The 57,671-nt window shown below is 56.3% G+C and carries 47 protein-coding genes (2 of these 47 only partly in view); 41 read left to right on the forward strand and 6 right to left on the reverse strand.

Annotation, left to right across the window (positions count from 1 at the left end):
* The 6 genes from GSUB_RS04615 to GSUB_RS04640 form a co-directional block, all read left to right on the forward strand.
* On the forward strand, nt 1-962 hold the 3' portion of the coding sequence (locus tag GSUB_RS04615) for an N-acetylmuramoyl-L-alanine amidase family protein (RefSeq protein WP_040199423.1). The gene continues 121 nt to the left of window position 1, outside the view; only the last 962 of its 1,083 coding nucleotides appear in the window; its start codon lies beyond the left edge, outside the window; its stop codon occupies nt 960-962.
* Nucleotides 962-1,690 carry a ribonuclease PH gene (gene rph / locus GSUB_RS04620; RefSeq protein WP_040199425.1) on the forward strand — a complete coding sequence of 243 codons (729 nt, stop codon included), beginning with the start codon at nt 962-964 and terminating at the stop codon, nt 1,688-1,690. Before GSUB_RS04615 ends, rph begins: the two co-directional genes overlap by 1 nt.
* 3 nt (nt 1,691-1,693) lie before the next feature.
* The gene (locus GSUB_RS04625; protein WP_040199426.1) at nt 1,694-2,281 is read left to right on the forward strand and encodes an XTP/dITP diphosphatase; all 588 of its coding nucleotides are present in this window, start codon (nt 1,694-1,696) and stop codon (nt 2,279-2,281) included.
* Nucleotides 2,282-2,464: 183 nt separating this feature from the next.
* Nucleotides 2,465-2,776, forward strand: a complete 312-nt coding sequence (locus GSUB_RS04630) for a hypothetical protein (RefSeq protein ID WP_040199427.1) — start codon at nt 2,465-2,467, stop codon at nt 2,774-2,776.
* A 77-nt stretch (nt 2,777-2,853) separates the two neighbouring features.
* Nucleotides 2,854-4,341, forward strand: coding sequence for an SDR family oxidoreductase (locus tag GSUB_RS04635; RefSeq protein ID WP_040199429.1), 1,488 nt, complete (start codon nt 2,854-2,856; stop codon nt 4,339-4,341).
* Complete coding sequence (locus tag GSUB_RS04640) at nt 4,338-4,814, forward strand: SRPBCC family protein (protein ID WP_040199431.1); 477 nt, start codon at nt 4,338-4,340, stop codon at nt 4,812-4,814. Before GSUB_RS04635 ends, GSUB_RS04640 begins: the two co-directional genes overlap by 4 nt.
* Here the strand turns inward: GSUB_RS04640 and GSUB_RS04645 are convergent.
* The gene (locus GSUB_RS04645) at nt 4,773-5,627 is read right to left on the reverse strand and encodes a L,D-transpeptidase family protein (protein WP_052464551.1); all 855 of its coding nucleotides are present in this window, start codon (nt 5,625-5,627) and stop codon (nt 4,773-4,775) included. The genes GSUB_RS04640 and GSUB_RS04645 overlap by 42 nt on opposite strands.
* A gap of 181 nt (nt 5,628-5,808) precedes the next feature.
* On the opposite strand from GSUB_RS04645, the gene GSUB_RS04650 reads away from it, so the two are divergent.
* The 18 genes from GSUB_RS04650 to coaBC all read left to right on the forward strand — a co-directional run bounded on the left by GSUB_RS04650 (nt 5,809) and on the right by coaBC (nt 22,848).
* Nucleotides 5,809-7,824: a monovalent cation:proton antiporter family protein gene (locus tag GSUB_RS04650; RefSeq protein ID WP_040199433.1), complete on the forward strand. Its 2,016-nt coding sequence runs from the start codon at nt 5,809-5,811 to the stop codon at nt 7,822-7,824.
* A gap of 165 nt (nt 7,825-7,989) precedes the next feature.
* Nucleotides 7,990-8,298 (forward strand): hypothetical protein, encoded by a 309-nt coding sequence (locus GSUB_RS04655; protein ID WP_040199435.1) that lies wholly within the window; start codon nt 7,990-7,992, stop codon nt 8,296-8,298.
* Nucleotides 8,299-8,491: 193 nt separating this feature from the next.
* Complete coding sequence (gene ndk, locus GSUB_RS04660; protein ID WP_040199437.1) at nt 8,492-8,908, forward strand: nucleoside-diphosphate kinase; 417 nt, start codon at nt 8,492-8,494, stop codon at nt 8,906-8,908.
* A 129-nt stretch (nt 8,909-9,037) separates the two neighbouring features.
* Nucleotides 9,038-10,096 (forward strand): dual-specificity RNA methyltransferase RlmN, encoded by a 1,059-nt coding sequence (gene rlmN / locus GSUB_RS04665; protein WP_040199439.1) that lies wholly within the window; start codon nt 9,038-9,040, stop codon nt 10,094-10,096.
* Nucleotides 10,097-10,159: 63 nt separating this feature from the next.
* Nucleotides 10,160-11,032: an S-methyl-5'-thioadenosine phosphorylase gene (gene mtnP, locus GSUB_RS04670; protein ID WP_040199440.1), complete on the forward strand. Its 873-nt coding sequence runs from the start codon at nt 10,160-10,162 to the stop codon at nt 11,030-11,032.
* 43 nt (nt 11,033-11,075) lie between these two features.
* Nucleotides 11,076-11,993, forward strand: a complete 918-nt coding sequence (locus GSUB_RS04675) for a PfkB family carbohydrate kinase (protein ID WP_040199441.1) — start codon at nt 11,076-11,078, stop codon at nt 11,991-11,993.
* Nucleotides 11,994-12,001: 8 nt separating this feature from the next.
* Nucleotides 12,002-12,538: a hypothetical protein gene (locus tag GSUB_RS04680; RefSeq protein WP_040199442.1), complete on the forward strand. Its 537-nt coding sequence runs from the start codon at nt 12,002-12,004 to the stop codon at nt 12,536-12,538.
* 66 nt (nt 12,539-12,604) lie between these two features.
* A complete protein-coding gene (locus tag GSUB_RS04685; protein ID WP_158414040.1) occupies nt 12,605-13,351 on the forward strand; it encodes a tetratricopeptide repeat protein in 747 nt (248 codons plus the stop codon).
* Between the two features lie 54 nt (nt 13,352-13,405).
* The gene (locus GSUB_RS04690) at nt 13,406-14,287 is read left to right on the forward strand and encodes a helix-turn-helix domain-containing protein (protein ID WP_040199445.1); all 882 of its coding nucleotides are present in this window, start codon (nt 13,406-13,408) and stop codon (nt 14,285-14,287) included.
* Nucleotides 14,288-14,309: 22 nt separating this feature from the next.
* Nucleotides 14,310-14,864, forward strand: a complete 555-nt coding sequence (locus GSUB_RS04695) for a response regulator (RefSeq protein WP_084212192.1) — start codon at nt 14,310-14,312, stop codon at nt 14,862-14,864.
* Nucleotides 14,861-15,715, forward strand: coding sequence for a purine-nucleoside phosphorylase (locus tag GSUB_RS04700; RefSeq protein ID WP_052464553.1), 855 nt, complete (start codon nt 14,861-14,863; stop codon nt 15,713-15,715). The genes GSUB_RS04695 and GSUB_RS04700 overlap by 4 nt, the downstream gene beginning before the upstream one ends.
* 272 nt (nt 15,716-15,987) lie before the next feature.
* Entirely contained in the window at nt 15,988-16,365 is a 378-nt protein-coding gene (locus GSUB_RS04710; protein WP_084211753.1) for a response regulator, read from the forward strand.
* Between the two features lie 36 nt (nt 16,366-16,401).
* Nucleotides 16,402-16,851, forward strand: a complete 450-nt coding sequence (locus GSUB_RS04715; RefSeq protein ID WP_040199448.1) for a universal stress protein — start codon at nt 16,402-16,404, stop codon at nt 16,849-16,851.
* Between the two features lie 101 nt (nt 16,852-16,952).
* Nucleotides 16,953-18,173, forward strand: coding sequence for a hybrid sensor histidine kinase/response regulator (locus tag GSUB_RS04720; protein WP_052464555.1), 1,221 nt, complete (start codon nt 16,953-16,955; stop codon nt 18,171-18,173).
* A 34-nt stretch (nt 18,174-18,207) separates the two neighbouring features.
* Nucleotides 18,208-19,803, forward strand: a complete 1,596-nt coding sequence (locus GSUB_RS04725; protein ID WP_144401949.1) for an NAD(P)/FAD-dependent oxidoreductase — start codon at nt 18,208-18,210, stop codon at nt 19,801-19,803.
* Nucleotides 19,804-20,985, forward strand: a complete 1,182-nt coding sequence (locus GSUB_RS04730; protein ID WP_040199449.1) for a 3'-5' exoribonuclease YhaM family protein — start codon at nt 19,804-19,806, stop codon at nt 20,983-20,985. It abuts the gene before it with no gap.
* A gap of 3 nt (nt 20,986-20,988) precedes the next feature.
* A complete protein-coding gene (locus GSUB_RS04735; RefSeq protein ID WP_040199450.1) occupies nt 20,989-21,609 on the forward strand; it encodes an MBL fold metallo-hydrolase in 621 nt (206 codons plus the stop codon).
* Nucleotides 21,610-21,654: 45 nt separating this feature from the next.
* Entirely contained in the window at nt 21,655-22,848 is a 1,194-nt protein-coding gene (coaBC, locus tag GSUB_RS04740; protein ID WP_040199453.1) for a bifunctional phosphopantothenoylcysteine decarboxylase/phosphopantothenate--cysteine ligase CoaBC, read from the forward strand.
* A 19-nt stretch (nt 22,849-22,867) separates the two neighbouring features.
* Here the strand turns inward: coaBC and GSUB_RS04745 are convergent, their stop codons facing one another.
* Complete coding sequence (locus tag GSUB_RS04745; RefSeq protein ID WP_040199455.1) at nt 22,868-23,806, reverse strand: zinc dependent phospholipase C family protein; 939 nt, start codon at nt 23,804-23,806, stop codon at nt 22,868-22,870.
* A 50-nt stretch (nt 23,807-23,856) separates the two neighbouring features.
* Between GSUB_RS04745 and GSUB_RS04750 the strand changes: the two genes are divergently transcribed.
* Nucleotides 23,857-24,606: a uracil-DNA glycosylase gene (locus GSUB_RS04750; protein ID WP_235269910.1), complete on the forward strand. Its 750-nt coding sequence runs from the start codon at nt 23,857-23,859 to the stop codon at nt 24,604-24,606.
* A 9-nt stretch (nt 24,607-24,615) separates the two neighbouring features.
* Here the strand turns inward: GSUB_RS04750 and GSUB_RS04755 are convergent, their stop codons facing one another.
* On the reverse strand, nt 24,616-24,963 hold the full coding sequence (locus GSUB_RS04755; protein WP_040199457.1) for a DUF3135 domain-containing protein: 348 nt from the start codon (nt 24,961-24,963) through the stop codon (nt 24,616-24,618).
* A 207-nt stretch (nt 24,964-25,170) separates the two neighbouring features.
* Nucleotides 25,171-26,556, reverse strand: coding sequence for a sigma-54-dependent transcriptional regulator (locus tag GSUB_RS04760; protein ID WP_040199459.1), 1,386 nt, complete (start codon nt 26,554-26,556; stop codon nt 25,171-25,173).
* Between the two features lie 192 nt (nt 26,557-26,748).
* Here GSUB_RS04760 and GSUB_RS04765 point away from each other — a divergent pair, with 192 nt between their 5' ends.
* From GSUB_RS04765 to GSUB_RS04835, 15 genes are all read left to right on the forward strand, one after another.
* Complete coding sequence (locus GSUB_RS04765) at nt 26,749-28,080, forward strand: NfeD family protein (RefSeq protein WP_052464557.1); 1,332 nt, start codon at nt 26,749-26,751, stop codon at nt 28,078-28,080.
* 192 nt (nt 28,081-28,272) lie between these two features.
* Nucleotides 28,273-29,043, forward strand: a complete 771-nt coding sequence (locus GSUB_RS04770) for a slipin family protein (protein WP_052465053.1) — start codon at nt 28,273-28,275, stop codon at nt 29,041-29,043.
* A 355-nt stretch (nt 29,044-29,398) separates the two neighbouring features.
* A complete protein-coding gene (locus GSUB_RS04775) occupies nt 29,399-32,851 on the forward strand; it encodes a pyruvate carboxylase (RefSeq protein ID WP_040199462.1) in 3,453 nt (1,150 codons plus the stop codon).
* A 205-nt stretch (nt 32,852-33,056) separates the two neighbouring features.
* Nucleotides 33,057-34,199, forward strand: coding sequence for a hypothetical protein (locus GSUB_RS04780; protein WP_040199464.1), 1,143 nt, complete (start codon nt 33,057-33,059; stop codon nt 34,197-34,199).
* A gap of 8 nt (nt 34,200-34,207) precedes the next feature.
* Nucleotides 34,208-36,595, forward strand: a complete 2,388-nt coding sequence (locus tag GSUB_RS04785; protein WP_084211756.1) for a DNA internalization-related competence protein ComEC/Rec2 — start codon at nt 34,208-34,210, stop codon at nt 36,593-36,595.
* A gap of 135 nt (nt 36,596-36,730) precedes the next feature.
* Nucleotides 36,731-38,077 (forward strand): GGDEF domain-containing response regulator, encoded by a 1,347-nt coding sequence (locus tag GSUB_RS04790; protein ID WP_040199467.1) that lies wholly within the window; start codon nt 36,731-36,733, stop codon nt 38,075-38,077.
* A 202-nt stretch (nt 38,078-38,279) separates the two neighbouring features.
* Nucleotides 38,280-39,536 carry a histidine--tRNA ligase gene (gene hisS, locus GSUB_RS04795; RefSeq protein ID WP_235269933.1) on the forward strand — a complete coding sequence of 419 codons (1,257 nt, stop codon included), beginning with the start codon at nt 38,280-38,282 and terminating at the stop codon, nt 39,534-39,536.
* A gap of 83 nt (nt 39,537-39,619) precedes the next feature.
* Nucleotides 39,620-41,407 (forward strand): aspartate--tRNA ligase, encoded by a 1,788-nt coding sequence (aspS, locus tag GSUB_RS04800; protein WP_040199469.1) that lies wholly within the window; start codon nt 39,620-39,622, stop codon nt 41,405-41,407.
* 139 nt (nt 41,408-41,546) lie between these two features.
* Complete coding sequence (locus GSUB_RS17895; RefSeq protein ID WP_052464560.1) at nt 41,547-42,302, forward strand: LysM peptidoglycan-binding domain-containing protein; 756 nt, start codon at nt 41,547-41,549, stop codon at nt 42,300-42,302.
* 425 nt (nt 42,303-42,727) lie between these two features.
* Nucleotides 42,728-44,950 (forward strand): NADP-dependent isocitrate dehydrogenase, encoded by a 2,223-nt coding sequence (locus GSUB_RS04810; protein ID WP_040199470.1) that lies wholly within the window; start codon nt 42,728-42,730, stop codon nt 44,948-44,950.
* 255 nt (nt 44,951-45,205) lie between these two features.
* On the forward strand, nt 45,206-46,162 hold the full coding sequence (gene mdh, locus GSUB_RS04815; RefSeq protein ID WP_040199471.1) for a malate dehydrogenase: 957 nt from the start codon (nt 45,206-45,208) through the stop codon (nt 46,160-46,162).
* A 347-nt stretch (nt 46,163-46,509) separates the two neighbouring features.
* Complete coding sequence (locus GSUB_RS04820; protein ID WP_040199472.1) at nt 46,510-46,707, forward strand: 4Fe-4S binding protein; 198 nt, start codon at nt 46,510-46,512, stop codon at nt 46,705-46,707.
* Between the two features lie 23 nt (nt 46,708-46,730).
* Nucleotides 46,731-47,864 (forward strand): 2-oxoacid:acceptor oxidoreductase subunit alpha, encoded by a 1,134-nt coding sequence (locus tag GSUB_RS04825; protein WP_040199474.1) that lies wholly within the window; start codon nt 46,731-46,733, stop codon nt 47,862-47,864.
* Nucleotides 47,865-47,866: 2 nt separating this feature from the next.
* Complete coding sequence (locus GSUB_RS04830) at nt 47,867-48,688, forward strand: 2-oxoacid:ferredoxin oxidoreductase subunit beta (RefSeq protein WP_040199476.1); 822 nt, start codon at nt 47,867-47,869, stop codon at nt 48,686-48,688.
* 25 nt (nt 48,689-48,713) lie between these two features.
* Nucleotides 48,714-49,262, forward strand: coding sequence for a 2-oxoacid:acceptor oxidoreductase family protein (locus tag GSUB_RS04835; RefSeq protein WP_040199478.1), 549 nt, complete (start codon nt 48,714-48,716; stop codon nt 49,260-49,262).
* On the opposite strand, the gene GSUB_RS18975 is transcribed toward GSUB_RS04835, so the two are convergent.
* Complete coding sequence (locus GSUB_RS18975; RefSeq protein WP_158414041.1) at nt 49,220-49,504, reverse strand: hypothetical protein; 285 nt, start codon at nt 49,502-49,504, stop codon at nt 49,220-49,222. The two genes, GSUB_RS04835 and GSUB_RS18975, sit on opposite strands and share 43 nt — an antisense overlap.
* A gap of 293 nt (nt 49,505-49,797) precedes the next feature.
* Between GSUB_RS18975 and GSUB_RS04840 the strand changes: the two genes are divergently transcribed.
* Complete coding sequence (locus tag GSUB_RS04840; protein ID WP_040199479.1) at nt 49,798-52,332, forward strand: bifunctional aconitate hydratase 2/2-methylisocitrate dehydratase; 2,535 nt, start codon at nt 49,798-49,800, stop codon at nt 52,330-52,332.
* A 292-nt stretch (nt 52,333-52,624) separates the two neighbouring features.
* Here the strand turns inward: GSUB_RS04840 and GSUB_RS04845 are convergent, their stop codons facing one another.
* Nucleotides 52,625-57,671: the 3' portion of a hypothetical protein gene (locus GSUB_RS04845; RefSeq protein ID WP_040199480.1), read on the reverse strand. It continues 458 nt past the right edge of the window; 5,047 of the gene's 5,505 nt are visible here — the last part of the coding sequence; its start codon lies off the right edge, out of view; it ends in the stop codon at nt 52,625-52,627.

A 57,671-nucleotide genomic window follows, 5' to 3' on the forward strand; every position in this document is an offset into this window, starting at 1 on the left:
GGCAGGATCAGACCTTTTTCGTGGCCATCGAGGATGTTCTCGCGGCGGTGGACCGCAGCGGCGAATGGGACAGTGTCAAGCACGTTTACCGTTTCGATAGTCCGCGCGGCAGCGTTGTTATCGCCCCGGGCAGCCAGTTCGTGAAGGTTGATGGAAGCTATCGCCCCCTGAACCGCAAGCCGCGGTTTATCGACAATCGCCTGCGGGTGCCTGAAGAGTTTGTCACCCGTCATCTGCCCGACCTGATCCGCACCCCGATCTACTATCGCAATCTGACCTCGCGCGAGGAGGTTGAAGAGGAGGAGCCTGGGACTCTGGACCGGCTGTTCGCCATGCTGCTGCGCCGGGAGGCGTCTTCCTCCAACTCGGCCAGGCTTCGGGCCCTTGCGCTCGACCCCGGCCATGGCGGCTTTGATACCGGCACCATCGGTCTCGACGGGGTCCAGGAAAAAGAGGTGGCACTCGCGACCGCTCGGCAGTTGGCTAAAATTACCAAAATGCGGCTGGGGGTTCCGGTCTATCTCAGCCGTGATGGCGATTACGCGGTTACGCCTGCTCAGCGGCTGGAGCCTGCTCTGAAAGAGGAGGTCGATGCTCTGCTTATCCTTCATGCCCAAGCCTCCTGGGATGTGTCTGTCGATGGAGCCGCCCTGATCGTGCGACCGCAGGAGGAATTCGAGGGCGAACGCATCGATGCGGAGCGCGGGGACAGCATGCGGCTTGCCCGTCATATACAGCAGAGCCTGGAAGCTGCGGGGATTGAAACAAGCGGCATTTACCAGGCCGCGCTGCCGGCTCTCGGGCGCGGCAACCTCCCTACCGTTCTGGTCGAGCTGGGATATCTCACCAATACAAAGGATCATGCGCGGCTGGTGACGGATGCCGGTCGCGAGACTATCGCTCAGGCGCTTTATGACGGCCTGCAGAATTTTATTCGAAAAACCGAGGAGAAAGCACCCTGATGTTGAATTTTGAACGTTCTTACGAACGCACCCCCGACCAATTACGCCCCGTCATTTTCGAGAGGGGCTTTACCCGTTACGCGGAAGGTTCCGTCCTTGTTTCCTTTGGCGAGACCCGTGTTTTATGCAATGCCTCCGTTGAAGAGAATGTGCCCCCGTTCATGCGTGGTGAAGGGCGCGGCTGGGTAACCGCCGAATACAGTATGCTGCCGCGCGCCACTCAGACGCGCAGTCCTAGGGAGGCGGCACGGGGCAAGATCGGCGGTCGAACCCACGAAATCCAACGGTTGATCGGTCGTTCTCTGCGTGCGGTGGTTGATCTGGAGGGACTGGGCGAACGGACCATCAAGATCGACTGCGATGTATTGCAGGCCGACGGCGGCACCCGGACCGCTTCCATCACCGGTGCTTATGTCGCCCTGCACGATGCCTTGTCCGGATTGCTGGAGAAGGGCCTGATCGAGCGCATGCCCATTATAGAAAGCGTTGCGGCCGTCAGTGTCGGGGTGGTGGTGGGCGTGCCGCTGCTCGATCTCGATTACCAGGAGGATTTTCAGGCCCAGGTCGACATGAACTTTGTGATCACCAGTTCCGGACGTTTCGTTGAAGTGCAGGGGACTGCGGAAGAGGAACCCTTTACGGCAGAGGAGTTAGATGCTCTGCGGGATCTGGCGATGAAGGGCTGTGCAGATCTGACCTCCCTGCAGCAGCGGGCCCTGGAGGCATAAATTATGACTTCGACACTGGTGGTTGCCACCCGAAATTCCGGCAAGCTTCGCGAAATCAGACATCTCTTGTCCGATGTGGGGATTGAGGTCGTGGGGCTCGACGCCTTTGAAACCATCGGGGAGATTGTCGAGGACGGCGACAGTTTCGCCGCCAATGCGCGAAAAAAAGCCCAGGTCGTTGCGCAGGCGACCGGACAGCCTGCCCTGGCGGATGATTCAGGGCTCGAGGTCGAAGCCCTGGGCGGGAAGCCTGGAATCTTTTCGGCTCGTTTTGCCGGGCCTGACGCCACCGATGCCGATAACAACAGCAGGTTGCTGGAAAAATTAAAGACCGTCGCCGCGCCGCGCAGGGCGACCTTTCGCTGCGTCATGGCCCATTGCATCCCTTCGGGGGAGTGCAACCTGTTTGAGGGCAGACTCGACGGCCTGATTCTCGAACAGGGACGGGGCGCGGGCGGTTTCGGCTATGATCCCCTCTTTCTGGTTCCGGAATACGGCAAAACACTCGCTGAGCTTGCCATGGAAACGAAAAACCGCCTCAGCCATCGCGGTCAGGCTTTGAGAAAAGTCGTCGAATTTCTTCGGAAATAAAACAGCCGGACCTGTGAGATTTTTTTTTGGTCCTTGAAATATTTCTTTCTTTGGATTTATTGTTGAAGTGCTGTAAATTTGTGGAATAATTGTGATCATCGTGAATTAATGGGGCGATCGATCGGTTCTTGTGCCATTTGTGAATTCATGCTTTTGCCCCGATAACACACAAAGGAGGATTTTATGCGTAAAATTACAACCCTGGTTGTCGCAGGCGTTTTTGCTGCGGGAATGGCCGGCTGTTCGCCCTATATGGCGATCGAACCGGAAGATGAGAACCTGTTTAACGAAGCAATTGCTGCGGCCCGCGAGGCCAAAGCCGCCAACGAGTCGGCACAGGATGCCGCCTCCCGTGCGGAAGCCGCTGCCCAACAGGCCGAGCAGTCGGCTCAAAGTGCAGAGCGCTCCGCCCGTGCTGCATCAGGCAGCGCGTCTGAAGCCAAGAGTGCTGCCGACAAAGCGACCAAGGCTTTTGAAATGACCCTGCAGAAATAATCGAAAATCTGTTTGAGCTCAAAAAAAAGCCCCGGAAACGGGGCTTTTTAAGTCTGTCATCAGGATGAGGTGAACCTATGGGCGTGGCGAAGAGCGATTGCGCGCCGGTGTTGGTGACCGGCGCAACAGGTTATATCGGTGGCCGACTGGTGCCGCGCCTGCTCGAAAAAGGCCTCCACGTCCGGGTTGCCGTCCGCACCCCTTCAAAATTGCGCGGGAGATCCTGGGCCGGGAATGAACGCCTCGAAGTTGTCCAGGCCGATGTGTTCGACCTGGAATCCCTGCAGAAGGCTGCCCAGGGGTGCCGTGCCGCCTATTATCTGGTTCATTCCATGAACCCCCAGGCCAAAGACTTTGCGCAGGCTGATCGTATTGCCGCGGGCAACATGGCGAAGGCGGCGGCTGATGCAGAGCTGGCACAGATTATCTACCTCAGCGGCCTGGGAGATGAGGATTCAAATCTCAGCCCTCACCTTCGCTCTCGCGCCGAGGTGGCCCGGGTGCTGCGTGAGGGACCCGTCCCAGTGACCGTTCTGCGGGCTGCGATGATTATCGGCTCCGGCAGCGCCTCGTTTGAGATCCTTCGCTACCTGGTGGATCGCCTGCCAGTCATGGTCACACCTCGCTGGGTGGACACGCCCTGTCAGCCCATTGCCGTTCGCAATGTCCTCAATTATCTGGTCGGCTGCCTTGAGATTCCCGAGGCCTCTGGAGAGACTTTCGACATTGGTCAGCCCGAAATTGTGACCTATCGGCGCCTGATGGAGATCTATGCCGAAGAAGCCGGGCTGCGTCGCCGCTGGGTGATTCCCGTCCCGGTGCTGACGCCGCGCCTGAGCTCCTACTGGATTCACCTGGTCACCCCGGTGCCGGCGTCCATCGCCCGGCCCCTGGCGGAAGGGCTGCGCAACGAAGTGGTGTGCCGGGATCACCGCATTCGTGACCTGATCCCGCAGGAGTTGCTCGACTGCCGCACCGCCATCCGCCTGGCCCTGGAGAATTCGCAACGGTGCATGGAGAGCCGCTGGACGGACGCGGGGCAGACCCCGCCGGTGGAGTGGGCCCTGGAGCACGATCCGCAGTGGGCCGGGGGGACAGTGTTCGAGGACCAGCGCCGAATCTCGGTTCAAGCTTCGCCTGAGCAGGTGTGGCGGGCAACCCTCCATTCTGAAGCGTCGAGCGGCTGGCTATGGCGCCTGCGCGGATTTGCAGACCGCTTGGTCGGCGGCATCGGATCAGGACGCGGCGGTCCAACTGTGGATGAAGTGCGCCCCGGTGATGTGATTGACTTCTGGCGGGTCGTCGACGCTGAGCCGCCATCCCGGCTTTTTCTGCTGGCCGAGATGAAACTGCCCGGCGCTGCAACAATGGAGTACGCTGTTCGTGATGCGGGGCAGGGGAAAACGGAAGTGCGGCAGATCCTTCGCTTTATGCCACGCGGCTTGGCAGGGATTCTTTACTGGTACCTGGTGGCGCCGTTGCACGGGGCCGCTTTTGGCGGGAAGATCAAGGCCATTGCAGAGCAGGCGCAAAAAAATGCGATTCAAGGCGATAGTGCGTCATGAAACTGCATTGCCTGCATTATGTTCAATCCTTCCCCGTTGAACTCGAAACCTGCTGGCGGTTTTTCTCCGACCCGGCAAACCTGAGCGAGATCACACCGCCATGGCTCAATTTCCAGGTGACCAGCGAACTGCCTGAGCACATGCATGCCGGCATGATGATAAGCTATCGGATCCGGCCTGTTATGGGGATTCCGATCGATTGGGTCACTGAGATCACCCACGCCGATGAACCCCGTTTTTTCGTCGATGAGCAGCGCTTCGGCCCTTACCGCTTCTGGCATCATCAGCACCTTTTCCGCGCGGTTGATCAGGGGGTGGAAATGCAGGATGTCGTGCATTATGCCCTGCCGTTGGGAAGACTGGCTGAGCCCATTCGTCGCGCTCTGGTTGCGCCCAAACTGCAGGAAATATTTTCCTACCGGCGTGAGGTCCTAGCGCGGCGCTTTGGCGTCTGCGATTTCCCTGGGGACTGAAACCCTGGCAGGCAGGCCGTCGGCGCGCCGTAAGGCCTCCTGCACCGCGCCTCGATCAATGGTCTGCTCAACCCCGACCACTTCGGCCTGATCCCACACTCTGCGAAAAGCCGCTTCTTTCTCGATGCCTTCAAGGGAGTGAACCTCCAGGTAGAGGTGTCCGTCTTTGATGCCGAGTTTGATCGGGTCGTTGATGATTCTGACCGGGAGGCCGACGCTCACCCGGTGATAGAGATCTTGGATATCGCGCGGATAGAGGCGGATGCATCCGCTGCTGATGCGCCGCCCGACGCCATGCGGCTTATTGGTGCCATGGATGCCCAAATTGTGATCGGAGAGGCCGATCCAGTGGCTGCCCAGAGGGTTGTCGCTGCCGGGCGCGACAACCGGCGGCAACTCGGGCATCTGGGCGCGGATGGAAGGGGGCGGCGTCCAGGAAGGATTTTCAGCGCGATTGGCGACTCGGTAGGTCCCAAGGGGGGTATCGCGCCCCTCGCGCCCGATGCCGATGGGGTAGATCCGCACATATTTCTGTCCCTCCTGTTCCCAGATCAGGTAGAGGCGCAGTTCAGCCAGGTTTATGGTAATCCCCGGTTCCAGAGGCTGTGGTATGATGGCTGCGGTGGGCAGTGTGATGCGCTGGCCGGCGGCAGGCATCCATGGATCGATCTCAGGATTGGCGCGCACCAGGTTGGTATAGCCGATACCGGAGCGGTAGGCGAGATGAACCAGGTTTTCGCCTTTGCCGAGGATGTAATCGCGATTGGAGCCGACGACCGTCGGCTTTTTGTCCTCAAGTCGGGCCTCTTCCATTAATCGGGGCTGCCACGCCCAAGTCTCCACGGTTGGCAGAAGAACTGAACAACCTACAATCAACAATAAAAACAAGACACTTTTAAAGTTAAGGACCAAAACCATTAATTTTTTTTGCAGTGCTCTCCGCCGTTCACAGGGACGGAAAAAGGGGGCTGTACGATTTTGACAGGGTGAAAACATGGAAATTCCTCTTTTAGGCGATATCTCGGTTATTTTCGGTCTGGCGGTGGCCGTTCTTTTTGTATGCCATACGCTGCGTATCCCCTCGATTGTCGGCTTTCTGCTGACCGGCGTGGTGGCCGGCCCTCACGGGCTGGGGCTGATCAAAGCCGTCCATGAAGTTGAACTGCTGGCCGAAATCGGCGTGGTGATGCTGCTGTTCACCATCGGCATAGAGTTTTCACTCAAAAACCTGCTGCGGGTCAAGAGGGCAGTGCTTTTAGCTGGCTCTCTGCAGGTGTTCGCGACACTTTTGGTCGTTTATTTTATCGAGGTTGGCCTGGGGGCTGATCGCGGAACGGCCATCTTTCTTGGCTTTCTAATGGCCTTGAGCAGTACCGCGATTGTGCTCAAGCTATTGCAGGAGCGCGCCGAGATCGATACCCCCCACGGCCGCACCACCCTGGCGATTCTGATCTTTCAGGACATTATCGTCGTTCCCATGATGCTGATCACTCCCATGCTGGCAGGCGGCACTGGCGACATCGGCGAGTCGTTGATGCTGCTGGTGGCCAAAGGGTTGGGCGTGGTGGTTCTGGTGTATCTCTGTGCCCGCTATGTGGTGCCGGTTCTGCTTTATCAGGTGGCACGCACCCGCAGCCGTGAGCTCTTCCTGCTCACCATCGTCATTATCTGCCTGGCGACTGCCTGGATGACCTCCAGTATCGGCCTCTCCTTCGCCCTCGGGGCCTTCCTGGCGGGCCTGATCATCAGCGAGTCCGAATACAGTCATCATGCCTTGAGCAATATACTGCCCTTTCGCGATATTTTCACCAGTCTTTTTTTCGTTTCCATCGGTATGCTGTTCGATATCAAGTTCCTGCTGGCTCAACCAGGAACCGTTTTTCTGATCGCAATGGGAATCCTGACGCTGAAGGCGATCCTTGCCGGAGTGGCAACGGTGTCGTTGGGATTTCCACTGCGCACGGTTATTCTGGTGGGGCTGGGGTTGAGCCAGGTGGGCGAGTTCTCCTTTATCCTGAGCAAAACAGGGGTGGATCATGGCCTGCTGAGCGGGCAGACTTACCAGATGTTTCTGGCGGTTGCGGTGGTGACCATGGCCGCCACTCCCTTCATTGTTGCCGGTGCCCCGCGTTTTGCCACCCTGGTTGAGGGCTTGCGGGGAGGCCCAAAGGGCAAAGGGCGCAGACAGGAGGCGCGCAACCATCCGTGCATGCTGGGCGCCTTCAACGATCATATCATTATTATCGGTTATGGTCTCAACGGACGCAACGTTGCACGGGCGGCGCGAGCGGCGGGGATCGATTACGCTATTCTGGAGATGAACCCGGAGACGGTGCGTGAAGAGCGCGCCAAGGGAGAGCCGATTTTTTTTGGCGATGCGATACGCGAGGAAGTTCTTGAACCGCTTGGCATTTATTGCGCCCGCGTGGTGGTCATCGCCATCTCGGACCCGGTTGCCACACGCCAGGTTGTGTCGGTGGTCCGGGAGGAGAATCCCAAGGTTCATATTATTGCCCGGACCCGCTATTCCTCTGAAATGAAAACTCTTTACGAACTGGGAGCCAATGAAGTCATCCCCGAAGAGTTCGAAACCTCGGTGGAGATTTTCACCCGTATTCTCGGAAAATACCTGGTGCCGCAGGAAGAAATCGAAAAATTCGTGGCTGAAGTACGTGCAGACGGTTATCAGATGCTGCGCAGCCTTTCCCTTGAACACGGCGCGGTCGATCAGCTCGATCTTCAGTTGCCGGGCGTGGAGATCAGCTCGTTGCGGGTTTCTTCCCATTCACCGTTAGTCGGGAAAACTCTTATTGAAACCGACCTGCGTCAGAGTTACGGGGTGACAGTACTGGCAGTGCAGAACAAATCGGGCATCGTTGCCAATCCGGAGGCCGAAATTCAGATCCATTCCAACGACCTTCTGCTGGTGATCGGCAAGCCGGAACAGATTTCAGCAGCAGCATCACTGACCAAAGGCAATGTGTCGCACACTGGTTCTCAAGAGGATTGATCGAACCGGAATTATGCCTGCGAAATAGGAACATACAAAGAAGTTGAGAACAAAAAGAGCTCCGAAAAATACCCGACATCGCTCGACATGACGATAGATGGCGGTTGTATTTTCGACCTTTTCAGGGAAAATGAACGAAACATCTCACAAAGGAGAATGATGATTATGAAAAAGGTTATGGTACTGGCAATTGTTCTGATGTTCAGCGCAGGTGCGGCAATGGCTTATCCTGAGAACGCCGTGCAGAATCAGGCTTCCGAGCATGCCCAGGCAATGAAGGAAAAGGCAGCTGAGAAGCAGGAAGCAGCTCAGCAGAAAGCCCTGGAAAAGAAGGAAAAGGCCGCAGAGAAACAGGAAGCGGCCCAGGAGAAAGCTCAGGAAAAACAGGAAAAAGCCTTGATGAAGAAAGAAAAAGCCAAGGAAAAAACCAAATCTGCTCCTAAAAAGGGTGGCGCTATGCTGATGGGCTGCTAAGACGCGGTATAACCATCTGTCAGTAGAACGCAAAAAGCCTCCGAAGCCTCAGTCGGAGGCTTTTTGCGTTTCCGGCCTGGTCGGTCTTTCCGCCTGAATCCTTGACATCCGTGTCGGTCAGTGCTAAATAACGCCACGTTTTTGCGTGAATCATTCGACATCGACATAACACGACACCAAAGGAGTCACCATAATGGAAAGAACATTCGCCATCATTAAGCCCGATGCCTTCGCCGCCGGCAATGCCGGCAAGATCATTGCCCGCATCTATGACGAAGGGTTTAAGATTGTCGGTCTGAAAAAACTCTACATGAGCAAGGTCGAAGCCGAAGGGTTCTACTATGTGCATAAAGAGCGCCCCTTTTTCGGTGAGCTGACCGACTTCATGAGCAGCGGCCCCTGTGTGGTGATGGTGCTGGAAGCCGAGGGCGCCATCAAGAAATGGCGCGACCTGATGGGCGCCACAAACCCGGCTGAAGCCGCTGATGGTACCCTGCGCAAGGAATTCGGCAGCAATATCGGCGAGAACGCGACCCATGGTTCCGACGCGCCCGAGACGGCTGCTTTCGAAATCCCCTACTTCTTTTCCGGTCTCGAGCTGCTGGCCTGATCCAGGATTTATAAGAAGTTACCAAAAGTCAGACCTTGTGAAGTCAAAGCCCTTTGGGTACAATCCCGAAGGGCTTTGCTGTTTCTGAATGGCGGCAGAATTTTTTCCGGCCCACGAAAGTGAACATTTATGGCCTGTGACGACACCCGCGTCGACATCAAAAATTTAGACCTTGAACAATTAACGGCTTTTCTCGCCGGCATGGGGAAGGAGGCCTTCCGCGCGCGCCAGATCTTCGGCTGGCTCTATCGCAAAGGCGTCGACTCCTTTGCGCAGATGACGGACTTGTCCAAAGCGTTTCGGGAAGAGCTGGAACGCCGCGCCTGCATCTCGAGCCTCCCCGTCGAGACGGCCGATGTCAGCAGCGACGGAACCTGCAAGTATCTGCTGCGCCTTCATGACGGCCAGACCGTCGAGAGCGTTCGTATTCCCATGGAAGGCGGACGCGATACGCTGTGCATCTCAAGTCAGGTGGGGTGCGCCATGCAGTGCCGGTTCTGTCTGACCGGCAGTTTCGGCCTGACCCGCAATTTGAGTTCCTCAGAGATTGTTAACCAGGTTTGCGCGGCCTTGAAGGACGGTCCGATTCACAATATCGTGTTCATGGGGATGGGGGAGCCGCTGCATAACCTGGACAATGTTGTCACGGCCCTGAAAATTCTCTTTGCACATGAGGGCTTCGATTACAGCCCACGTAAAATCACCGTTTCCACCTGCGGCCTGATACCGGAGATGAAGGAACTGGGTCGGCGCATCCGGGTCAACCTGGCGGTGTCCTTGAATGCCACCACAGATGAGTTGCGCCACCGGTTAATGCCGGTCAATCAGCGCTATCCTCTTGAGCAGCTCATGGCGGCCTGCCGTGGATTCCCCCTGCCGCCCCGAGGGCGCATCACCTTTGAGTATATCCTGATGGAGGGGCTCAATGATTCGCAGGCCGATGCAAAGCGTCTGGTCAAGCTGCTGCATGGCATCAAGGCAAAAGTGAACCTGATCCCTTTCAATGCCTATGAGGGTTCACCGTTCAAGCCGCCTGAGGAGAAGGCCGTTCGCGCGTTTCAGACCTATCTGCTCGATCGGGATATCGTCGCGATCCGGCGGGCCAGCAAGGGAGCCGATATCTCGGCGGCCTGCGGTCAGCTCAAGGGCCGGCTGGAGCAGCAGAGAGAAGCTGCCAACCAGGATTGACAACAACAGCTCTGCGATCCCTTTTGGGGTCGACAATTGATTCAATTTTTGGAGGATGTTTTTATGACCAGTCCCACTATTGGCGTCATCGGCGGAAGCGGCCTGTACCAGATGGAAGGGTTGAGTGATCTGCGCGAGGTTCATGTCGAGACTCCCTTCGGTCCGCCGTCCGATGCGTTTATCACCGGTGTTCTGGACGGAGTGAAGATGGTTTTCCTGCCGCGCCACGGTCGCGGCCATCGCTTTCTGCCGTCGGAGGTCAATTATCGCGCTAACATTTACGGCATGAAGACCCTGGGGGTCGAACGGATTATCTCTGTCTCCGCCGTGGGAAGCATGAGGGAAGATATCGAGCCGGGGCATATCGTCATCCCCGACCAGTTCTTCGACCGCACCCAGGGCAAACGTGCTTCAACTTTTTTCGGCAACGGCGTGACCGGCCATGTGCAGTTCGCTGACCCTGTCTGCGCCGACCTGGCTGCGGTGCTGGGCGAATCCGCTAAATCCGTAGGGGCCAACGTACATCGTGGCGGCACTTACCTGTGCATTGAGGGTCCCAATTTCTCCACCCGTGCCGAATCCCGCATTTATCGCAGCTGGGGCGTTGACATCATCGGCATGACCAATCTCCCTGAGGCTCGCCTGGCTCGCGAAGCTGAGATCTGTTACGCCACTATTGCTCTGGCGACGGATTATGACTGCTGGCACGAGGGGCATGATGACGTTTCGGTCGAGGCGGTGATTGCAATCATTCAGAAAAATGTGGCGACGGCGCGAAATATCGTCAAGGCGTCAGCCTCTCGTCTTGATGCTTCGCCGTGTACCCGGGGTTGCGCCGATGCCCTGCAATACGCCATTATGACGGACAAGGCGCTGATCCCTGAAAAGACCCGCAAGGAACTTGAACCCATTATGGGCCGTTATTTTAATTCCTGATGGGGAGAATTCTGCTCTTCATCTTTTTGCACAGGTTGTTTTTATGAGTATTCTGGTTGTTGGATCTGTCGCGTTTGACTCGGTTCAAACGCCTTTCGGTCAGGTTGAAGATGTTCTGGGCGGCTCGGCCACCTATTTTTCCACCGCGGCCAGCTTTTTCACTGGTGTCGACCTGGTGGCGGTGGTTGGAGAGGACTTCCCTGCCGAGCATGTCGATTTTCTGCAATCCCGCCAAATCAACCTGGCAGGGTTGCAGCGGGCCCCTGGATCCACTTTTCGTTGGAAAGGTCGCTATGAGTACGATCTCAATGAAGCGCATACCCTCGATACCCGCCTGAACGTTTTCGAGAGCTTCAAGCCGGAACTGCCCTCAGGCTTCGAGGATGCCGAATTCGTGTTTCTGGCCAATATCGATCCCGAGCTTCAGCTCCAGGTACTCAAGCAGGTGAAAAAACCGCGTCTGGTGGCCAGCGATACCATGAACTTCTGGATCGAAGGCAAGCGTGACGCGCTGGTGGAAACCCTGGCCAATGTGGACCTTCTCGTCATCAATGATGCCGAGACACGTCAGCTCGCCGGGGAACCCAACCTGGTTAAGGCCGCGCGCATCATCCGCGATATGGGGCCGCGAACCCTGGTGGTCAAGCGTGGCGAATACGGTGTGATCATGTTTCGCGACGAAACGGTTTTTGCCGCGCCGGCCTACCCGCTGGAGTCGGTTTTCGATCCAACCGGTGCTGGAGACACCTTTGCCGGCGGGTTCATGGGCTATCTGGCCGCGACCGGGGATCTTTCGGAAGCCAATCTGCGTCAGGCCATTGTTTTCGGCAGCGTTATGGCTTCATTCACCGTTGAAAAATTCAGCCTTGACCGTTTGCGGACACTGGAGTACGAAGAGATCAGAAGCCGTTTTCGGTTGTTCAAGCAACTGACCCATTTCGAGGATCTCTCGGAAGAGTAAGGCCGATTATGATGTTTCTGCCCGACGAAACTAGACTCAGCCTTGCGGTTGAAGCCGACCAGGTGTTGACCCTGTATCGCTCAATCAACCCGGTGCAGGTTTCTCTGCCCGGAGTTCCCGGGCAGAAGGCCGGTGCCTTTGTCTGCGTCTTCTTTGAAGGAGATGCGGCGCGTATCGCGGTTGTGCTGGAATTGCACGAGGCTGGGCGGCTTTATTTCTACTTCGATGATGATGGGCCGGTCCCCGCAGCCCGGGTCGCTTCCCTTCTGGATGAAGCGCTGTACTTCGTCGAAGCCATGGGATATCTCATGGTTGATCTGGAATGGGATCATCTGGAGGAGAATGAACGCGATGCGCTTTGGCGCAATCTGCCTTTGAAACAGGGCATGCCGGCCCCTGTAAAAAACGGTGACATCTCGTCGGGGGATGGTGCCTCGGACCCTGTGCAGGTGAGCGGTCCCGGCGGATCTTTTGCCGATAAAGAGATGGAAGCGCGACGACAGCGAGTGATCGCCAATCTCGGGCGCCTGTTTGCCGCTTATTGAACAAGAAACGAGAAGTTCGTATATCTCAGACGCCGCTTGAGGTGCCTGGTTTTCAAGGAGATGCTTGTGGTTCCATTTGTGCGTACGATAGTCCTGGTTGTTGCTTTGATGCTGCTGTGGGGGTGCGCCCCGGCAAACCAGGACCGGCAAGCGGCCCAAACCCATTACGCCTTGGGAGTCAGTTATCTGCGCGAGCCCAACGTCACGGAGGCGTTGCGTGAATTTCTCAAAGCGGTCGAACTTGACCCGCGCAATGCCAATCTGCATCAGGTCCTGGGGCAGACCTATCATCTGAAAAAGGCCTACCCTGAAGCCGAGAAACATTACCTCGAGGCCGTTCGTCTCTCCGGCGGGGATCCGGGCTATTACAATAATCTCGGGGCGCTTTATCTCGATATGCAGCGTTGGGATGACGCGGTAGAATATTTCCGTCTTGCCGCCGGAGATTTGTTGTTTGCACAGCCGGAGGTGGCGTTCACCGGAGCGGGGACTGCTTTATTGGAGAAGGGGGAGCCTCTGGAAGCTATTGAATATTTCCAGCAGTCCCTCGAAAAAAATCGCCGCTATGCGCCAGCCCATCTGCACATGGGGCGGGCTTATCAGGCCTTGGGCCGGCCGGGGCCTGCGATCGAGTCTTTTCTTGAAGCCACCAGAATTGATACCGGTTATGCTGAGGCTTATTACCAGTTGGGGCTGGCCTACATGAAACGCAAGGAGGATGGCAAAGCCCGAGAGGCTTTTGAAAAAGCCATCTCCCTGCGACCCGATTCGGAATTGTCACGCAAGGCTGAAAACTATTTGAAGCTTTTGTGAAAAAACAGCCGGTTAAATTCATCCGACTGTTATCACCCTGACCCTGGCGTAGCTATGAGTGAAACCGAATTTTACGGCGATATATTAAAAAACCGCCGCAGGGAGCGTCAATTGTCCCTGGACGATGTCGCGCGGCAGACCCGCATGCGAACCGCCTTTCTCGAAGCTCTGGAAGAGGGGCGCTTCGAGGAATTCCCGGCGGAAACCTACGTCAAAGGTTTTCTACGCAATTACAGTGAGTTTTTGGGACTTGACTCTGAGACTCTGCTTGACGTCTATCAGCAGCAGCGCCCTGCCGTGGCCGATGTCGACAGTGAACTGCGTCGTATCGAGACGGGGCTGGTTCAACCGGTTCAACGCAGTTCCCCCCGGCGGTCTCTGCTGCTTTTTCTTTTTATCACGGTTCTGATCCTTATTGGGTTGGCGATCGGTTATTTTCTGACTCAGAAACCCGGTGTCGTAGGCCTTCTTCCTGAGTCGCAGGTGCCGGTGGATGCGCCCGGAACGGTGGATCCTGTGCAGAATAGAGCATCCCCGCCATCTTCTGATGCTGGTACTGTGACGGAGACTGAGGGTGAGGCTCGGACGGAAGTCACCAATCCGGTGGAGGATCTTCCCTCCATTGTTAGCCCCGCGACGCCGGCACTCATCAACGAAGATCCAGCATCCGCCCCCGCTGACTTCTTCTCTCCGCCTCCGGTGGCTCCGGGAGCCGCTCTGAAAATCCGGGCCGTCGCCGCGACACAACTCGAGGTGGCCATCGACCAGCGCCCGCGCCAGCATTATGAGCTGCGTGAAGGGTCTGTGCTGGCATGGCGGATACAGCAGCAGGCCGAACTCATCGTCGAGCAGCCCGAGGCGGTAAATCTGGAACTCGATGATAAACCGCTTGATTTTGATAATAATTCTAAGATTCTTATAATCACGGGGGAGTGATTCTCCCCGGCAGGTGAAATAAATGCAGCTCAGGTGTCCACAATGCGGAGCACGCTATCGAATCAGGGATGAAAAAGTCCGGGCCGGAGCCCGTGTGCGGTGTCCGAAATGCAACGACATCTTCCCGGTTCAGGTTGCCGCGGACCTGGCTGCCAAATCCAGTGCCTCACAGAAGACCACCGCCCCTGAGCTGCAGAAAACCCGCCCCAAGGTGGTGCTCGTTGAAGACGCCCGCTATTTTCGCGAGCTGATTCGTGATGTGCTGACTCCTCTCAATTTCGAATTTCACGAGGCTGCTGACGGCGCCGAGGGCTTGCGCATCATCGAGCGGTTCCGCCCCGATCTGGTCATCCTTGATCTGAATCTCCCCGAAATGAACGGGTATGAATTGATGAAGGCCATTCGTGCCCGTGCCGCTCTGCGCGATACGCGTATTCTTGCCATGAGCGGTGTTTTCCGCAAAGAGGTCGATCAGCAGGCCGCTCAGCAGGCGGGAGCCGACGAATTTATCGGCAAATCGTTCACACCTGACTTTCTTCTCGAACGGGTCAACCATCTCCTCGGCCTTTCATCATGAGTCTTGAAAACAAGCATTCATCTCTCGCCGCCGCTTTTGTTCAAGAGCGATTTGCTCTCCGAGCCGGTTCTGTTTTCGACCTGGCCGTTGTGCTTGGTTCCGGGTGGGGGGGGCTGGTAGACAGGCTGGTGGATGCCCAATCCATCCCCTATTGTGAGATTCCCGGATTCGGCGCAGCTTCTGTCGCCGGGCACCGCTCTCGTCTGTGGGCGGGAACTTTCAATGGCTGGCGACTGCTGGTTTTTCAGGGACGCTATCACCTGTATGAGGGGTACCGGGCTTGCGAGGTTGTGCGGCCGGTGGAACTGGCTGCTGACCTAGGGTGCCCCCGTCTGCTGTTGACGAATGCGGCAGGTGGTGTTCCCGCCCATTTTCGACCCGGTGATTTCTTGTTCATTGAGGATCATCTCAACCTGACCGGTGACAACCCTTTGCGCGGTCTTTCCGATGCGTTTATCGACCTGAGCCGCCTGTACCGAAAGGATTTGTATCCTGCGTTGAATCAGCGTTTGAAAAGCCGTGGCATCCGCATGCATCAAGGGGTGCTGGCGTCTTTGCCGGGGCCCAGCTATGAAACGCCGGCTGAGGTGCGCATGATCGAGATGCTTGGTGGTCACGCTGTTTCCATGTCAACGGTGCCCGAAGCCATTATGGCCTGTTATCGCGGTCTGGATGTTGTCGCTCTCAGCTTGATTTCGAACCATGCGGCCGGCGTTGCCGATGTGCTCTTGTCTCACGAGGATGTGCTTGCAGCGGGAAGCGAGGCGGCTGGTTTGTGCAGTGAACTGGTTGGCAGTCTGATCGATTGCTGGGGCTCGGCGGATGAAGGTGCCCCCGCGGAACGGCAATAAAATATCGCCTTTCAGGGTAATTTCTTCTTTCTGGAGCCAAAAGGACTTTGTCTTACCGCAAAGCTGTCAAGGAAAAAAACAGTCTTCTTTGTATTGTTTCTAATTTTGGCCGCAATAAGGTTTATGTCCGCTTGACAGGCCTTTGGCCCGTGGTAGAATTGCAAATAATTCAAAATCGCCGGGTCAGTCGGTGAAGATACGAACAATTTTCGGGTCGTTTTTAATGTTGTTATGAAAATCAGGTTCTGGGAGTTGTTTTTTTGGACATGCATATGGGAAAAATTCTTATTGTTGACGATGAAGAAAACGCCCGTATCGGACTCAGCCGACTGTTGTCGCAGGAAGGCTATGATGTGGACAGTGTCTGCGACGGTGCCGAGGCGCTCGATTATATCCGCGACCACCGGGTGAGTCTGGTGATCAGCGATATACACATGCCGGGCATGAACGGCATGGTTTTTCTGCGAGAGCTTCACCGCAGCCATCCCGGCATCAATGTCATCATGATCACCGCCTACGGCGGTGTGGAGTCTTACCTGGAAGCCATGAACCTGGGGGCTTTCGAATATATCAACAAACCCGTTAAAATTGATGAACTCAAGTCGGTCATGAACAAACTTTTCAGCCAGAACAATCAGGCCAGTGTCTGACAAGGGCGATTGGTTCCGGCCATGGGAGACAATGTCATGAAGGAATTCAAAAACATTCTGTACGCCACCGATTTTTCCGAAAGCTCCGATTATGCGTTTCAGTATGCTTTCTCGCTGGCCAGGAAATATGACGCGCGCCTTCTGCTGGTTCACGTCATCAACGAGCCTGTCGACTTGAGAGGGTTCTATGTCCCCCATATCTCTTTTGAGAAGCTTGAGGAAGAGATTCTGCAGGGCGCACAGAAAATGATGGAAAAGTTTTGCCGCACCCACCTTGGCGACTTTAAAAATTATGAGCCGTTTATCCTGCCCGGCATTCCCTATGACGAAATCATCAAGAAAGCCGATGAGCAGCAGGCCGACCTGATTGTCATGGGGACTCATGGCCGGACCGGACTCGACCATGTTCTGTTCGGTAGCACGGCTGAAAAAGTGGTGCGTAAATCGAACGTGCCGGTCATGACGATTCGTATCAACGAAGAATGATCGCCACAGGCCCGACCATATAACCAATGAATCAGAAAAGGCAGCTCCGGCTGCCTTTTCTGATTCAGGTTTGCCCTTGTCAACCGACGCGGACGCAATGTATGCTGACAGCCGGATTTTCAATACGTTCGGTGGATGGTTCCTTGAGCGAAGCGCCTGAAAAAATTCTTGTTGTAGATGACGAGCGGGTCATTCTGCAGCTGACTTCCATGATCCTGCGCAACCGGGAGTTCGAGGTTCTTACGGCCGAAAGCGGCGAAGAGGGCCTTGAGCTTCTGGCTCGCGAAGAGATCAGCCTGGTTCTGCTCGATTACATGATGCCGGTCATGGACGGCATGACTGCCCTGAAGCAGATCCGGGAGCAGCACCCCCGCACCTATGTCATCATGTTCACCGGCAAGGGCAGCGAGGAGATCGCCGTCGAGTTGATGAAGGCCGGTGCCTCCGACTATATCCTCAAGCCGTTCAACAACCAGGACCTGCTCGATCGAATTGAAAATGTCCTGCGCATTCGCCGTATTGAACTTCACAACAAGGAATTGCGTGAAGAGCGTGAAAGACTGCTGCGCGAAATCGAGGAGTGGAACCAGGAACTTGAACGGCGTGTCGCGGAGAAAAGCGCCGAACTGGAAAAAGCCCAGATGGAAATTATCCAGGCGGAGAAGCTCGCCGCTTTTGGACATCTCTCCGCCGGCATGGCGCATGAAATCCGCAACCCCCTCAATTCCATCAGCCTGTTTGCCCAGATTCTCAAATCATCCGTCTCTCAATGCGCCGACCTTAAAGAGTATCCGGATAAAATCATCCGTGAGGTTGACCGGATCGATGCGATTCTGGTCAAGTTGCTCGACGCGCGCAAAAAGCCCCATGTCACCCTGCAGCGCGTAAACCTGGTCCGGCAGATCGAAAACTGCCTGGAAATATTCGAACCGCAGATCAAGATGCAGAATATCAGAGTGGAGACGGAGATTTCTCCTGATATCCCGGAGCTTGACGCCGATCCCCACGAAATTTCCCAGGTATTCAACAATATTATTGTCAATTCGCTGCACGAGATGCCCGAGAGAGGAACGCTGCGGGTTGCGATGTACAGTGCCGAAGATACCCTTCACATCAAGATCTCCGATACGGGGGGCGGGATCCCCGACGAAAACCTTTACTGCATCTTTGATCCCTTTTTTACCACCAAGGAGCGTGGCACGGGGCTGGGTCTCTCGGTCGTGCTGCGTATTGTCAAGGGCTACGGCGGGCGCATCAATGTCGAAAAGCACAATGGAGACGGCACGACTTTTCACATCCAGTTCCCGGTGATTGCCTCGTGAATTTCGATATGGCTGAATCCGGAGTGGTCGTATTTTGAGGCGATGGCGACTCAGCGACATACGGCTGCCCCTCGAGCGGGATGATGAGCGTCATCTGCGCCTGGAAACGGCCCGGATTTGCGGCATCCCGACGGAGCGTGTTGCCGATCTGACGATAGCGCGCAGGGCTGTGGATGCACGCAAGCGTCCAGCCCTGTTTGTCGTCTATACCGTTGAGTTTTCGGTGGATGACGCAACCGCCGCCGATCTTGAATGCCGCCGCGTTGCGAAGCTGGCTGAGGTTCAGCCGAGTGCACACCCGGACATACCGCGTCTTGATACAAAACGGCGGGCCGTCGTGGTGGGCATGGGACCGGCCGGACTGTTTGCCGCCTGGCGCCTGGCCTGTGCCGGGGTGCCGGTGACCCTGTTGGAGCGCGGATGTGCAGTGGAAGAGCGGGTTCACCATGTCGGCGCGTTCTGGCAGGACGGCCATCTTGACCCGGAGAGCAATGTGCAGTTCGGCGAGGGTGGCGCGGGAACCTTTTCCGACGGCAAACTGACCACCCGTCTCAACCACCCCGCTATGCGCCTTATCCTCGAAACACTGGTGGACCTTGGCGCTCCCGAGCAGATACTGGTCGATGCAAAACCCCATGTAGGGACCGACCGGCTGAGGCGGATCCTGAAAAACTTTCGAGCATCCCTGCAGGAAAAAGGGGTTGAAGTCCAGTTTCGTACCCGGCTCATCGGGATGGAGTGCGAAAAGGAGCGTGTGCGTGCGGCACGTCTCGCTTCCGGCAGGATACTCCCCTGTGACGCCCTGGTGCTTGCTCCCGGTCACAGTGCCCGCGATACCTATGCTATGCTTGTGGACGCAGGCGTTGCCCTTGAGCCCAAACCCTTTGCCGTGGGAGTCAGGGTTGAGCATCCGGCTGCGCTCATCAATCGCATCCAGTACGGCGTGCCCGCCCATCCCCGCTTGAGTGCCGCCGACTATGCGTTGACCTACAACCGCAAGTCCGATGGGCGCGGGGTCTATTCCTTCTGTATGTGCCCCGGGGGAGAGGTTATCAATGCTTCCAGCGAGCCCGGGGCGCTGGTGGTCAACGGTATGAGCAATCTGAATCGGGCCGGCGGCTATTCCAACAGTGCCCTTGTGGTGACGGTGCGTCCCGATGACTTTCCCGAACCAGGCCCTCTGGGCGGGATTGCCTTTCAGCGGAAACTGGAGCAGGCTGCTTTTCAGGCCGGCGGCCGAAATTACCGGGCACCGGCCCAGAACCTGATGACTTTTCTCGGACGCGGCAGAGGGGCTGTGCGCTCGAGCTGCCGTCCTGCGGTGGTTGAGGCGGATCTTGACGGGGTGTTGCCGCCATTTGTGGTTCACGCCCTGCGAGAGGCGCTGCCGCATTTCGACCGACGCATGCGCGGCTTCATCACTGCCGAGGCGGTCCTTGTCGGCGTCGAAACCAGGACGTCTGCGCCTTTGCGCATCCTGCGCGATGCGAACGGCCAATCCGTTTCGCACCCCGGCCTCTACCCCTGCGGAGAAGGCGCCGGGTACGCCGGCGGCATCATGAGTGCCGCTCTTGATGGTTTGCGCATCGCCGATGCGATCATTGCCCAATTTCAGCAACAGGAGATTTGAGTGAAGCAGGTTTATGTCAAGGATGTAAAGGAACGTAACTGGGTGGAGTGCCCCTTTCTGGTGCGCGATAAAATCATGGCGATGGCCAAGAACGGCAAACCCTACATGACGCTCAAGCTCATGGATCGCACCGGTGAGATCGAAGGACGGGTCTGGGACCGGGTCGATGAATTCTCCAGCCGTTTTGAAAAGGACGATTTCATCTTCGCTCGCGGCAAGGCGAGTGTCTACATGGGCAAAATGCAGCTGGTCGTGCAGGACCTTGAGCGCCTCGATGAGGCGAGTATCGATCTGGGCGACTACCTGCCGACCTCCGACTGTGATCCTGCGGAGATGGAGGCCAGGCTGCGCGACAAAGTTGCAAACATCGGCGACAGCCATCTGCGCCGCCTGATGGAGAGCTTCCTGGCCGATGACGATTTTCTCAGGCGTTTTGTCATGGCCCCTGCGGCAAAGGCCATGCACCATGTCTACCTTGGCGGGTTGCTGGAACACAGCCTGGCGGTGGCCGACCTTGTTGACGACGTCAGCGGGCGCTATCCCGGCCTCAATCGCGATCTGCTGGTGACCGGCGCTCTGCTGCACGATGTGGGCAAAATCGATGAATTGTGCTATGCGCGATCCTTCGACTATACAGATGAAGGCAAGCTGATCGGCCATATCGTCATCGGCACAGAATTGGTCGAAGATAAAATCCGTGACCTTGAAGGGTTCCCCCGCAAAACCGCGGTGCTGCTCAAACATCTGCTTCTGTCGCATCACGGGCAGTACGAGTATGGTTCCCCCAAACGGCCCAAGACGGTTGAAGCGGTTATCCTGAATTTCCTCGACGATCTGGACTCCAAGATCAACGGCGTGCGTACCCATATTGAACGTGAGCCGGACAATCCGAGCGGTTGGACCAGCTATCACCGGCTTTATGATCGATACTTTTTCAAGGACGCAACGCCGGCCAATGAAGTTCTGTCCGATCAGGCTGACTCCCGGCCATCGACAGACCAAGCGCGTACCACGCCGCAGCCTGCCGTTAAACCTGCGGCTGCGCCCGCGAAGAAAGACGCCACGCAAAGCAATAAAGAGGATCGCCCCCGGCGCCGCGCCAATAAAGGCTTCACTCTGGGCGAGCAGCTGCGCGGCAAAAGTCTGGATCTGTTTTCCACTGAAAATTCCGAGAAGGAGTAGCTTGTGATTCTAGAACGTCTGGCGGTCGGGCCGCTGCAGGTCAACTGTTTTATCATCGCCTGTCCGGAAACCCTGGAAGCTGCAGTCGTCGACCCCGGGGACGAAGGGGCGCGGATTCTGGAATTGGCGCAGAGCCGGGGACTCAATGTCCGCATGGTGATCAATACCCATGGTCATTTCGATCACATCGGCGGAAACCGCTATCTGGTGGAGCAGACTGGTGCAGAGCTTCTGCTCCACCGGGATGATCTGCCCCTTTTTGACAAAGCCGGCGAACATGCCGCGACCTTCGGCTTTAAAACCGAGCCGTCGCCGCAGCCGAACCGCCTGCTCGAAGGGGGAGAGACCCTGAAGCTTGGAAATCTGGAAATCTCGGTGTTGGCGACTCCGGGCCATTCGCCGGGCGGCATTTCACTGTATGTGGCGCCCCATGTCTTTACCGGCGATGCCCTGTTTGCCCAATCCATCGGCCGCACCGATCTACCCGGCGGCGATCTCGACCAATTGCTTGGCGCCATCCGCGACAATCTGCTGGTGCTGCCGGATGAAACCCTGGTTCATCCCGGACATGGGCCGGACAGCACCATCGGTCGGGAGAAAGTGCTGAATCCTTTTCTGCGATGAGCGCCTCCTGCAGGATCGCTCCATCCTAACGACAGGATATCCTTCATGCTGCATGACAAGACGATCGTCCTGGGTGTGACCGGCGGCATTGCCGCCTATAAAGCGGCCGAGCTGACCCGGCTCTACGTCAAAGCCGGCGCCGATGTGCATGTCATCATGACGCGCGGCGCCCAGGAGTTTATAACCCCTCTGACGCTGCAGACCCTGAGCTCCAACCCGGTGCACACCGAGATGTTCAACCTGCTCAGTGAACGTGAAGTGGGGCACATCTCGCTGGCCGACCGGGCCGACGTTTTCGTGGTGGCGCCCGCCACTGCCAACCTGGTGGGTAAAGTTGCCGGCGGTATTGCCGATGACCTGTTGACCACCACCATCATGGCGACCAAGGCCCCGGTTCTGCTGGCGCCGGCGATGAATGTCAACATGTGGGAAAACCCGATCTATCAACGTAACCAGGCGGATCTGGAACAGCTGGGCTACCATTTCGTGCAGCCCGTGGAGGGATTTCTGGCCTGCGGTTGGGAAGGGAAGGGCAAGCTGGCGGATCCGGCGGAGATCTTCGAGGAGACCATTGGGCTGACGCTGCCCAATGATCTGGCGGGAGAGACGGTGCTGGTCACCGCGGGCCCAACTCGGGAGGAGATCGACCCGGTGCGTTATATCAGCAACTACTCCTCCGGCAAGATGGGCTACGCCATTGCGCGTGCGGCGCGCCTGCGCGGCGCAAAGGTGGTGCTGGTCAGCGGCCCCTCAGCGTTGCCGCAGCCCGTTGGCGTCGAGCGCATCTGCGTGACGAGCGCCGCTGAAATGAAAGAGGCTGTGCTGGCCCGGTGCGACGAGGCCACTATTATCGTCAAGGCCGCTGCCGTTGCCGATTATCGGCCTGCCCATCGCGCTGAACACAAGATGAAAAAACACAATACCGATGCCCTGAATCTTGAACTGGAGAAAAATCCGGACATCCTCTCGGAACTCGGCCGCCGCAAGGGACATCGCACTCTGGTCGGGTTTGCCGCCGAAACGCGTGACCTGCTGGAAAATGCGCGCAAGAAACTGACGGAGAAAAATCTTGACCTGATCGTTGCCAACGATATCACCCAGCAGCACGCCGGTTTCGATGTCGATACCAATGTGGTTCGGCTGCTCGCGCCGGACGGCAGTGAAGAGATCCTGCCGGAGATGTCGAAGGATGAGGTTGCCCACCGTTTGCTCGACCGCATTCTTGCGTTGCGTGGCTAACCTTGGGGAGTTCCGCGTGCTAAGCGGTCTTGCGTTCCACCGCTTCACAGTTCGACAGAAGATCGAGGATTTCACGGGGCCGGGTGATCCCCTCGCGGAAACAGTTTTTGAACCCGAGTATGATTTCTTCAGACTGCTCGTCGCCGAGTTTGCCGTCCATATGGAGAAGATGAAGGTTCTTGCGCACCATGCGCGCGGCGGACAATGCTCTTTCGCCGGTGGGATCGGCCTTCCAGTAAGGGCTGCCATCCATCTCGCACAGGATGCTTTCGGTGGCTTCTTTGGCCAGGTCCAGGTACTCGTCACGGCTTTCGCCGGGCAGATCGTATTTCGAGGTGATTGAGATGGAGCGCAGCACCTTCTGCCACTGTTGCAGACGGTTGAGCAGCAGCAGTGAGTTGAAGAGGCGTTTGTTGGTATTGAAGGAAAAGATGGTATCCGACAGCACGCTGCGCATCATGGTGTCGTTTTCGCGGAAATCCTTGCGCGCGATTTTGCGGGCGATGCGCCAGATCTCGGGATCGACCGTGGCCTCGAAGCGCAGTTCCCAATACGCATGTTTGAGCATCAGCGTATTGTAGGTGCGCACCATCTTGAAGGGCACGAAATAAGAGTGCGCAATGGTATCGGCCGCCAGGTGGGCCAGGTAGCCGTGAGCGCAGGCCTTCTGTCGATCCGTGACGGAGGCTGCAAGAATCTTGCGTCCCAGCCGCCAGGAATGGCAGTGGTTGAGGTAGTGAGTGAACTTCTTGCCCAGAGTGATATCCGCGCTGATGCATCCATAGAGAAAATCATGCGGATGCGCCGCGAGCAGCCCCCGAAGTGCCGCCGGCAGGAGTTGAAGGTTGTCGAGGATGTGGCTGCCGAGTTGCAGGTGGATGCCGATGCCCCAGGCATATGCATCCCCGGGCCACAGAATCATGGCTAACACGACGGCCAGAAATATTTTCGAAACCATGAGGTCCTTAATAATTGTGATGCGTCACAAAAAGGATAGAACACCCTGCGGTGAGTGTAAAGGTGATGATGCCCTCTTCGGATAAAAAAGAAATTGCCGATCTGTGCGCTCAGGTTCGTGGTCTGCTGCAGGATTTCGAACACCTCGGCGTAAATGAGGTTTTTGTTCAGGACCCGCCGTCCGAGTTGCCTCGATGTCCGGTCGGCGAGCGACCGTCCGACGATGAGAAGATGGGGTGCCGCCCTGAGACCCTCGAAGAGATCGCTGCTGAATTGCACAACTGCCAGCGCTGCCCTTTGAGCAAGCGGCGCCGGAATGTGGTGTTTGGCGTTGGAGACCCTCAGGCGCAACTTGTGTTTGTCGGGGAAGGGCCGGGTCGAGAAGAGGATGAAAAAGGGGAGCCCTTTGTCGGTGAGGCCGGCAGACTGCTTGACCGTATTCTGTCCGCCATGGGCTTAAATCGCGATCAGGTTTATATCTGCAATGTCGTCAAGTGCCGCCCGCCGGGGAACCGCGACCCCCTTCCGGAAGAAATCGAGCACTGCGAGCCTTATCTCAAACGTCAATTGGCTACGATCAACCCCCGCGTTGTTGTTGCCCTGGGCCGCTTCGCCGTACAGACCCTGCTGCGTGATTCCGCACCTATCAGCCGGTTGCGCGGTCATTGGCGGGAGTATGAGGGAATTGCCCTGATGCCGACTTTTCACCCCGCCTTTCTGTTGCGAAAGCCGGCGATGAAGCGCGAGGTCTGGGAGGATATGAAACAGGTCCTGCACCGCTTGCGTGAACTGCGGGACTGAGGGGCCTGCTCAATGCCTGGGGCGTGGGAAGGGGAGAACGGCCGCTTCTCTCCGCGCATTCTGGCGTTCGCGCATGACTTTTTCCGGGTTGTTGACGACTTCCTGAAAATTGGCGAAATGTTCCCAGAAGATTTCGACCATCTTGTTCATGCGCATGATCGGGTCATGATACGCCTGTAGTCGTGCTTCAATCGTGAATTGAAGTCCGTGAGCGCGTTTTTGAAAATCCTCCGGAAAGGTCTGAATGGTTTCTTCGATGAGCGCCTTGCGTCTTAGTTCAAACTGCTCCTGGTCCTGAAAATAGAGCTGACTTAATTCTTCAAAGAAGGCCTGGTTGTCCTGATCGGAAAATTCCATAGTCCCCTCCCTCTTTTTCACCATGTCACCGGTTGGTATTAAAACCTGTTACACCATGAAAACGACCTTTGCAAATCATAATATTTTCGTTTTTGCATGAACAAAAAAACGATTCATAAATGACTTGCGATCTTTTCGAGAACGAACTCCTGAGATGCAGGGGCGCGGTGATGTCACTGCGCTACTGTTGCCGCAGATATGCGGTTGTCAGGTTTCAATTTTCAGGCGTTTTATTTTTTCAACCAGGGTTGTGCGATTGATGCTGAGCAGGTTTGCGGCCCTCGCTTTGACGCCATTGCTCAGCTCGAGCGCTTCCTGGATCATGGTGCGTTCAATATTGCCGATGATTTCAGGCATATTGACGCCGGACTCGGTGACGCGTGGCGCGCTGGCCAGCACCGAATCCGTGCCGCTGGCTTCGCCGATATAGGGGGGCAGGTCCTGCGGTTCGATGATCTCGCTGTCTGTCAGCGCCACCGTGCGCTCTATGAGGTTTTCCAGCTCGCGCACATTGCCCGGCCAGGCGTAATTCTCCAGCGCCGTCATGGCCGCGGGGGAGATCGACATCAGCGAGCGATCCATTTCCTGGCAGAATTTCTGCAGAAAATTGCGCGCCAGAAGGGCGATGTCTTCACGTCGTTCTCTGAGCGGCGGAAGCTCGATCGGGATCACGTTGAGGCGATAGTAAAGGTCTTCGCGAAACTGCCCCTTTTTGACCTGATCCTCCAGGTCGGCGTTGGTTGCGGAAACGACCCGCACGTTGAGTTTGACCTTGCGGGTCGTCCCGATACGCTCGATTTCCTGCTCCTGAAGGACCCGCAGCAGTTTCATCTGCAGGTGCATCGGCATGGTACCGATTTCATCCAGAAAGATCGTCCCTTTGTCAGCCGCTTCGAATTTGCCGGCTTTTTCCGAAACGGCGCCTGTAAATGCCCCCTTGGCATGGCCGAACAGTTCGCTCTCCAGCAGGTCGGCGGGGATTGCGCCGCAGTTTATCGCTACGAAGGGTTTGTCCTTGCGGGGGCTGTTGTAGTGGATCGCTTTGGCGACCAGCTCTTTGCCGGTGCCCGATTCTCCCAGGATGAGAATGGTTGACTCGGTGTTGACGATGCGCTCAAGGCGGGAGAAAACCTGCTGCATCGGCAGGCTGTTGCCGATGATATTGTCGAATTTGTATTTGCCTCTGAGCTGTTGTCGCAAATAGAGGTTTTCGGCCACGAGGCGGCTTTTTTCCACCGCCTTGGCAACGATGACCTTGAGTTTTTCAAAGTTGAAGGGTTTTGTGATATAGTCGAACGCCCCTTCTTTCATGGCTTCAACTGCAGTTTCCGCCGAGGCGTTGCCGGTAATCAGGATGACGCTGGTGTAGGGGCTGTCTTCCTTGACGCGTTTCAGGATGTCGATGCCGCTCACGCCGGGCAGAAACAGGTCGGTGATGATGATTTCAAAGGGTTTTTTCTCCATGATCTCCAGGGCTTCTTCGCCGGTGACGGCTGACTGAACCTGATAGCCCGAATGAGACAGCAGCAGAGTGAGTGCCTGCCGATTGTGTGCCTCGTCGTCGATCACGAGAATCTGTGTGCTGGATTTCATGCCGTAGCCTTCCCTCCAATGGTTCAACGCCACATGTCCGTCACAAAATTGACGATCCAATATCCATACCATGACGACTGGATTGAGCGCAACAATTTCGCGGAGATAAGAGTACGACCGTTCCCATTTAATTCCTCGCCGCGAATGGTAGCGGAAGATTGACAAGCATCGACCATCGGCTAATCTTTCTCTATGGTGCGATTTCAACGGTTTACATTTCTTCTTGGCCTGATGTGCCTGGTGATTTCCGGCCTGGTCCCGTCCGCTGCCCATTGCCGTGAAGGGGACACCCTTTCTGTGTTGCCGGTCGCTGATGTCATCAACCCGGTGGTGGCCGGCTTTGTTCAGGACGAGATCGAGCGCGCCAACCGCCTTGAACGGCGTGCCGTTCTGCTGGAGCTTGATACGCCCGGTGGACTGGACACGTCCATGCGTCAGATCATCCAGTCCATTCTCGGTTCGCGCATCCCCGTAATTGTTTATGTTTACCCCCATGGTGCGCGAGCGGCTTCCGCCGGCGCGTTGATAACGCTGGCCGCAGATTTTGCCGTCATGGCGCCTGGGACCAATCTTGGTGCCGCCACACCGGTTTCACTCACACCTCCCACGGGTGGTGGCGAGCAGGGCGAGGCCATGATGAAAAAGGTGACCAACGATGCGGTTGCCTACGCGCGGAGTCTGGCGGAACAACGCGGCCGCAACCAGGACTGGGCCGAACAGATCGTCACCGAAGGAGTCTCTACCCCGGCCCATGAAGCCCTTGAACTCGGAGTTGTCGATTTTGTTGCGGAAGACGTACAGGAGATGCTGAGTCTTCTCGATGGACGTGTTTACCTTCGGGGAGGAGAAGAGCTGCATTTCAGTGCCGCCGATGCCGTCCTTGAACGGATCGAGATGAACTGGCGACAGAAAATTCTCACGACCATCAGCAACCCCAATGTGGCTTATATGCTGTTGATGCTGGGATTTCTCGGGATATTTCTCGAGCTGTCCCAACCTGGCGTTATTCTCCCCGGCGCTATCGGTGCACTGGCATTGCTGCTGGCTTTTTTCGGCTTGCAGATGCTGCCGGTTAATTACGTCGGTGTGCTGTTGATCGTCGCGGCGCTGATCCTGTTTATCCTCGAAATCAAAGTACAGTCCTACGGCATGTTGACTGTAGGCGGCATTCTGTCCATGGCGCTGGGGTCTCTCATGCTGATCGATTCCGCACAGCCTTATCTGCAGATTTCACGAGCGGTCATTGTGGCGACCATTGCGGTCAGCACCAGCTTCTTTATTCTGATTGTCTATTTTGTTGCGCGTACTCAGATGTCCCGGGTTGTGTCGGGAAGAGAGGGAATTGTCGGCGAGCAGGGCACTGCGGTGACGGCGCTCTCGCCGGAGGGGCGGGTTTTTGTGCATGGTGAATATTGGAACGCGGTGGCAGATGAACCGGTCGCGGAAGGGGAGCCTGTCGAGGTCATGGAGTTGCTGGATCACATGCGCCTGCACGTGCGCCGCGTGGAGCCGGGTTCCAGATAGAAGATGTTTTTTGGGTCACTATTCAACTTGGCGGTGCAGCGAAGGTGTCGCAGCTCCCATGACAAGGGACACTTTCCGCCATCCCTGGCCGTTTGACTGGCGCCATCCGTGGCGCCAGACACCCTTGTCATGGAAGCTACGACCCCTTCGTGGTGAAACGATACTTTCTTTTTCAGGTGGAGGTTGATGACCATGGGTTTGCCCATCAGTGTTTTCTGGATCGTCGTTTTCGCGCTGCTGGTGGCATTAATTGCCAGTGCGGTGCGGGTCCTGGTCGAGTATGAACGTGGCGTGGTTTTTCGTCTCGGCCGTTTTTCGGGAGTGAAAGGGCCGGGACTGCGCTTTATCATCCCTGGGATTGATCGCATGGTCAAAGTCAGTCTGCGCACCGTAGCGATGGATGTTCCGCCGCAGGACGTGATCACCAAGGATAATGTCTCGATCAAAGTCAACGCGGTGCTTTACTTTCGCGTCATCAGCCCCGACAAGGCGCTGATCGAAATTGAAAACTATCTTTACGCCACCAGTCAGCTGGCGCAGACTTCCCTGCGCAGTGTCCTTGGCCAGTCTGAACTCGATGAGTTGCTGGCTCAACGCGATCGCATCAACCTGCACCTGCAGGAAATTCTCGATCGTCAGACCGATCCCTGGGGGGTCAAGATCAGCAATGTCGAGATCAAGCATGTCGACCTGCCCGTCGAGATGCAGCGTGCCATGGCACGTCAGGCCGAGGCCGAGCGGGAGCGGCGCTCCAAGGTCATTCACGCCGAGGGGGAATTTCAAGCGGCGAAGAAGCTGGCCGATGCGGCACATATCATCTCCAAGGAAAAAGGGGCTCTGCAGCTGAGATTTCTGCAGACTCTGACCGAAGTATCGGCGGAGAAAAATTCGACGATTATTTTCCCGCTGCCCATGGACCTGCTCACGCCGTTTCTTGAGCGGTCGGGTGCCGAAAAAGAGTAGGCACATCGATCCCGCAGGCACGCATTATCCTTAGAATTGAGAACAAGCGGTGAAAAGAGAAGGGCGGGTCTTTATGGCCCGCCTTTTTTCAGGTATGCACGGCGTGGTGCGATATGTGGGAAATGGTGCGAGGACGAGAATTTTTTCGACAGTAATTTCAATAGTTTGTGAATTAAAACAATATTTTACCTTGACACCGAAAAAAGGCTTTGATTAGATTGCATTTCCTGTGTCGCACGACCTAACCTTTTAAAATCACTGTAAAATTTAAGTATTACTAAAAACATAAAGTGTTTTTGACTTTGGGGTCAACTTGAAACCGTTGTTGGTGGGGAAGCCGGCTGAAGGAGGTTTAATGGCAGTAAAAAAATTCAAAAAAATTATGGCCGCCAATCGGGGTGAGATTGCAATTCGGATCTTCCGTGCCTGCACGGAACTGGGGATCAAGACCGTCGCAATCTATTCCGAGGAAGACAAGATCTCGCTGCATCGCTACAAGGCTGATGAAGCTTATCTGATCGGCAAGGGGAAGGGGCCGATCGATGCCTACCTTTCCATTGACGAGATCATCGACCTGGCCCGCAAAAAGGAAGTCGATGCGATTCATCCCGGCTACGGCTTCCTGTCTGAAAACGCCGAATTTGCCGAAGCCTGTGAGCGGGCGGGCATTGCCTTTATAGGCCCGACGCCCGAAATTCAAAGACGCCTTGGTGATAAAGTTTCCGCGCGTCATGTGGCCATTGAGGCCGGCGTGCCTGTAGTCCCTGGCACTGCGGATCCGGTGACAACAGAGGAGGAGGCTCTCCTTTTTGCCAAGGAGTCGGGTTATCCGATTATCGTCAAGGCTGCAGCAGGCGGTGGCGGAAGGGGCATGCGCGTGGCCCGCAACCAGAAGGAACTGCTTGAAGGACTCAAATCAGCGGCTTCCGAAGCCAAGGCCGCTTTTGGCAATCCTTCGGTTTTCCTGGAGAAATATCTGGAGAAGCCCAAACATATCGAAGTGCAGATTCTCGGTGACCAGCATGGCAACATCTTTCATTTTTTTGAGAGAGACTGTTCCATACAGCGTCGTCACCAGAAGGTTATTGAAATCGCGCCGTCGCTGGGTTTGGATGAAAAAACCCGCCATGCAATCTGCGATTCCGCCATGAAGATTGCCCGGGCGGTCGATTACATCAATGCGGGCACCGTGGAGTTCCTTCTCGACCAGAACGGCGATTTTTATTTCATTGAGACCAATCCCCGCATTCAGGTGGAACATACCGTCACGGAAATGGTGACCGCCCGCAACCTGGTGCAGATGCAGATTCAGGTGGCACAGGGCTACAAGCTGACCGATCCCGAAATCGGGATCGCGAACCAGGAAGATATCGAGCTGCGCGGCTACGCGATCCAGTGCCGGGTGACGACCGAGGACCCCCAGAACGGTTTCGCCCCGGATTTCGGAACGATCAAGGTCTACCGGACGGCGGCTGGTTTCGGGGTGCGCCTTGATGCCGGACAAGGCTATGCGGGGGCCCAGATTACGCCTTATTACGATTCCATGTTGACCAAGATTACCGCGTTCGGCCGCTCTTTTCCCGATGCTGCGCGCACCATGGACCGCGCCCTGCAGGAGTTCCGCATCCGCGGAGTCAAGACCAATATCGGTTTTCTTGAAAACGTGATCACGCATCCGCTTTTCCTCGAGGGCAAGTGCGACACCTCTTTCATCGACAATCATCCCGAGTTGTTCCAGATTCGGGTCAAGAAAGACCGCGCCAATAAATTGCTGCGTTTCATCGGCCACACCGTGGTCAACGGCTATCCCGGCATCACGGAGGAGAGGGCGCTGCGGTTCCGCGACCTGCGCGAAGCAGAAGCGCCGGAGATGCATTACGATACGCCGCGGCCGCGCGGGACTCGCGATATCCTGCGGGAGAAAGGTCCCGAGGGGCTGGCCCGATGGGCCATGAAAGAGAAAAAGCTTCTGCTGACCGACACCACCATGCGCGATGCCCACCAGTCGCTGATGGCGACCCGCTTCCGCACCTTTGATCTCGACCGCATTGCCGAAGCGACCAGCGTGCTTGGCGGCGGGCTGTTCTCGCTGGAGATGTGGGGCGGTGCGACTTTCGACGTGTCCATGCGTTTTCTGAAGGAAGACCCCTGGGAGCGGCTTGACCGCTTGCGGGAGAAGATCCCCAATGTCCTCTTTCAGATGCTGCTGCGGGGTTCCAATGCAGTGGGCTACACCAATTATCCCGACAATGTGGTGCAGAATTTCGTGGCCGAGGCGACTCGCGGTGGAATCGACGTTTTTCGCGTGTTCGATTCCCTCAACTGGACCAAGGGGATGCGTGTCGCCATGGATGCCGTCCTGGACAACGGCGCCGTGTGCGAAGCGGCGATGTGCTACACCGGTGACATTCTTGATCTCAAGCGGGACAAGTATCCTCTCAAGTATTATGTCGACCTGGCTAAAGAGCTTGAAAAGATGGGCGCCCACATTCTTGGCATCAAGGATATGGCCGGCCTGCTCAAGCCCTTTGCCGCCGAAAAACTGGTGAAGGCGCTCAAGCAGGAGATCGGCATTCCCATCCACCTGCATACCCACGACACCTCCAGCAATGGCGGCGCCATGCTGCTGGTGGCGGCCCAGGCGGGCGTCGATATTGTCGATACCGCACTTTCTTCAGTCTCCGGCTTGACGGCGCAGCCCAATATGAATGCTTTGCTGGCGGCTCTTGAAGGCACCATCTGGGATCCGAAACTCGACCAGGACGGTCTGCAGCTACTGGCCAATTACTGGGAAACGGTGCGGACCTATTATGCGCCATTCGAGTCCGAACTGCGCAGCGGCACCGCCCAGGTTTATTTCCACGAAATTCCCGGCGGCCAGTACAGTAATTACAAGCCTCAGGTCGAAGGGCTGGGTCTTGGACACCGCTGGGAAGAGTGCAAGCTGATGTATCGCAAAGTCAATGACATGTTCGGTGATGTAATCAAGGTCACTCCCTCGTCCAAGATCGTCGGCGACATGGCCATGTTCATGGTGCAGAACAATCTCGAACCTGAGGATGTTTATGAGCGGGGTGAGGAACTGACTTTCCCCCAGGGGGTGGTGGACTTCTTCAAAGGCATGATCGGTCAACCGGTGGGGGGATTCCCCAAAGACCTGCAGAAGATCATCCTCAAGGACGAGAAGCCGCTGACCTGCCGCCCTGGTGAGCTGCTTGAGCCCGTTGACTTCAAGGCCCGTAAAACCGAGCTGGAAGCCAAGGTCGACCATCCCGTTAAAGACCGTGATGTTCTTTCCGCCGCCCTCTATCCCGTGGTGTGGGAAGAGTTCGATGCCCATCGCCAGGATTTCGGCGACACCTCTGTGCTTCCGACCCCGGTGTTTTTCTACGGTCTTGAGATCGGCGACGAGCTGAACATCGATATCGAGCCGGGCAAAACCTTGATCGTACGTCTCAATGCGGTCGGTGGACTGCAGAAGGACGGCTCGCGCAACATCTACTTTGAACTTAACGGCGAGCCCCGTCAGGTAACGGTGCAGGACCTCTCCGTTGTCAGCGATGAGAGCGCGCATCAGAAGGCGGAGCGCGGCAACACTAAACACGTCGGTGCGCCCATGCCGGGCAAGGTGTTCAAGCTGCTGGTCAAAGCGGGAGACGAGGTCAAGGCGGGCGACACCCTGCTGACCACCGAGGCGATGAAGATGGAGACCAATGTCAAGGCCAAGCAGGATGGCAAGGTTGTCGATGTGCTCTTCAAGGAAGGTGATTCCGTTCAGCAGGATGACCTGCTGGTGGTTTTGGATTAGTTACTCGATTCGATTGAATGGATGTATTATGCCCTCTTGATGCGGGCCGCGAATGCCGGGTTTTCGAACCCGGCATTTTTTTGATCAAGACGGGGCCGCATCTGAAAAAGAAGCGGTTGAGAAAGCTGCGACATTTCAAACCGGAAAGATTTATGCTATATCCTCCAGAAGTTATGCGGTGAATGGGTGATGAGAGGGGAAGTTTATGAGGGTAGGGAAGCGCGTCGTTTCGATTTTTGTCTTGCTGGGTCTGGTCTGTCTGGTTGCGCCGGCCTCGTCTGTACAGGCCCTGACCCAGCGTGACTGGATGGTGGCTCTGGTCGATGCCCTGGGGTGGTCTTTCGGGTTGCCCGATGAGCCGCAGGAGAGTGATTATCAGGAAATTCTCTCGGGAGAGCGCGTTTTTCGCGTCGAAGCCGAAGAAGCCCATCAGCCCGAGGATCTGGTTGCGGTCAAAACTTTTGAAAACTTCGGTCCTTTCAGTGGAGAAGGGTGGCTGGCCGGGATCGCCACGGAAACGCGCGCGCACTTACAGTTTCTTCTCCCCCGTGACGGAAGCTACCACATAACAGCATCCTTGCGTTTGCCCGGCCACCGTATCCGCATCGGAGGACGGGAGGTGGAGGCATCTGCCGGCAATCGATTCGAAACGGTTCCTTTGGGAACGTTTTCTCTTGAAGCCGGTCCCCAGGAAATTGTTGTCGATCTCCCCCCCAGCGCTGCCATTGATTACCTGGAGTTAAGGGCGGCGCCGTTGCCGAAGATCGAGCCTCTGAACGGCTGGCGACCGCAAGCGCCTTTGAGTCGGTCTGATCTGGCGGTGACGGCTGTTCGGCTTTTGGCTGCGGAAAACTGCCTGCCTCCCATGCCGCAGAAGATCAGCATTGAGGCCGAGACCTCATCTTCCCCCGGCGGTGCGCAGATTGAAACCAGCCGCTACCTGGGGGTGCCCAGCGAGGGTGCCTGGCTGCGGGCCGGGACGACGCCGGCTCGCGTACGTCTGCATTTTCGTGTCGAGCGGGACGGGGTATATCGCGTCGCCTTGACCGGAGTGGGGAGTGAGTCTGCAACCCTGAGTTTTAACGGAGGACGCTCCAGGAGCCAACCGCTTAATTCATTCCTGGCCGAAAAAGAGGTTGGCACAGTTTATCTTGAACGTGGCAGTCATTATGCCGATATCGAACTCCCTGCGGGAAACGGGGTCGATAAGTTGGTATTGCATGCTCTGCATTCCGACCCTTCCGATTATGCTCGCCTGGCGGGGATGTCCGCCATGGACGGGAAGCCGGATGCCAGCGAGATCGATCTTCTGCTCTCATTGCTGGCGTCCGTCGGTGCGTCGCGCTAACTGTTCCCATGGGTGTACTTCCCTGGCTATTGTCCTACGCGGCGGGCCTGTGCCTGATGCCGTATCTGCCGCTGGAAACCGTTCACATCGGTTTTATTGGTGCCCTGGCCTTTGTGGTATGGGCAGTGCGCAAGAGCCGCCGGCTTTTCTCGCTATTTGCCGGGCTTTTTTTCTTTGCTGCCGGGCTTCTTTTTTATTCCACCTCCATTTCCCTGCCCGTTGATCCTTCTCATCTTGTTCACCATGTAGATGGGGAGGCCGCAAACTTTCACGGCAGAATACTTGAAATGGTTCATTATCCCGATGGGCGGGGGCGCGTCGACCTCGAAATCCAGTCCCTGGACCGTGAGGGGTTGAGTCAGAGAGTGCATGGGCGTATGCGCCTGTTTTTCGGAGAATCTCCCGAGGATAACAGAGAGATTCTACCCGGCGATCTCGTCTGGCTGCGCACCCGCATGCGTCACCCGGCCCTTTTCGGATCACCGGGGGAATTCAATTATCCCCGTTACCTCTGCGCGCACAAAATCTTTGTGACAGGATACCTGAAAAGCCTTCGTGATATGGCGGTGGCCCCACGGGACGTGCCCTGGTACTCCGCTGATTTTTTCAGGCGTCTTCGCTTCAATCTGGCTTCCGTGATCTTTCGCCAGGACGATGCCCACTCTGCCTTGACTGCGGCGCTGCTGGTCGGCGATAAGAGCCGCTTGCTGCCTGCACAGCGAGAGACTCTGGCGCGTGGCGGCATCTCCCATCTGTTCTCCATTTCCGGCCTTCATCTCGGCTTAGTGGCTGGTTACGGTTATTCCCTTCTTCTGCTGGGGTGGCGGCGCAGTGAGCGCCTGCTGTTACATTTTCCTCCGCGCCGCTATCTTCCTCTGGCTTTGATTCCGCTGCTGCTTTTCTATGTTATGGTGACCGGTGGCGCGCTGCCGACCTTGCGGGCTTTTTTCATGGCCTTTGTGGGTATTTTACTTTGGTTGAGCGGCTGGCGTACCCGCCCTTTGAATCTGGTCTGGGCCGCCGCTTTTATTTTTCTCCTGATCCAGCCGCTGCTGATCTTCGATGTGTCCTTTCAACTCTCCTTTGCCGCGGTGACCGCTATTGTCGCCTGTGTCGGACGATGGTCCAGCTTCTGCCGGGATTATCCCCGTTGTCTACGGTGGTTCTGTCTGCTGGGGGTCACCACCCTGGTCGCCTCTCTTGCGACTCTGCCGCTGGTACTTGCCAATTTTCATCTTCTTGCTCCCGCCGGTCTGCTGACTAATTTCGTCGCCGTTCCGGCTATTGCGCTGTTGGCATTGCCTCTTGGATTGGTTGCGATGGCGTTTTTACCTTTGTGGCCGACCGCTGCGCAGTGGTTGCTGTCCGTGGTGCATCCAGTTCTCGGCATGGTTCAGGATGCTACCGCCTGGATGATTGCCAGGCCGATCTTCGGTGGATGGCGCCTGTTTCTCTCCCCCTGGCAGACCTTGGGCATTGCGCTCGTGGTGCTCGTGCTTATGCTGCCCCTGCGTTTCCGTTGTGGATGGGTGGCGCGGATTGTCACAATTGGGCTCTGTCTGGTTTTTTTTCTGTGGAGCCTGTTTCCCTCCGGAGATACGCGACGTCTCACGGTGACGGCTGTCAGTGTCGGTCAGGGGGACGCGACTTTGTTGTCGTTTGGAGGCACGCGCCACATTCTGGTTGACGGAGGTGGGCTTTACAGCGATAACTTCGACGTGGGTGAGCGACTTGTGGCGCCGGCGCTCGGACATATAGGGGTTCGTCGCCTTGACGCTGTAGTGCTGACCCACGATCATCCCGACCACCGCAAAGGGCTGGTCTTTATCCTTGAAAATTTTGAAGTCGACCAATTCTGGACCACGTCTACCACGGACCTGTCGGCCTCGCCTTTGGGAGCCGTGCTGGCTCGCCGCGGCATCCCGGTTCGCCATTTTGAGCCGGGGTGGACGGCTGTTGATCGCTTTGCTCCGTATAGATTGAATATTTTTCAGCCCCCTCTCCATCTCAAAGCAGAAAATGACCGCTCCCTGGTCATTCAGGCCGAACTTGATGAGAAGGGGGTTCTGCTTACCGGAGACCTTGAACGTGCCGGAGTTGAACAACTTTTGTTGCACCCGCCTCTTGGAGAGGTATGCTTGTTGAAAATGCCCCATCACGGCAGTGCCGGATCATCGCCCGGGAAACTGATCGATCATGTGCAGCCTGAAATGGCTTTTGTCTCTGCCGGTCGCGAAAATGTGTATCGGTTGCCCGCCGCTGAAGTCCTTGAGGTTCTTCGGGCGAGCGGCATCCCCCTGCTGCGGACCGATACCCAGGGGACTCTGCGCTGGTCTACCGATGGCCGGACTCAGCGCGTGGAGATCTGGGAAGGGGGGCAGTTTCGACGCATTTAAGGTGTGTTTTTTGCATGGAATATTTGTTGGGTGGCATGTGCAGATCGCAGGGTCACGCTGATTCCTTTCTTTTTTTGTAGTGTGTGATTGCCCGACGGTTCGTCAGGGTTCTTCTGTAAATCGGAGTCGTATTTCATGGATACACCCACTATTCTGGTTGTCGACCGGGAACTGTTCTTCCGGCAGCTTTTTTCCGACCTGCTGGGGCGTGAAGGGTTTACCGTCGAAACAGCCGAATCAGGGCATGCCGCACTTGACCGCATAAAGGAGGGAAAGGTTGATCTGGTCGTGGCCGATCTGAGCACGCTTGAGGGAGGGCTCCGGCCCTTCCTGCATGAGTGCCGGTCTGTTGATCCCGCTCCGGAAGTTGTGCTGGCGGCGGGAGGCGCGGAGCGGGAATCTGCGGCGGAGGGGCTGAGATATGGCGCTGCCGATTATCTGATCAAGCCTTTTCCGGGGGAAGAGTTGCGCCACCGGATTCGCGGTGTTCTGGAAAGCAGAAAGCTGGCTGCTGAAAATGCATCGTTGAGCCGGCGGATTTCCTGGCTGCAGGAGACAAATTCCCTCGTCGGAATTCTTGAACGGGATCGTTTTCTGGGGCAGGCGGTCGATCTCTGCTTGCGTGAAACCGGGGCAACACATGGTTTTGCCGTTGTGCGTGAAGCGGCGGAACATAGCGAGCTGCATGGTCTTGTAGGATTTTCGGCCGAGGAGGTGCGCACCTGGGTTGATCGTCTTTTCCCCTGCATCCCGCGTAGTGATGGCCTCATTCATCTTGATGCGGAGACAACCCGTCAATTCGGGCTGGACAAAACATTGTGGATCTTTCCCCTGCGAGCACAGGGCGCCCTGCGGGGAGCCCTTGTTTTATGCGCGGAGAAGTTGTTCTCTCCCGATGAAAAATTGGATTTTCTCTTGCAACAGATCGCAGTCGGGTTTGATCATGCATGGCGTTTCGAGCAGGCACAGCAGTTGATGTACACCGATGACCTGACAGGCCTTTATAACCATCGCTATCTGCAGGTGGCTCTCGATCAGGAGTTGAGCCGTTCCGGTCGCTACGGTCTTGAATTTGCACTGGTCTTCGTCGATCTCGATTATTTCAAGGTGGTCAATGATCAGTTCGGTCACCTCGTGGGCAGTGCGATTCTCTGTGAAACCGCGAAACTGCTCAGAAAGTGCGTTCGTGATGCGGATATTCTCTTTCGGTACGGTGGCGACGAATTCACCGCACTTCTGGTAGAAACCGAGGATCAAGGGGCCGAGGTGGTCGCGGAAAGGATTCGCCGGACCCTGGCCGATCATCGCTTCATGGCGGAGGACGGCTTTGACGTGCGGTTGACTGCCACCATCGGCTACGCAGTTTTTCCCACTGACGCTGAAGAACGCCTCGATCTTCTCAACCTTGCTGACCGCGCCATGTACTGGGGCAAAACGCAGCGCAACGTGGTGCGCTGTATCCGTGATGTTCCCACCACTTGAAAGCCCTTTTCGCCCGCCAACCTGCGATTTCTCCTTCGGCCCTCCCTCTCACACCCTGATCTTCTGCACCAGAAATGCAACTTATCCGGGATAACGCATTGACGGGTCATGCCCTGACAAGGTAAAAAAGGCACGGACCCAGCCTCGGCCGGGATAATTTCAATGAGGTGAATAAAGCGTGAGTATTACGGGCATCAAGGGAATGAACGATATCCTGCCGGGAGAAGTTGAAACCTGGCAATTTCTGGAAGCAGCCGCGCGCCGGGTTTTCTCCCTGCATGGTTTTTCTGAAATCCGCGTGCCGGTGGTGGAAAAGACCGAGCTTTTCAGCCGCTCCATCGGTGAAACCACGGATATCGTTGAAAAGGAAATGTACACTTTTCAGGATAAGGGCGGCAATTCGCTGACACTGCGGCCGGAAGGGACGGCATCGGTCATGCGAGCCCTGATCGAGCATAAACTCTATGCCCGCGATCCGCTTAACAAGCTTTTCTACCTGGGGCCCATGTTTCGTCACGAACGGCCTCAGAAGGGGCGCTATCGGCAGTTTCATCAGATCGGCGTGGAGGCAGTCGGGGTCGACCATCCCTCCATCGATGCGCAGACCCTGGCAATGCTGAGTCATTTCGCGGATGAGATCGGGTTGCGGGATCTTGATCTGCAGCTTAATTCCCTGGGCTGCCCCGTGTGCCGCCCGGATTATCGCGAACAGTTGCTCACTTTTTTACAGGAACGTCTCGATGCCCTGTGTGATGATTGCCGCCGGCGCTATCAGACCAACCCGCTGCGGGTGCTCGACTGCAAGGTGGCCGGATGCCGCGAAGCAACGCACGAGGCGCCGGCCATGCTCGATCACCTGTGCAAGGATTGTGACGATCATTTCAGCGCGGTGCGGAGCTACCTTGACGGATTGGGAACGAGCTATTCCGTTAACAAGAGGATGGTGCGCGGACTCGACTACTACACCAAGACGACTTTTGAGCTGGTGACCGGTCAGCTGGGGGCGCAGAACGCTGTGGCGGCCGGTGGGCGCTACGACGGCCTGGTCAAACAACTGGGCGGGCCTGAGTTGCCCGGGATCGGTTTCGCAATGGGAGTGGAGCGGCTTTTCCTCTTGCTCGAAGGCAGCCGTTGCGAAGCGACAAAGCCCGATGTGTTTCTTGCGGCGCTGGGCGAAAAAGCCCGCCGCGAGGCATTCAACCGGATGCACCATCTGCAGCGCCGTGGAATCCGCGCCGAAATGGAGTACCAGACCAAGAGTCTCAAGGCACAGATGCGTCGCGCCGACAAGCTCGGCGCACGTTTTGTTCTGATTCTGGGTGAAGATGAGCTGACGCGCGGTGTCGCGCAACTGCGCGATATGGCGGACAGCTCCCAACGGGAAGTCGAACTGGCGCGGCTTGAAGAGGTTTTTGTGCCATCCCCGAACCCTGCCGCAACTGACGCCACCTGTGCTTGAGATTTTCGGCGAGCGTTTGTATAGTTTAAAATTCTGTCGATTGAATCGACAGTCACGCAGACATTAAGAGGGAGGATACACTCTTGAACGACATTCTTGGCGACTGGAAAAGAACGCACTACTGCGGCCGGCTGACTGCGGCGGACATCGGTAAGGATGTCTGCATGATGGGTTGGGTGCACCGCCGCCGTGACCACGGTGGGTTGATTTTTATCGATTTGCGCGACCGCGAGGGGATTGTACAGCTTGCCCTTGACCCGGATCGTGATCCCGAAGCTCACAGCAAAGCGGACAAGGTGCGCAGCGAATATGTTATCGCCATTCGCGGCCAGGTTTCACCTCGTCCCGAGGGGACGGTCAACCCGAAAATGAAAACGGGCGAAGTGGAAGTTGAGGTGCGCGAGCTGCGTGTTCTCAATATCGCCAAGACTCCTCCCTTTATGCTGGATGAATACAGTGATGTCGCGGAAAACACCCGCCTGAAGTATCGCTATCTCGACCTGCGGCGTCCGGCACTGCAGCAGAATCTGATCCTGCGCCACCAGGTGACCCGGATTGCGCGCGAGTATCTCGCCTCTCAGGATTTCGTGGAAGTCGAGACGCCTTTTCTGACCAAAAGCACTCCTGAGGGCGCGCGCGATTATCTGGTCCCCAGCCGAGTGAACCAGGGGATGTTCTATGCGCTGCCCCAGTCACCTCAGCTTTTCAAGCAGATCCTGATGATCAGTGGTTTTGACCGCTATATGCAGATCGTTAAATGCTTCCGCGATGAAGACCTGCGCGCCGACCGGCAGCCGGAATTCACTCAGATTGACTGCGAGATGAGTTTTGCCGATCGTGAAGATGTCATGGGGATCATGGAAGAGATGATCGCCCGCATCTTCAAGGAAACCATCGGCGCTGAAATTGCGCTGCCCATGGCCCGCATGACCTATGCGGAAGCTCTTGCACGGTACGGGGTAGACAATCCCGACCTGCGGTTTGACATGGAGCTGGTCGAAATCTCCGACCTGGTGCGTGAAAGCGGCTTCAAGGTTTTTGCCGATGCCGTGCAGTGGGGCGGAATCGTCAAGGCCATGAATGTCAAGGGTGGGGCCTCCATGTCCCGCAAGGAGCTTGATGAACTCACGGAGTTCGTTAAAATTTACGGTGCGAAGGGATTGGCCTGGGTCAAGGTCAACCCCGACGGATGGCAATCTCCCATCACCAAATTTTTCAGTGAGACGGAACTCGGCAGCATCAACGACGCGCTCAAGGCTGAAACCGGCGATCTGCTGGTTTTCGTTGCCGATTCATTCCAGATTGCCAATGAGGCTCTCGGTCGTTTGAGAGGGCATCTTGGCCACAAGTTGGACTTGATCGACAAGCAGGCTTACCGTTTCGTCTGGGTGACGGACTTCCCCCTTCTGGAATGGGATGGTGAGGCGCGTCGCCACGTGGCGGTGCATCACCCCTTTACCGCGCCGATGGATGAGGATGTCCCGCTGCTTGAAAGCGATCCCGGCAAGGCGCGCGCCAAGGCTTACGACCTGGTTCTTAACGGCTCGGAGATCGGCGGCGGCAGTATCCGTATTCACGACAGTGCGGTTCAGAGTCGCATGTTCGACCTGATGGGAATCGGCGAAGAGGAGGCCGCCACAAAATTCGGTTTCCTGCTTGAAGCGTTGCAGTACGGCGCTCCGCCCCACGGCGGCATCGCCTTCGGCCTGGATCGTCTGGTTATGATCCTCACCGGTGCGGACTCCATCCGCGACGTCATTGCTTTCCCGAAGACGCAGAAAGCGACCTGCATGATGTCCGAAGCTCCGGGCCCGGTGGATGAAAAGCAGTTGCGCGAGTTGTCCATCCGTTCGGCTGTACGCCCCAAATAAGTCCATTTTTTTGGTCTGATATCGGTAAAGCGGGGGTGATTCCCAAGGATCGGGGCGCCCCCGTTTTTTCTCCGAAAAACTTTTCGTCTTGACCTGAAGGTTCTGCAGTTAAACTGTTTCCAGGAGTCATTTACGGCTGATGATGCTTTCGCGGGGACATAGGTTCTGCTCACCTTTTCGCTCCTTGCTTGTCGCTCTGTGTCTGACAGGGCTTGTGTCGGGGTGTGCTGTAGCCCCTCGCGAAGAGCTTGGTGGGGCGCAGCGCATTGTCGCCCGGGCTTATTCTCTTGGAGCTGATCACCTGGCGACCGAGCACTATCAAGTGGCTTATGAGGCGCTGAAAAGGGGAGAGGCGCATCTCAATGCAGGTGAATATGAGCAGGCGCGTTCCGCTTTTGCCATTGCCGAACACTTCGCCCGCGTTGCGATTCAAGCAGCTCAGGAAGAGCAGGATCGGTTGGAGAGGGAGTTTAAAGCGAAAGAAGAAGCAGCGGAGCGTCGTAGGCAACTTGAGGCTCGCCAGGAGGCCTCTCTCTCTCAGGATTCACCAAAATCCGCAACCAGGCCCCGTCGTGCTCCTGAAGCCAAACCTGCGCCTGAGCCCCCGCCGGAACCGGAACCTGAAAAGGTTTCCCACTATGATGTGCAGGAAGGTGATACTCTCTGGCTGATTGCTAGCCGCCCGGAAGTCTACGGCGATCCCCTGCTGTGGCCCGTTCTGTATCGAGCAAATCGTGATCAGATCAAAGATCCCCGCCGCGTCTATGAAGGGCAGACTCTGGAGGTGCCGAGGAATATGACCGACGCTGACCTTGATGAGGCACGTGAGCAGGCACGCCAGTCTGAAATTTTCCCGATTGGGCAGCTTCTGCCGTTGCCCTCCTCCATTAAATAGCCTTCTGGTTCCGCTCCCTCCTGTGCTTTGTGCTGAGAGGGGCGAAGGCCAGAAGGGGGCTTCCCTTTCTTCTTTTATCGCCCGCCACCAGTTAGATCCGTTTCTTGAAATTCAGGTGCTGCAGAGGTTTCGCATGCCTTTTTGCCGGCATGGATTTTCCTTGACAGTATATCGGGGTTTGTATACTGTATACACGTTTTGGTCCCGGAGGGTCGATTCGTTCACGCGGTGGAGAGAGGCCAGTCTCCTGCCTCGCGGCGAACCGGGTTGGTTCTTTTCCGGGCGCGAAGGTTCCCGCTTTGCAGGTGGTTAAGGTAACCGGTTTTTCGCCTGAATTTCAAAGGGGGCGCGGGTCGGTCGGCCCGCCGTCAAGCCTCTTGCGGTACTTGCAACATTGGCATACCAACCAAGGAGAGAGAGACGACATGGCATCAAAAATTATCTGGACAGAAATTGACGAAGCGCCTGCGCTGGCAACTTATGCGCTGCTTCCCGTCCTCCGGGCCTTCACCAAAGGGACTGGAATTGAAGTTGAAACCCGTGACATCTCCCTGTCGGGACGCATTCTCGCCAACTTCCCTGACAAGCTCAAAGATGACCAGAAAATTCCCGATTATCTCGCCGAGTTGGGTGAATTGGTGAAGAAGCCTGAAGCCAACATCATCAAACTGCCCAATATCAGCGCATCCACTCCTCAGCTGCAGGCAGCGCTCAAGGAGTTGCGGTCCAAAGGGTATGACCTCCCTCTCTACCCTGAAGAGCCCCAGAATGATGAGGAAAAAAAGCTGCAGGAACGTTTCGGCAAAGTTCTCGGCAGCGCCGTCAACCCGGTTCTGCGTGAAGGAAACTCCGATCGCCGGCCGGCCCCCGCGGTCAAGAAATTCGCTCAGAAAAATCCCCACAAAATGATGAAGCCGTGGCCTGAAGTTTCCCAGTGCCGTGTGGCTCACATGGACAAGGGTGATTTCTACGACAATGAAACATCCCTGACTCTCGATAAAGCGACCGAAGCCAAAATCGAATTTGTCGCCGATGACGGCAACGTGACCGTCATGAAAGAGAAACTGCCTCTGCAGGCAGGCGAGGTTCTCGACTCGACCCACATGGACGTTGCAGAACTGCAGAAATTCTATGCCAAGACCATGGATGAGGCCAAGCAGAAAGGCGTTCTGCTTTCTCTGCACCTGAAGGCCACCATGATGAAGGTGTCAGACCCTGTTCTCTTCGGACATTGCGTCAAGGTTTATTTCAAGGACGCGCTTGACAAGTATGCCGCTGAGCTCAAGGAAATCGGTGCCAGCCCCAATTACGGTCTGGCTGATATTCTGGAGAAGCTCGATCGTCTTCCGGCAGACAAAAAAGCCCAGATCGAGGCTGATATCAACGCCTGCTACAAGAAAGGTCCGGCTCTCGCCATGGTCGATTCCCGTCGTGGGATTACCAACCTTCATGTGCCCAACGACATCATTGTTGATGCTTCCATGCCTAACGTAGTGCGGGATGGTGGCAAGATGTGGAATACTGAAGATGAGCTGCAGGACACCATCGCCATGATCCCCGATCGCTGCTATGCGACCATGTATCAGGCCATGATCGAGGACTGCCAGAAAAACGGCCAGTTTGATCCCGCAACGATGGGCAGCGTCTCCAACGTTGGCCTGATGGCGCAGAAGGCAGAAGAGTACGGTTCTCACGATAAAACTTTTACCGCCCCGGCCAAAGGAACCTTCCGCATTGTCGATGCGTCAGGTGCAACGCTGCTTGAGCAGAAGGTTGAGCCCGGTGACGTTTTTCGCGCCTGCCAGGCCAAAGATATCCCCATCAAAGACTGGGTGCGTCTGGCTGTTGAGCGTGCTCGCGAGTCCGGTACTCCGGCCATTTTCTGGCTCGACGATAACCGTGCCCACGACCGTGAAATGATCAGGAAGGTCAACACCTATCTTAAAGATCATGACACCAGCGGGCTTGATATCCGCATCATGAAGCCGGTCGATGCCATGAAGTTCAGCTGCGAACGTTCGCGCAAAGGTCTCGACACGATCTCGGTAACCGGAAACGTTCTTCGTGATTATCTGACTGACCTGTTCCCCATTCTTGAACTGGGGACCAGCGCTCGCATGCTTTCCATTGTTCCTCTCCTGGCCGGCGGTGGACTGTTTGAAACTGGTGCAGGAGGGTCGGCTCCCAAACATGTACAGCAGTTCCTCAAAGAGGGGCATCTCCGCTGGGATTCTCTGGGGGAATATTGCGCATTGGTTCCCTCCCTTGAGATGATCGCCGCCAAATATCAGAGTGCCAAAGCCAAGGTGCTGGCCGAGACTCTCGATGTGGCAGTTGGGCAGTATCTCGAAAACAATCGCCTGCCTTCCCGTAAGGTGAAAGAGATTGATAATCGTGGCTGTACCTTCTATCTCACTATGTACTGGGCGCGCGCTTTGGCCGACCAGGACAAGGATGCTGAGCTTAAGGAACGTTTCACTAAGGTTGCTCAGCAGTTAGAGGATAATGAAGCCAAGATCGCCGAAGAGCTTCTTGCTGCCCAGGGTCAACCTGTGGATGTGGGCGGTTACTTCCGTCCCGATCCGGTTCTGGCTGCCAAGGCAATGCGCCCCAGCCCGACACTGAACAGCATCATAGATGCAATGTAAAAAATGCGAAGGTACAAAAAACCCGCCCCTTGGCGGGTTTTTTGTTTTCCTCCTGCTATATTTTTCAGGTTGGTAAAAGAGTGTTTTGCCCAAATTTTTAAGTAAAATCTGCGACAAAGCAAAGTTCTTGACAGAGAAATGCTTTCTGTATACTGTATACGCAGTGTGCGGTCCAGCTTCCTGAGTGGAAACGTTGTTATATCCATGCCTTCCATTTGGAGGAGGGCGTAATTTCACGTGTAAAGGAGAGAGAGAATGGCGAGACCTAAAATTGCATTGATCGGTGGTGGTCAAATTGGTGGCGTATTGGCTCAGCTCGCAGCATTGCGGGAACTGGGTGACGTGGTCATGTTCGATATCGTCGAAGGCATGCCTCAGGGCAAGATGCTTGACCTTGCCGAGGCTTCTCCTGTCGACGGCTTTGACGTCGAGCTTAAAGGGACCAACGATTATAAGGATATTGAAGGTTCCGACATGGTGATCGTGACCGCCGGTCTGCCGCGTAAGCCCGGGATGAGCCGCGATGATCTGATCGAGGTCAATTCCAAAATCATGACCCAGGTATCTGAGGGCATCAAGCAGTATGCTCCCAACTCCTTCGTTATTATCATTTCCAATCCTCTCGACGCCATGGTCACTCTGTGTCAGAAAATTACCGGTTTCCCCTCCGAGCGCGTTATGGGACAGGCCGGGGTTCTCGACTCTGCACGTTTCGAAACTTTTATCGCCTGGGAACTCGGCGTATCAGTCAAAGATGTGACAGCAATGACTCTGGGTGGTCATGGGGATACCATGGTTCCTCTTGTTCGCTATGCCAGCGTCAAGGGGATTCCGGTGATGGAACTTCTCGAGCAGAAGTACGGCAGCGCCGCCAAAGCTCAGGAAGTTATGGACGCCATGGTTGAGCGTACCAAGAAAGCTGGTGGCGAGGTTGTTGCCCTGCTTAAGACCGGCAGCGCTTTCTACAGTCCTGCTTCTTCCGCCATCGCCATGGCCGAGTCTATTCTTAAAGATCAGAAGCGCGTGCTGCCCACCTGTGCCCTGCTCAAGGGAGAATATGGTGTTGACAACTACTATGTAGGCGTTCCCTGCGTCCTCGGCGCTAACGGCGTTGAAAAAATCATCGAGTTCAAGCTCAATGATGAAGAGCAGGCAATGTTCGACAATTCAGTCAATGCCGTTAAAGAACTTGTCGGCAGCATGAAAATGTAAGCTTTTTTGATACCTATCCAATGTCATGACCATTAAAGGGCAATGGCAACATTGCCCTTATTTTCTTTTTTTTAAGCATTGGGGAAATACACCTTTCAAGGAAGGCCCCCCCGGATTGATATTCCCGGATTTTTGCCGATTTCCTATCTCCTTCGTAGCCATTTTGATTTCTGGCTATTGAGATTTCCTTATATTCGGCATGATTTTGCGAGTCTTCCGAAAATAAAATTGGATATTGGTATTCGTATACAAAAAAATCTGGCTTGAATGAACTGCTTGTGGTAACATTCCGCCGTTTTGAGAAAACCTAATTCGGACGGTTATCACAAAAAAGGAGACGACAGGTAATGAGCGCCAAAGGAAAAGTGGAAATCATTGAGAGGTACTGCAAGGGGTGCAATATCTGCGTAGAGTTCTGCCCCACCCAGGTCCTCGAAATGGATCTTTTTACGGTCAAAGCGGCCAAGCCTGAAGCTTGCATCGCTTGTATGCAGTGCGAATTGCGCTGCCCTGATTTTGCCATCAAGGTCGAGAAAATCGCCTAAACCGTTATAGGAGGAAGGATAACGTGGCTAAGAAAGTTGCTCTTCTCCAGGGGAACGAAGCGTGTGCGCACGGTGCAGTTTATGCCGGCGCTAAATTTTTCGCTGGTTACCCCATCACGCCCTCCACGGAAGTTGCGGAAGTTCTGTCCGTTGAACTGCCCAAAGTTGGAGGGAAATTCATTCAGATGGAAGACGAAATCGGCGCCATGGCGGCAGTGATTGGTGCTTCCCTGACGGGTGCCAAGGCTATTACTGCGACATCGGGCCCCGGCGTCTCCCTTAAGCAGGAATTGATCGGCTATGCCTGCATTGCCGAAACGCCCTGCGTTATTATTAATGTTATGCGCGGCGGTCCTTCGACCGGTATGCCGACCGGGCCCGGCCAATCCGACGTCATGCAGGCCCGTTGGGGCACCCACGGCGACCACGCTGCGATTGCGGTTGTTCCCGCTTCCTGCCAGGAGATTTACAGCGAAACGGTTCGTGCCTTCAACCTGGCCGAAAAATACCGGATGCCTGTTCAGGTCCTTTACGATGAGATTGTCGGCCACATGCGCGAGCGGGTTGAATTCCCCGAGCCGGGTGAGCTTGAAGTCATCGATCGTCAGGCTCCTGACGTTTCTCCTGAGGATTACAAGCCCTATGACGCGACCAAGGGGCAGGTTCCTCCCCTGGCAGCTTTCGGGTCGGGATACAAATTCCATGTAACGGGCCTCAACAAGGCTGCTGACGGCTTCCCTACCACCAAGGCCGAGCTGGTTGATGCCGAGGAGCGTCGCCAGGTCGACAAGGTCATGGACAACGCCGCGGATATTGAGAAAAACGAAGAGTATATGACCGAAGACGCAGAAGTGATTCTGTGGGCTTATGGCTCTACTTCCCGTTCCGCCCGTTACGCTGTCAACGAACTGCGCAGCCAGGGTGTCAAGGCCGGCCTTTTCCGTCCTATCACCCTGTGGCCTTTCCCGGAAAAACGCACACTTGAATTGGCCGAGCAGGTTAAGGCGATTGTGGTCCCCGAAATGAACCTTGGCCAGATGATTTATGAGGTTGAGCGGGTATCCCAAGGCAAATGTAAAATTGCCGGCGTTCACCGGGTTGACGGTGAGCCGCTCAATCCCGGCGAGATTATGGCCAAGGTGAAGGAGGTTCTTTAAAAATGGCTTACGATTACGAAAAATCCATCCGGCCGGGTAAACTGCCTCATATCTGGTGCCCCGGCTGCGGTCACGGTATTGTCATGAAAGGCTTGATCCGGGCCATGGATACCTGCAATCTCGACCGGAAGATGACTTCCATCGTCTCAGGTATCGGCTGCGCCAGCCGTCTGCCCGGTTATCTCGATGCCTGTACTCTGCATACTGCCCATGGTCGTGCAGCTGCCTTCGCTACCGGAGTTAAGATGGCAAATCCCGAGATGACTGTGATCTGCTGCGGCGGTGATGGCGACGGTACGGCCATAGGAGGCAATCATTTCATCCATGCCTGCCGTCGCAATATCGACATGACCTATGTCATCATGAACAACTATATCTACGGCATGACCGGTGGTCAGTTCTCCCCCTGCACCCCTACGGGGCACCTGGCATCCACTACACCCTATGGCAATCCCGACCCTGTGTTTGATATTAGTAAACTGGCCATTGGCGCCGGTGCAACCTATGTGGCTCGCACCACTGCATTTCATGCAACCCAGATTGACAAGCTGATTGCGGAGGGGATCAAGCATAAGGGAATGGCAATCATCGAAGTGCTTGATGACTGCCCCACGACCTATGGCCGCCGCAACAAGTTTCGCTCCGTCGTCGATATGATGAAGCGTCTCAAGGATATGGCGGTACCGGTCCAGGCCGCTTCGAAAATGACGGCTGAACAGCTCGAAGGTAAAATTCTGACGGGTGTTCTGTATAAGGAAGACAAGCCGGAATACTGCGAGCAGTACCAGAACGTCATTGAGCGTGCCCAGGGCAAAGCGTCCTGATCGCCTGCAAAAGGAGAATTGAAACATGGCAGAACGTTATGAAATTCGGTTTTCCGGCGCCGGTGGTCAAGGTCTGATCACGGCCGGAATCATCCTGGCGGAAGCCGCCAGTATCGTTGAGGGAAAGTCCGCCGTTCAGTCTCAGAGCTACGGCCCTGAGGCCCGTGGTGGCGCCTCTAAATCGGAAGTTATCATTTCCGATGGACCCATTGATTATCCCAAGGCGACCGTTGTCGACGCCTGTCTGGCCATGACCCAGGAAGCCGCCGACAAGTACGCCAACGGCATTAAACCCGGCGGTTTGCTGCTTCTCGACTCCGACTTCGTGAAGAATGAGCCCAAAGGGGATTTCAAGATTGTCAAAATGCCCATCATGCGCACGGCCAAGGAAGACATCGGCCGGGAGATCGTCGCCAACGTGGTGGCCCTCGGCGCTATGATTGCCTTGACCGATGTCGTTGCCCGTGAATCAGGGGAGAAAGCAGTTCTGGCAAAAGTGCCCGAAGCCTTTCTTGAACTGAACAAAAAAGCTTACAATCTTGGCTTTGAAAAGGTTAAAGCGCTCATCAACTGATCCGATTCCATCTGTTTATTCTTACTGCATAAGCCCGGAGGTGTTTGCTTCCGGGCTTTTTTTGGGTTTTTGCTCTCCGCAGGCTTTTGGCTCCGATCAGAATTTACACCACATTTATGGACATTTCTCCGCAAAGGTTTGCTTTTTAATTTCCCGTGCTGGCGCAGGGCATTGACGATTTCCCCGAACAGATGTGAAAAGGCTGCGCTGGATAGTCCTGCTAACATGACGATTTCAAACATGAATGCCTCCCTGATGAACTTGGCGACATTATGTTCTACGTCTGTGACAGAATATGACAGGGAAGGAACCCCGCCTTGAAATAATAATAAAACTTCCGGTTTGGGTGGAACATTGACAAAGACCATGTGAATCGTATACAGTATGCAGGATTTTTGGTGTCTGATGCCTTGATTCGCCAGTCTTTTTTCTGGTTTCGTTTTTGTAATACAGCTATCGGACACCGGGAAAATAACGCTGGAAAAAAAGCAATTCGCTGACTTTTTCAGCCAGCAAATTTCCTAGGAGGAAAGTGATGATCGATGCTTATCTACGTCATGAAGCCGAGAGGAACGCCCAAGGCATTCCTGCTCTGCCCCTGAATCCCGAGCAGACTGCTGAACTGTGCAAACTTCTTCAGTCTCCGCCTTCCGGCAAGGAAGATTTTCTGCTCAATCTTTTCAAGAACCGCATCTCCCCCGGCGTTGATCCCGCCGCTGAGGTTAAGGCGAACTTTCTTGGCGACATCATTGCCGGAAAAGCCTCATCCCCGTTGATCTCCAAAATTGATGCCGTTGAAATTCTCGGCACCATGATGGGCGGCTACAATGTTCAGTATCTTGTCGATGCCCTTAAAGATTCCGAGTTGGCTGATTCCGCGGCTGGAGCCCTGTCCAAAATGACTCTGGTGTATGATGCCGTTGATGATGTGGCTGCTCTTGCCAAGGACAATGCTGCCGCTAAAAAAGTTCTGCAGTCCTGGGCGGATGCTGAATGGTTTAAAGCCAAGCCCGAACTCCCGGAAAAAATTACCGTTAAAGTTTTCAAGGTTGAAGGCGAAATCAACACGGATGACTTCTCCCCGGCAGGCGACGCATGGAGCCGCCCGGATATCCCCCTGCATGCACTGGCCATGGGAAAAACCCGCTTCCCCGGCGGCTTGGAAACAATCGCCAAGTTCCGTGAGGAAGGTCACCAGGTCGCCTTTGTCGGCGATGTGGTGGGAACCGGCTCCTCCCGCAAGTCCGCCTGCAACAGTGTGCTCTGGCATATCGGTGACGATATCCCCTTTGTTCCCAACAAGCGTCGTGGTGGCGTGATTGTCGGCAGCGTTATCGCTCCGATCTTCTTCAACACTGCCGAAGACTCAGGGGCGCTTCCTCTGATGATGGATGTCTCTGAGATGAACACGGGCGATGTGATCACCATCGATACCAAAAAGGGCGAGGTGACCAATGAAAAGGGTGACGTGATCGCCTCTTTCAAAATCAAGCCCAACACGCTGCCCGATGAATATCGTGCCGGCGGCCGTATCCCGCTGATCATTGGACGCTCTTTGACCAACAAGGCCCGCAAGCACCTTGGCCTGGATGAGACCGATGTGTTTGCCAAGCCGATCAACCCGACACCGAAATCCGACCAGGGCTATACCCAGGCACAGAAGATTGTCGGCCAGGCCTGCGGACTTCCCGGCGTTCTGCCCGGGACGGCCTGCGAGCCTCGTATGGCTACAGTCGGTTCCCAGGACACCACCGGTCCCATGACGGCAGATGAACTCAAGGAACTGGCTTGCCTTAAGTTCCAATCACCGATGTTCATGCAGTCCTTCTGTCACACCGCGGCGTATCCCAAGCCGGCCGACGTAAAGATGCACAAGACGCTACCTGATTTCATCGCGGAGCGTGCAGGTGTTGCCTTGCGTCCCGGGGACGGCGTTATCCACAGCTGGCTCAATCGTCTGCTGCTGCCCGATACGGTCGGGACGGGTGGTGACTCTCACACCCGCTTCCCGATCGGTATCTCTTTCCCCGCCGGGTCCGGTCTGGTGGCCTTTGCGGGTGCTCTGGGTTTCATGCCTCTGGACATGCCTGAATCGGTGCTGGTCCGCTTCAAAGGCAAGCTCAACCCCGGCATCACTCTGCGCGACGTTGTCAACGCTATCCCCTACTGGGCCATCAAGCAGGGTCTGCTGACGGTTCCCAAGAAGAACAAGAAAAATATTTTCAACGGTCGCATCCTTGAGATGGAAGGGTTGCCCGATCTGTCCGTCGAACAGGCTTTCGAGCTCACCGATGCTGCGGCAGAACGCTCTGCGGCTGCTGGTTGCATTCAGCTCTCCGAAGAGTCCGTTGCGACGTATCTGCGCTCCAATGTCGCGTTGATGGAGAAGATGATCGAGGAAGGTTATCGTGACCCCGATACGCTGCGCGGTCGCATCAACGACGTCAAGGAATGGCTTAAGAATCCCAAACTGATTCGTGCCGATAAAAACGCTGAATACACCGAAATTATCGAGATCGACCTGGCGGAAATCACCGAACCGATCCTGGCCTGCCCCAATGACCCGGACGATGTCAAACTGTTGTCCGAGGTTGCCGGTACACCGATTCAGGATGTGTTCCTGGGCTCCTGCATGACCAATATCGGGCATTTCCGGGCAGCTGCCGAAATCTGGCGCGGTCAGAAATTCAATCCCGAGGTACGGACCTGGATCTGTCCGCCGACCCGCATGGATCAGGCAAAACTCAAGGAAGAAGCGCTCTTCTCCGTCTTCAGTGCAGTCGGGGCGCGCATTGAAATTCCCGGATGCTCACTGTGTATGGGAAATCAGGCCCGCGTGCCTGATGGCGTCAATATGTTCTCCACGTCGACACGTAATTTCGACGACCGTATCGGCAACGGCGCCAAGGTTTATCTCGGCTCTGCCGAACTCGGCGCGGTTATTTCCAATATCAGCAAAATCCCGACCGTTGATGAATATATGGCGGTCTACAAGGAAAAGATCGCTCCGAAAGAGAAAGAGATTTATCAGTACCTGCAGTTTGATGAGATGGAAGGGTATAAGAAGTAATCCAGCCCAGTCTCACTGGTTATCTTAAAAAAAGCCCTTGTCGCTACCGGCAGGGGCTTTCGTCTTTTGAAGGGATAACCCCCTCAGACAAAAAGGCCAGATGCAAAATCCTGGCCTTTTTGTCGTTGAAGCAGATGTGTTGCGCTATATCAGCAGGGGTGAACGTTGCTGCTTCTGACAACTCTGGGTTTCATGTACTTTTTCATTTTTGCCTCCCTTGGTCATAGGGTTTAATGGGAAATGGCCGGCTTCAGGCAGCGCCGTGAAGCCGGCCAGGATCGGTAGGGCTCAGTTATCGCGTGGGGTCGACGACCTTGGCGCCGTCAGGGATGGTCGTACGATCCCCTCCGGGGATGTCTCTGCTGGATTTGGTCAGATAGAATCCATCGAAGTACAGCCCTGTTTCACGGCTCCAGAAGTTGATGGTGTGAGTGCCGGCCGAGGGAATGGAGATCCTGATGGGATCAGGTCCCGAACGTCTGTAGCTATTGACCCAGCGCCAACTGCTCCTGCGCGCGGTCTGAATGTCACCGACGACGCTGCCGTTGAGGCCGTAGTACATGGAGTCGCTGCTGCTGCTATCGTTGTCATGAGTGCGGACCCACAGGTAGTAGGTTCCCGCTTCGGTAAAGTTTAGCCGGAATTCAAGGGGGTTTCCTCTTGGACCGCGGTAACCGGCATCGGTCTCGGCACGCATGTACTTGTCGTTGCTGCCGGAACCGGTACGCACCGAAAAGTTGTCTCCGCGGACGTTGTAGTGCTCCGCCTCGATAAAGGTGCCGTCTTTGCTGACGTAGTTGTCACCGCCGCTACCGGAATCACCCGCGCTGCAGAGGCTTCCGATGTAAGTGCTCTCCGCTAACTGGTAAGTAGCAAGGTCGACCCAGCCTTCATTGTAGTGACGTGTCCACTTGGAATTGTCGCAGGCGACCCGGTCGCTTCGATTCCAGTGGCAAGAGGTGCAGACATCAAGATTGCCGCCTGTGCCGCCCTCGTCACCAGAGGATGGCAGATCATCAAAATAGGGCACAGTATACGTGCGGCCTTTATGTGAAATCTGCGTTTTGTTGTGAGAGATGGTCTGGGCGCGGATTTTACGGCCGCCCTCGTCGTTCATGTCCTCCCCGTTGGGTCTGAGTCTTTCCCCTGGGCCTTCTTCTTTGGCATACATTGACCAGAAGATATTGAACTTCTTCTTGCCGGCTCCATATCCGGTATAGCCAGGAATGGAGTCAGGAGCGGGGTGGAAGGGAACCGTTTCATGACAGTCGGCACAGGCGCCGAAATCCTGAATCGGACCACCTTTGTCGTGCATATAGGCGCCATGGCATTCACGGCAGGCGGCCTGTTTGGGACGGTCCTTCGCCCAGTCCGGAACGGTGTGGCAATAGGCGCAGTTGCCTTGTTTCGAGCGGTCCGTGTCGTGATGGGGGCTGCCGGAGTGGCAGTTGGAGCAGGTGCTCGGGTCGCTGATGGCCTGGTGGCAGACCGAGCAGTCGCCGCCGAGATCGGTCAAGGGTCCGGTATGGTGCAACTCCGGAATGGTGACTCCACTACCACCATGGCAGTCGCTGCAGGTGCCGCCGTTCAGGGTGATGGTGCTGTGACAGAAGGTGCAGTTGCCCTCATCGAACTCAGGTTGAATATGATGGTTGGAGGTGTCGCCGTGGCAATCCGCGCAGATGATATCGGCCGGGGCGGTGTCGGTATGACAGGCGCTGCACAGGCCGGTCTGAGCGGTTTGTGAAGTATGATGCAATTCGGCGATCGAAGGCTGTCCTGCGGAGATGTGGCACTCTGCACATGCAATGTCGCTGGATATCCCCTGATGGCAGGTGGCGCAATCCCCCGTCTGTCCGGAAATGGTCATATCATGGTGGAGCAGCTCGATCTCCGGCTGGCCCTCACCCGTATGACAGGTCGTACACGCGAGCCCTGTCACGTCAATCGCGCTGTGACAGTCGGTGCAGCTCGCTGTCTGCGCAAAGACACTGGTATGGTGCCGCTCCCCGGCCGTCGGGCCGTTGGGGCCGAAATGGCAGGCAGAGCAGTCAACCAATGCGGAATCTGCGCCCGTGTGGCAGGTGAGGCAGGCGCCCTCCGTATACAGCAGGGTGGTATGATGGGTTTGAACGCCGCCGTCCTTTTCGGCCACTGCGGCGTGACATTCTGCGCAGTTGATGTTCTCGGGTGTTACTGCGCTATGGCAATCGGTGCAGGTGCCATTGACCGCGGTAGGAGTGGCGTGGTGCATGGCCCCGCCGCCATCGAGAGACTGTTCGGCATGACAGGTCGCGCAGTCGAGTTCGTCCTGGTTGACGCTATGGCAAGCCGCGCAGTTGTTTGCCAGCGCAGGTGCCGTAGCATGGTGACGGTCGGCGATCTGATCCGGATTGCCGCTACTGTGACAGGTTGCGCAATCATTGTCGGCAGCCATCTGTGTGAAGGTTTTCACCGTGTGACAGGCTGCGCAGTTATCTTCCAGATAATTGGGCGTATTATGGTGCATGGCTGCACCGCCGTCGAGCGCCTTGCCTGCATGGCAGGTGGCGCAGTCGAGTTCGCCGCCCACCGAGTCGATGCCCTCGTGGCAGGCTGCACAGTTGCCGGTGGTTGCAGTGGCCGTGTTGTGATGCAGGGTGTTGATCGCTGGTTCTCCGGCCGCCTCATGGCAAACGGAGCAGTTGTTGGTGACAGCATCTGCACCTGTGTGGCAATCGACACAGGAGGACGTCTGGGCGTAGTCGCTCGTGTGGTGAGTCTGCCCGATATCCGAGGAGTGGCACGCCGAGCAGTCATTGCCGGCGGTGACATTCTCATGACAGGAGGCGCAATTTCCTGCTGTGTAAGCATCTGAGTCGTGATGCATGCCCACGCCGCCGTCGAAGACAGGCTGAGCGGCATGGCAGGTCGCGCAGTCCAGATCTCCTCCGACAGCGTCAATCCCTTCGTGACATGCGGCACAATCGCCGCTGGTGGCCGTGGCAGTGGCATGGTGCAGCTCATTGATGGCCGGCTCACCGGCAGCTTCATGACAGGAGGCGCAGTTGTCGACCGCTTCTACTGCACCGCTGTGGCAGGCCGCGCAGTTGTCGAGAGTGTAGTCTGCGCTGTCGTGGTGCATGGCAACCCCGCCGTCGCGGGTTTTGCCCTGATGACAGGCCGCACAGTCGAGGGTGCTGTCGGTGACACCTGTATGGCAAGTGGCGCAATTGTCAGCTGCGGCAAGTTGAGTGTTATGATGCATGGCCACACTACCGTCCCGCGGTTTGTCCGCATGGCAGGCGACGCAGTCAAGTTGTGTTGTGTCAACCGCGCCGTGGCAGCTGGCACAGTCCCCGGCCAGGTAGTCGGGGGATTCATGGTGCATCTGGCCACTGCCATCGCGCGCCTTGTCGGCATGACAGCCTGCGCAGTCGAAGGTGGCATTGGCAGTGCTGTCGATGCCGGCGTGGCAGGCGGCGCAGTCGCCGGTGAGCGCCGGTTGCGTGTCATGATGTTGCGTGACGATTGCATCGGTACCGACTACCGTAGTGTGACAGGCTTCACAATCGGCGTCGGAGAACATGATGAGGCCCGTGCTGTCGTAGCCGGGGTGGCAGTCAAAGCAGCTGTAGAAGCCATAAGGGTATGTCAGCCCCGTGTCGTGGTGTGGATTGGTGGTGTTATCCCACTGGCCGGCATGGCAATCACTGCAGGCAAAACCTCCTCCAACGGTCGGGTGGCAGGAGTCGCAGGAAAAATTATTGGCGCTGGCGAAATCATGATGCGCCTGCTCTGAGGAACCTGCGGTACCCCAACTTGAGGCGGTATGGCAGGATTCACAGCTGCTTGATTCGACCATGCCGCTGTGACAGGAGTTGCATTCCGCGAACTCCGGGTAGCTCTGGCGTACCTCGACATGGTGAGCCGTCGCCGAATCGCCCTGATGGCAGCTGGTGCAGTCGGCAACCGGATCGAGTGCGGTATGGCAGACGGTACAGTCCGTATTGGAGGTGTCCGCAAAATCATGGTGGTCGCTGCGGGCATCTACCAGCCAACTGCTCGATGTATGACAACTCTCGCAGTTGATGTTCTGCGGCATGCTGCTGTGGCAGTCGGCGCAGCTTTTACCCGTTGCGGCAACTTCATGATGCTGATCTCTGGCTGAGCCCTCGGTCCAGAAATCCGGGGTATGGCAGCTGCTGCACTCGGGCTTGGGCACTATGCTGGAGTGGCAGGTCGCACAGTCCACCCCCTGGTTGATTCTTGCATGGTGGTCGGTCTGGGCATCCACGCTCCAGGAGGCGGCGTCGTGGCAGCTTTCGCAACTGGTGACGACAGGCAGCTGGGTGTGACAATCCTGGCATGCTTTGTCGCTGGTGGTGGCCAATTCGTGGTGGGTTTGAGCCGCAGCGCCCTGGTGGCAGTCGGAGCAGACCCCGCCTTCGCCTGGGAGACCGCCGGTGTGACAGTCTGCGCAGTTCTTGCCGACGGCCGCCACTTCGTGATGCTGCGCCTGGGCTGAACCTGTGCTCCAGGAGCTCGCGGTGTGGCAGCTGCTGCACTCCGGTTTAGGCACGATGCCGGAATGGCATGTGGCGCAGTCAAAGCCTTCTTCGATCTTGGCGTGATGATCGCTTTGGGGGTCTACGGTCCAGCTTGAGGCATCATGACAGTTTTCGCAGGTGCCTACGGACGCTGTGGCTCCGTGGCAGCTGGCGCAGTCGAAATTGTCGCCGGCATGGTGGCCGTCACGGGCTTCTCCGGGAGAGTGGCATGCTGTGCACGAGGCGTCGAAAACCATCGTGGTATGACAAGCGCTGCAGTCCAGGGAAGAATCAACAGCGATCTGGTGATGACGGTCACTGGCGCGGACCGGGTTGCTCTGATCGTCGAGGCCCCAGGAAGTGCTGTCGTGGCAACTGGTACAACCGGCTGAGGGTGCGGCATCGCTGTGACAGGTTGCGCAACTCAGATCCGGAGTCGCCATGGCCAGGTCGTGGTGGAACGTCTGATTTTCCTGGCTGGGGGTATGGCACTGCCGACAACTGGACTGGCTGCCGAGATCCACCGCAATTTCGGTGTGGCAGTTGGCGCAGTCCATGCTGGTGGCGGAGGCAATATCATGATGGCGCTGAGCGGCTTCACCCTGGTGGCAGTCGGCACAGCTGGAGGGCAGGGGGGCATTGGTGTGGCAGCTCTCACATGCCGTGCCGGTTGTTGAAGCGGCTTCATGGTGAGTGCTTGCCGCGGTCATTTCCGCGCCCCAGTACTGGTCGTCATGGCAGCTGACGCAGTTGGGGGTCGGGACGATCTCGGCGTGGCAGGATGCACAATCGGTCCCCTGCTCGGCGGCG

It is taken from the genome of Geoalkalibacter subterraneus, from assembly GCF_000827125.1.
GTDB lineage: Bacteria > Desulfobacterota > Desulfuromonadia > Desulfuromonadales > Geoalkalibacteraceae > Geoalkalibacter_A > Geoalkalibacter_A subterraneus.

Bases quoted from the DNA above. Each gene is read 5' to 3' on its own strand.
- GSUB_RS17895 (WP_052464560.1), top strand. From the start codon at position 41,547: ATGATGCTTTCGCGGGGACATAGGTTCTGCTCACCTTTTCGCTCCTTG.
- coaBC (WP_040199453.1), top strand. From the start codon at position 21,655: ATGCTGCATGACAAGACGATCGTCCTGGGTGTGACCGGCGGCATTGCC.
- GSUB_RS04840 (WP_040199479.1), top strand. From the start codon at position 49,798: ATGATCGATGCTTATCTACGTCATGAAGCCGAGAGGAACGCCCAAGGC.
- GSUB_RS04680 (WP_040199442.1), top strand. From the start codon at position 12,002: ATGATGTTTCTGCCCGACGAAACTAGACTCAGCCTTGCGGTTGAAGCC.
- GSUB_RS04675 (WP_040199441.1), top strand. From the start codon at position 11,076: ATGAGTATTCTGGTTGTTGGATCTGTCGCGTTTGACTCGGTTCAAACG.
- GSUB_RS04745 (WP_040199455.1), bottom strand. From the start codon at position 23,806: ATGGTTTCGAAAATATTTCTGGCCGTCGTGTTAGCCATGATTCTGTGG.
- GSUB_RS04720 (WP_052464555.1), top strand. From the start codon at position 16,953: ATGCTGACAGCCGGATTTTCAATACGTTCGGTGGATGGTTCCTTGAGC.
- GSUB_RS04630 (WP_040199427.1), top strand. From the start codon at position 2,465: ATGCGTAAAATTACAACCCTGGTTGTCGCAGGCGTTTTTGCTGCGGGA.
- GSUB_RS04820 (WP_040199472.1), top strand. From the start codon at position 46,510: ATGAGCGCCAAAGGAAAAGTGGAAATCATTGAGAGGTACTGCAAGGGG.
- GSUB_RS04775 (WP_040199462.1), top strand. From the start codon at position 29,399: ATGGCAGTAAAAAAATTCAAAAAAATTATGGCCGCCAATCGGGGTGAG.
- GSUB_RS04695 (WP_084212192.1), top strand. From the start codon at position 14,310: ATGCAGCTCAGGTGTCCACAATGCGGAGCACGCTATCGAATCAGGGAT.
- GSUB_RS04770 (WP_052465053.1), top strand. From the start codon at position 28,273: ATGGGTTTGCCCATCAGTGTTTTCTGGATCGTCGTTTTCGCGCTGCTG.
- rlmN (WP_040199439.1), top strand. From the start codon at position 9,038: ATGGCCTGTGACGACACCCGCGTCGACATCAAAAATTTAGACCTTGAA.
- GSUB_RS04810 (WP_040199470.1), top strand. From the start codon at position 42,728: ATGGCATCAAAAATTATCTGGACAGAAATTGACGAAGCGCCTGCGCTG.
- GSUB_RS04780 (WP_040199464.1), top strand. From the start codon at position 33,057: ATGAGGGTAGGGAAGCGCGTCGTTTCGATTTTTGTCTTGCTGGGTCTG.
- GSUB_RS04830 (WP_040199476.1), top strand. From the start codon at position 47,867: ATGGCTTACGATTACGAAAAATCCATCCGGCCGGGTAAACTGCCTCAT.
- GSUB_RS04760 (WP_040199459.1), bottom strand. From the start codon at position 26,556: ATGAAATCCAGCACACAGATTCTCGTGATCGACGACGAGGCACACAAT.
- GSUB_RS18975 (WP_158414041.1), bottom strand. From the start codon at position 49,504: ATGTTTGAAATCGTCATGTTAGCAGGACTATCCAGCGCAGCCTTTTCA.
- GSUB_RS04755 (WP_040199457.1), bottom strand. From the start codon at position 24,963: ATGGAATTTTCCGATCAGGACAACCAGGCCTTCTTTGAAGAATTAAGT.
- GSUB_RS04765 (WP_052464557.1), top strand. From the start codon at position 26,749: ATGGTGCGATTTCAACGGTTTACATTTCTTCTTGGCCTGATGTGCCTG.
- GSUB_RS04625 (WP_040199426.1), top strand. From the start codon at position 1,694: ATGACTTCGACACTGGTGGTTGCCACCCGAAATTCCGGCAAGCTTCGC.
- hisS (WP_235269933.1), top strand. From the start codon at position 38,280: ATGAACGATATCCTGCCGGGAGAAGTTGAAACCTGGCAATTTCTGGAA.
- mdh (WP_040199471.1), top strand. From the start codon at position 45,206: ATGGCGAGACCTAAAATTGCATTGATCGGTGGTGGTCAAATTGGTGGC.
- GSUB_RS04635 (WP_040199429.1), top strand. From the start codon at position 2,854: ATGGGCGTGGCGAAGAGCGATTGCGCGCCGGTGTTGGTGACCGGCGCA.
- GSUB_RS04785 (WP_084211756.1), top strand. From the start codon at position 34,208: ATGGGTGTACTTCCCTGGCTATTGTCCTACGCGGCGGGCCTGTGCCTG.
- ndk (WP_040199437.1), top strand. From the start codon at position 8,492: ATGGAAAGAACATTCGCCATCATTAAGCCCGATGCCTTCGCCGCCGGC.
- GSUB_RS04710 (WP_084211753.1), top strand. From the start codon at position 15,988: ATGGGAAAAATTCTTATTGTTGACGATGAAGAAAACGCCCGTATCGGA.
- rph (WP_040199425.1), top strand. From the start codon at position 962: ATGTTGAATTTTGAACGTTCTTACGAACGCACCCCCGACCAATTACGC.
- GSUB_RS04655 (WP_040199435.1), top strand. From the start codon at position 7,990: ATGAAAAAGGTTATGGTACTGGCAATTGTTCTGATGTTCAGCGCAGGT.
- mtnP (WP_040199440.1), top strand. From the start codon at position 10,160: ATGACCAGTCCCACTATTGGCGTCATCGGCGGAAGCGGCCTGTACCAG.
- GSUB_RS04690 (WP_040199445.1), top strand. From the start codon at position 13,406: ATGAGTGAAACCGAATTTTACGGCGATATATTAAAAAACCGCCGCAGG.
- GSUB_RS04640 (WP_040199431.1), top strand. From the start codon at position 4,338: ATGAAACTGCATTGCCTGCATTATGTTCAATCCTTCCCCGTTGAACTC.
- GSUB_RS04645 (WP_052464551.1), bottom strand. From the start codon at position 5,627: ATGGAAGAGGCCCGACTTGAGGACAAAAAGCCGACGGTCGTCGGCTCC.
- GSUB_RS04700 (WP_052464553.1), top strand. From the start codon at position 14,861: ATGAGTCTTGAAAACAAGCATTCATCTCTCGCCGCCGCTTTTGTTCAA.
- GSUB_RS04835 (WP_040199478.1), top strand. From the start codon at position 48,714: ATGGCAGAACGTTATGAAATTCGGTTTTCCGGCGCCGGTGGTCAAGGT.
- GSUB_RS04715 (WP_040199448.1), top strand. From the start codon at position 16,402: ATGAAGGAATTCAAAAACATTCTGTACGCCACCGATTTTTCCGAAAGC.
- GSUB_RS04650 (WP_040199433.1), top strand. From the start codon at position 5,809: ATGGAAATTCCTCTTTTAGGCGATATCTCGGTTATTTTCGGTCTGGCG.
- GSUB_RS04790 (WP_040199467.1), top strand. From the start codon at position 36,731: ATGGATACACCCACTATTCTGGTTGTCGACCGGGAACTGTTCTTCCGG.